The following is a 57,671-nucleotide window of genomic DNA, read 5'->3' on the forward strand; positions in this document are numbered from 1 at the left end:
CTCTTCATCGCTGCCACGGTGTCTTTCACGGCTGCTCCACCCTCCACCGCCTGTTTGGCCGCTTGCGAAGCCATGCCGTCTGTGACCTTGGCGTTGTCGGTGTTTTGGTTGATGCTGGCGCTCATCTGTTCGATGGAAGAACTGGTTTCCTCCACACTCGCTGCTTGTTCACTGGTGGCCTGGCTCATGCTCTGCGCCGTGGTTGAGACTTGTTCGCTGGCCGAAGCAATGCTGCTAGCTGCTGCGTTGACTTCACCGATAACTTGGGAGAGCTTGGCCACCGTGTTGTTAAGGGCTTGCTTAACCTGATCGAAAGCACCTTCGTAGTCGCGGGTCACGACCTGCGTCAGGTCACCATGCTCCAACGCCTGCGCCACCTGGATGGTATCTTTGAACGCGGTGTCAACCGTGTCGGAGAGCTGGTTGAGCAGTTCGGAGAGTTCCTTTGTAAAGCCCGCCTTGCCTTCCAAGAGCATCTTGGTACTGAAGTCTCCCATGTTGGCCGAGGCAACCATGTTCTGAATTTCACCAACAATGCCCTTGAGGTTGCCGCGCAACTGCTCGATGGTGTGATTGATGAACACTTTCTTGCCAGGCAACGTCTCCATGGGAGCATCAAGGTTACCTTCACCAAACGCCTTGACGCAGGCCATGGCCTTTTTCTTCACTTCAATGTGTCCAAATACCATGGTATTGACACCCTTGGCCATCAATGCAAAGTCATTCTTGAACTTGCCCTCGTCGATCTTGACATCAATGTCGCCCTTGTCGTGTTCGGTAGACATATGGTTCATCTCGGCAATCAGTCCCTTAAGATTGCCGCGTATCTGCTCAATGGTGTCGTTGATGAATGCCTTCTTGCCAGGCAGCTTCTCCATCGGTGCATCAAAATTGCCTACACCGAATTCCTGGATGCAAGCCATGGCTTTCTTCTTGACCGCAACGTGGCCGAAGACCATGGTGTTCACGCCTTCGGCCATGACCTTGAAAGAGCCACCAAACTTGGCGCCGTCCATTGCCACATCGATGTCGCCCTTGTCGTGTTCGGCAGACATATGGTTCATCTGTGCGATCAAGCCTTGCAGCGTGTCCGACATGTTCTTCATCGCCGCCATCAAGCTGCCGCGGTCACCGGCCTGGAGTTCGACCTTAGCGCTCAGATCGCCTGCAGCAATCTGGTTGGCAATGGCTGTCACCGCATCCGGCTCACCACCCAACTGGCGCAGTAAGGCTCGTGTGACCGCGAACCCGATGATGCCGACCGCAGCCAACGTGAGGGCAGAAACTAATAGCGCGAGATTGAGCGCATGGGCCTTGGTAGCCGCTGCCTCATCGGAACCCTTCTTTCCCAGATCCACGTTGTATTGGAACTGATCGTCGACGACCGCACCCAACTTATCGGCAACGGGACGACTTTTGTCTATGAGGGCACGAGCCTTTGCCAGGCCGGCCTCTCCTTTGCGGGACTCCACCAGGATAGGTTCAATATGGGACTCGTATTCCGCAAACAAGCTGCTCACCTGGCGCAGCAGCTCCTTGTCCTTATCGTCGCAAATACACGACTCTCCCAAGCAACCATCCTTCTCATACCTCTTGATATCATCGTGAACACCTTCGATATTCTTTTTGAGGCTGGCCTCAAGCTCAACCATCTTCTCATCGTCGGTATTCAGAACATGTCGGGCTACCATCAGGCGGGTGCGCAAAACATTCCGGCGTAAGTCGTCCAAAATGACCAGGCTCGGCACTGTATTGGCGTTGGCGTAATTGGCAGCCTCATACACCTTGTCAACCTGCTGCTGACCTAGACCAGTTAGCACCGCAATGCCAAGCAGCGCAGAGCCGGCCAGCAGAATCATTTTTTTTGCAACGGTAAGTTTCATTTAATTGCCTTTTGAAATTTTTATTCACGCCTAATGCCTGTAGCTCAATAGATATAGGCGGAAGAAGCTATTAATTTGATAGCAATTAGCGATTCAAGGCCAGCACACGTCCCCGCTCTTCTGCTGGTTCCTCACTGCTCACCACCTGGCGCATAAGACCGGGCACGTCCAGAATCAAGGCCACTTCGCCACTACCCAAAATAGTGAAGCCACCGATACCCCGGATCTGTTGCAGCACCTTGCCCAATGGTTTGATGACGGTCTGGTATTCGCCCATGAGCTTGTCCACCACCAGCCCAACTTTGTGGTCTCCGTAGCGCACGATCACGATGCTCTCACGGCGTACAGGCTCGCCCACCACCTCAAAGTGCTCGCGCAGGCGGCAGTAGGGCAGCACTTCACCGCGCAGATTGAGGTAGCGCTTTTCGCCGCTGTCGCGCTCTACGTCACTGAGCTCGATGCATTCGACCACCATGTCTAGCGGAATGACATAAGCAGCATTACCCACCCCCACCAGAAAGCCGTCAATGATGGCCAGGGTGAGTGGTAGGCGGATGCGTACCGTGCTGCCTTGACCTTCGGTGCTGTCCAGCTCTATCGTGCCGCGCAAATCGGTGATATTGCGGCGCACCACGTCCATGCCGACACCGCGTCCGGACAAGTTGCTAACCGTATCGGCGGTGGAGAAACCAGCCTCGAAAATAAGGTTGTGTATTTCTTTATCGCTCAGATTTTGACCTTCGGTGATCAGCTCGTGTTCCAGGGCCTTCTTAAGAATTCGCTCCTTGTTGAGGCCACCGCCATCATCTGCGACTTCGATCACTATGCTGCCTGCATCGTGGTATGCATTGAGTTTGAGCATGCCCTTGGGTGATTTACCGCGCGCCAGGCGGACCTCGGCCGATTCAATACCGTGGTCCATCGAGTTGCGCACCAGATGGGTGAGCGGATCGCCAATGCGCTCGACCACGGTTTTGTCGAGCTCGGTATCGGCTCCACTGATGACCAGTTCAATGTCCTTGCCCAGCTCTTTTCCGACATCACGAACCACGCGCTGAAATCGGCTGAAGGTAGCGCCAATCTGCACCATGCGCAAATTGAGCGCGGAGTCACGCACCTCTTCCACTAACCTGGAAAGAGTGGCGGTAGCTTCCAGCAAGTCAGGAAACCCTGCACGTTGAGCCGCGAGACTGGCACCGGCTCCGGCAATGATGAGTTCACCTACGAGATTGATCAGGGCGTCAAGCTTGTCTGCATCCACCCGGATAAGGTTGGCTTCGGCGACCTTGTTGTTTTTACGCTGTTTTTGTTTTTCCAGCGCGGCGTCTACTACCGGTGGCTGCACCATGTGTTCGCCTATCAGCACTTCGCCAATCGGGCGCTGGGTTTGGCCCGGCATTTGGCCCTGGGCCTTTTGAATGCGTAGTGCGGTATCCAACTCATTCTGCGTCAATGTGCCGCAGCGTACCAACATATCGCCGAGCAGGATGTCTTGCTCCTGTGGCAGCTCAAAGATCAGGTTTGAGTACTCTGTAATCTTGCTGTGTGGTGGAAGGATACGGATGCGGCAATCTTCACGCACAAACTCAAACACGCCTTCGATGGCCGCCTTGTCGACCTGGCTCTTGAAGCCAATCTCGAATCCAAGATAACAGCTTTCAGGGTCCATCTCGACAGCGGGTGGAATCCCACTTGTCAACGTGACGATATGAACAATTTCCCCCAGTGTTCCAAGGTAACGGATGAAGGACAGCGGGTCCATACCGTTCTTCAGCACATCCCGTCCAAAGCGCAGCGACAGGTGCCAATGGTCGGTTTCCACCTCGCCTCCTCCCTGGGCGGTATATGGCGGCACGTATTCAGCAGGCACAGCGGCGGCAGGAGTTACATCCACCGCAAGCTCGTCATCTAAATACGAACCCAGCTGTTCAATCAAGGACAGACCTTGCTCAGCGACTGCCCCAGCAAGCTCGCCGCCCATAGCGATGTTGTCCACCAGTGCACTCATATGGTCGCCACTTTGGAGCAGCAACGCCACCAGTTCCGGGCTTACCAGCAGTTCATTGCTACGCACCCTATCGAGCACGCTCTCGGCCACATGGGTAAAGGCGACGATGCCGTCCAACCCAAACAAACCAGCCGAGCCTTTAATGGTATGTGCTGCACGAAAAATAGCGTTAATGGTGTCGGCATCGTCCGGGGTTTGCTCAATGCACAACAACGCCTCTTCCATATGCTCCAGCAGGTCACGGCATTCGGCGATAAAGGTCTGTAATGCGTCGTCGAAATTCATGTTGTTATTTCTGTGGATAGACCAGAACGTTGTCGCCAAAAAAACCTTCAAGCTCGCAGAGGTCCAATACATCCAGTACCGCCGGGCTATGACTGGTAATACTCAGGGTCTTATTGCGCACCGCCGCTTCGGTCTTGAGCATGAGCAGCAGCTGCAAGCCAGCGGAGTCGATTTCGCTGACGCCAACCAAGTTCATCTCTACGGTCTCGCACTGTGCCAACGAGAGCAGGAGCTTGTCTTTCAACTCCATAGCGTTGTAGATCGTCATCTCACCGACTATGGTGATGCGAGATAGGCCGTCCGCGGCAAGTTCCACGGTCACTTCCATGCAGAGCTCCTCAGGATTGGATGGCTGCATGCCGCTCAGGGCAAGATCAGTTTCGCGACTGCGGCCAGCATTTGCGCGGGCTGAAAGGGTTTGACCACCCATGCCCTTGCTCCTGCAGCCTGGCCTGCCATTTTTTTAGCTTCACCCGCTTCGGTGGTCAACATGATGATGGGTGTAAATTTGTAGGCAGGCAACTTCTTGACTTCGGTGACAAAAGTAATGCCGTCCATATTGGGCATGTTGACGTCACTAATGATGAGGTGGACTTTCTGACCCTTGAGTTTGCCCAAGGCATCACGACCATCACAGCCTTCGATGACATCGTAGCCAGCCCCCTTGAGGGCAATACTGACGACCTGCCGCAAAGAGGCGGAGTCATCCACGATCAAAATGGTCTTGGCCACATCTATCTCCTAGAAAAAAGTAATTTCGGTTGAACTTGCTGGAGCCTGTCCGCTACCGCCACTGTGCGCCGCATACTGCTCCTGCGTGGTGTACGTACTGGCGAGCGCTTCCAGCCAGGCGACGGAATCCACGGGCTGCGGCATGACGCCTACGGCGAGATTTTTTGCGCTCTCGTCCAGCGCGACGCTCAGCTTGTCCTGGTCGTTCCGGACATGGCTGAGCATCTGGCTGACACGGTCCTGGAACTGGAGCGCCACCAGCACTTCGCTGATCTCACCCTGGATGAGTTGACTCTCCTGGCGCAATACCTGGGCAGATTCGTCCAGGTCGGTCGCCGTGCCACGAAACTGCCCCAGCACGCGCTCGATCACCCCTTCCGAATGGGACACCATCTGCGCATCCTGCTCAGCGTATTGGTTGGATATCTTGAGCGTGTTAGCTATCGCCTTATTGACTGTTTCAACGGTGTCAGCGATCCGCTTTCCAGTTTCGCCTGACTGCTGGGACAGCATGCGCACCTCCGTGGCGACCACGGCAAAACCACGCCCCACTGCGCCAGCACGCGCCGCCTCAATGGCGGCATTGATAGCCAATAAATTTGTCTGCTGGGCGATGGCGCCTACGTCTTTCGCCATTTGCTGGAGCGCTTCGGTAAAGCGGGAAAGTCCTTGCACCTCGTGTAGAAGCTCGTCTTTTTCCTTGAGACTGAGGCGAAGTGAGGCGACGATGGAGTTGAGTTCGGTCTGACTGGCGATCAAAAGTGTCACGATGCTTTTGGTTGCACCGTCACCATCCGCGCTGACGTGTGATGCGCATACCGCGGCTTCGAGGCGCTGGGACAGGTTCGCAAAGCGGGTTGCCAAATCATTGATGCCTTGCTCGGTCTGGTCACGCGCCATCTCGATCTGGCTCGACCAGATGGGCAGGACTTCCATGCACAGCTGCTTCAAGCCATCAATAGACTGGGCCCGAATCTTTGTCTGCTGGTACCGATTCACCGCTTTGCTTAGCCGGACCGCCCACCAAGCCGAAACAACCGTGACCACGGCTACGCCAGCCGTCAGAACCAGCGGCGAGATGCCGGCAGGTGCCCAAGGGGCGATTACACCTACAGCACCACACAAAAAACAGGGCAGCATCGCCTTGTAATAACCACGCCCACTTACCTTCATTCGCATGCTCGTCCAGTCCCCATTACCTTACGTGGTCGTTTAGTGGGGCTGTCGGACAACCCCCAAATGCGGAGGATGAACGAACTCAAAAGAATGCGCTATCAGGCACTCTTGATTTGAGTGTAAGGAAATGCTTAGAAAATATCAGGGCATTCCGAATGATGAGCTTGCATCACCCAGAAAACCTTCGAATCAGACCTGCCGGCTCCCCATCAGCAGCGATTAGCAGGATCATCCCGCATGCTGTGGACTTTATGTCCGACACGGAACACGGATCTTCACCACGGTGCCCATGCCGGGTGCGGAGTCAATCGAGAGTTCTCCGCCCAAATGACGTGCCTGCTCGGATAAACCTATCAGGCCGAAGGCTTTTTCAGAGCGCGGTGCACTGGTGTCGAAGCCGCAGCCATTGTCTCGGACTGTCAGGCAACAGAGATCGGAGCTAGCTTGGAACAACATATGGACCCGCGTCGCGACAGCATGCAAAACCACGTTAATAAGGACTGCCTGCGCAGCACGAAACAAGAAGACGGATACCTCTCCGCACAGCTGAATATCCTCCTGCAGATCCAGCTCGAACTGCAGCCCAATGCCCTTGAAATCATCGCTCAGCCAGCGCAGCGCAGGGATCAGCCCCAAATCAAGCACGGTAGGGCGCAGCATTGAAACAATATCCCGAATTCGGGCAATGCTGCTATTCGCGATGCCACGCATCGCGGATAGCAGGCTGACGTCACCACTCATCTCAAACAATGCAAGGTTCATGCGTAGCGCCGAGAGATTCTGGGCCAAATCTTCGTGAATTTGGTGGGCTAGGTCCTGACGTTCTTTTTCATGCTCCGTTTCCTGGTGCGCCGCCAACGCGCGCAGGATATCGTGAGACTTGCGCAAACGCTCCTCGGCTTGCTTAAGAGTGGAAACATTGCGCCCGACCGCTAGTACGCTCATCACCCGGCCAGTGGCGTCGAATTCAGGATTGACACGGATATGAAAACAGACAGGAACGTCCTCTTGACGCCAGTTCAGTTCCAATTCGCCGACTTGTGCGCTGTCAATCACCTGCCGGACCAAATCGCTGTAGGTGCTGGCAATATCCGCTGGAAAGGGGAAGTATTCGGCCATGGTCTTGCCCAGGAGTTCTGCACCGGGCACGCCCGATACACCCGAATAGGATGGATTGCAGTAGATGCGACGACCTTCTACATCGTAACGGACGATGACATCGGGAGAGTTTTCGACCAGGGAGCGAAACTCACTTTCCCGACGGACCAGCTCGGACTCAAGGCGCTTGCGTTCGGTGACATCCCGCCCGATACCCAACACGCCAACGGCCTCACCATTGGATGCGTACAAAGGCACCTTGCGAGTTTCGAGTAGCGCCCGACGACCATCGTCTGCCATGGTGACCCATTCTTCGTTCAGGCAAACACAACCCGCCTCCATTGCCGCCCTATCCTTGCTGCGAAAGAAGTCGGCCAACGTGGGATCAACGAATTCATAATCGGTCTTACCAATAATCTCCGCCTCTGGTGCACCAAAAAAATGCTCGAATGCATGGTTGCACACAAGATACCGTCCGTCCACATCCTTCAGCCAGACAAGATCGGGAATACTCTGAAGCACACCGAGCAAACGGTTGCGGGCTTCCTCAAGAGCACGTTCGGTATTCTTGCGTTCGCTAATATCTCGCGAAAGCAGGATGAAACGAGGGCCATCCGCTTGGGGGTGGGCTTTCCTGGAAATGGACAATTCAAACCAGTGCTCGCCATCAGGAAGTGCCAGGCGCATGACCTGACCATAAGACGTACCGGTCTCATGCGCTTCGCGCAGTGCCGCCATGACGACCGCTGTCGCATCAGGAGCCAGAACTTCGGCGCAAGTGCGCCCAAGCAAAAGTTCTTTGCGCTGCGCCAATAACTCAGGTGTGTGCGCCCATACCTGAAGGTAGGTGCCGTTTATATCCGTTTCAAACAGCAAATCAGGAAGGGCCTGCAAGGTGGCCTTCCAGTCGGCGCTCAGATTACGGATGGTTTGCTCGGCCTTCGCGCGCTCACTCACATCACGCCCAATGGTCAGCACACCGACGACCTGATCATCGTCGTACTCAGCGACCATGCGGACATGGTGAACACGGATTTCACCGTTGGGGTGCGACACTGGAAGCTCCAACTCGGCAGGCTCGCCCGTGGCCATGACGCATTCAAGTAGGCTCCGGTATGCAGCCGCCTCTTCGACGTCACAAACCGTGTTGCCCCGTACCGGTAGGAGGTCCGCGGCAACACCCGATGCCATCGCCGGATTGGCGTACTGCACGCGGAGTTGGTGGTCGTAGCGAACAATATGGTCAGGCAGGTTCTCGGCCAGGGTACGGAATTCCCGCTCGCGGATAGCGAGCACCTGTTCCATGCGCTTGCGCTCGGTAATTTCCAGCGCAATGCCGTGCCAAAGGAGACCGCCGTTGGCTTCGCGCTCGGGGGTACAGCGCGTCTCCAGCCAGCGCTCTGGCCAGCCAGGGCGCCGCACGCGATACTCCACCTGGATCGGCGCCATCGTGTAGGCTGCATCCGCATAGGCGCTCTTGACTCGGTGCAGGTCTTCGAGGCTCGTCATTTTCAGCAGTGATGCTATGTCGTCCCGTACATCTGCGGGCTGCAGTCCATAAAGTTCATTGATGCCAGCGCTGGCGAAGGGCATACTGAAATGGCCTTCGGGCGAGACGCGCAGGGAATAGGCAAAACCGGGCATCTTGAACAAAAACCGGGACATCCGGCGCTCGGCATCGCGCACCGCTGTGATGTCGCGGGCCAGGGTCAGCACGGTTTCCACCTGCCCCTCTGCCCCCCACTCGGGTACCAGAAGCATGTGGTAATCGTGGTGCCGACCGTCTCGGTCGACATAGTCAATGTCGGTATATGCGGACTCGCCGCTGTCGAATACCTGGTGGATCGCTTGCATCAGGTTCCGGCTTTGCTCGGAAACCAGTAGCGCGCCATCAGCGGGTGAACTGCCGATTAACTCTTCGACCGGCCTATCGGTCATTCTGCCGACTACCGGATTCATATACAGGCGACGACAGCCCCGGTCATAACGGCAGATGAAATCAGGCGAGTTTTCCGCCAGGGTACGGAAACTGCGTTCACGCACGGCCAGTGCGTCTTCCAGACTGCGGTGTTCGGTGACATCGCGCATGATCGAAAGCACACCCACCACGGAACCATCGGCGGCAAACTCCGGGCCAAAATGATTCTGAAAGTGTATGAGCCGACCATCCGGTGCCCAGTATTCCACTTCGCCCACAATCGACAAACCGGTAGCGAGAACATGACGGATATCCCGCAGCAACTTCTCATTCTCCAGCACGGTGACAAGTGGCACGTCTTGGGGGGCATGCCCCACCAATTGAGCCGACTTCTTGCAGGTAATGCGCTCTACCGCCGGGCTGGCATAGGTACGGCGGCCATCGCTGTCGTAACGGAAAATGGGATCAGGCAGATTCTCGACCAGCGTGCGAAAGCCCTGTTCGCTACGCCGCAACTCTACTTCCATGCGTTGACGCTCTATAACCCAGTCACTTAAGCGCCAAAGTTCCAGAATCGGCGGCAAAGCCGGCGACTGAATGCCCCCTTCGGTTGACAGCGCATCCAGATAAGCAGTAACGCGCCCCGTATACCGGACGATTGCAACATACAACAGCCACATGCTCAAAACGGGTAGGGCTACAAGCCCGAGCAGCGCGACCATGCCGCCGGTGGAACGAGAAAACAAGAAGACGCATATCACCAGAGCAAGCGCCACTAGCCCGATGCCAAGCGCCAGCATGGAAAAAACGAAAGCCAAACTCCACAGGCGAGAAGAAGGCCGCGTCGTCATGATCAGTTCGTCTTCTTCTTGAAACAAAGATTGGATGGATTGTAAGGATTCCAAACCCAGTTAAAGATCGGAAATCTCGGCGCATGGGTGTCGCGCGCTGGACGATCATATGGCCGCTTGTTGAACAACTTCTAACGAATCCTAAAAAAATTCCGATGCATACCGACCCGCATAGAGCTGAGCGCACATTTTTTAGCATCCGCTTTATGCGCGTTGACCACCTTACAGTCGATTGAGCGCAATTGTGTGATTTTTTACAGCTAAAGCAACGCACCAAAAACAGAGAATATACAACTCGCGCGGCGAGTCCTCTGGGAAGAACTCACCCTGTTATCGCTCCGATATACGGGCCACATTAGGCACTTCAAACAATTCGCCCCCCTCCGCCATGCTGAAGAATGGATAATTTTCATAATGCTGCCCTCCCAACCCCTACAGGAATGTCCAACCCTCTAGGACGAAGCCGCAGGTGCAATGTTTTACTCGTGTTGTGGTTTTCGTTGACTGGGACCTCTAGCCTTTATGTTTCCAGCTCGGTCCTAGCAAACAGTCAGCATGCATACAAGCAATCGCAGGTCAATGTCACTACCGGGCTGACTGATACGAAACAGGCTTACACACGGACCAAACAGGCCGCCTCCATCGCAACCACAAGCGCGTCGGAAATAACCTATCAACGCTCCGTTGAAGCATCCGATGCTGCTGTCGAAGTGGACAAAGAAAAAACGGACACGCGCATGATGGATCCTGCTCAGCGCTACGCAATCGAAAGCAAGCAGCGAGAAGTCGACGACTTGACGCGTCGCAACAAAGAACTAGATGCGGAACTCCGACAGCGTGTGCTCTACTCTCGCCTGCATTGGACAGCCCTTTGTGGCGGCAGCTTCGCACTTCTCGGTACCTTATATTTTTTTCTGCGCATGCGGCGCTCCCATAACATGCTGGAAAAGCTCAACATGCAGGTGCAGCGATCCAAAAACCAATTATTGGCTACGCTTGATGCAATCCCGGACCCGTTGTTCGTGTTGGGACTGGATGGTCGATACTACGATTTTCATTCTCCTCGCACCGATTTGCTGGTAGCACCCGCAGAAATTCTCATTGGCAAAACTGTGCGTGATGTACTTCCACCTGATGCTGCAGATATTTGTATGTCGGCATTGAACGAAGCTTATAAAAACGGGGGATCAACAGGTAAGCAGTTTAAATTATCTCTAACGCATGGCACATGCTGGTTCGAACTCTCCGTGTCTCGCAAACCAACATACTCAGGGCAGGAATCGCGTTTCGTCGTCGTCGCCCGCGATATCACCGAGCGCAAACGAATGGAAAGTCACCTTGAGGAATCGCAACGTTTGTTGCGTCAATTGGCGGCCCGCAACGAATTTGCGAGAGAAGAAGAGCGTAAATTCCTGACGCGCGAAATCCATGACGAAATGGGCCAATATCTTCTGGCATTGCGTATGGGTGTTTCCGTAATAAATCTCCAGTTCGGCGGCGATAACCCCGCGTTACGGGAAAGAACACAACGCTTAATCGCAATGGTGGATTCCACCATCAAAGTAGTTCGCAACGTGGTGACATCGCTACGCCCGGCTGCACTCGATATGGGGATCATATTTGCGCTAGAGTGGCTCGTAGGCGAGTACTCCGAAAAAACGGGACTGCAATGCAATCTGCACATCACCGATACAGAGATCCATCTAGACGATAAGAGCGCCACTGCCCTCTTTCGCATCGTGCAAGAATCTCTCACCAACATCGGAAGACATGCTCAAGCCGACCAAGTAAAGGTGACCTTGAAACGCAATGCAGGCAACTACCTACTTGAGGTGCGGGACAATGGCCAAGGCTTTGATCCGGCCATACGCAAAGAAAAATCATTTGGCCTACTCAGCATCCGGGAGCGAGCACTTATGCTGGGGGGGGACCTTTGCATATCAAGCGCCCCAGGCCACGCCACGGCCATACAAGTGCATTTCCCCATTCCTAAAATAATGTATGAAGCAGCATGAAAATATTGATTGCAGATGATCACACCTTGGTACGCGAAGGCTTGAAACAATTATTTGCGTTGAGCAGAGAGGTGGACGTTGTCGCAGAGGCAGTAGACGGCGGGCAAGTGCTTGACGCGGTGCGTGCGGGGGGACTGGATTTAGTATTGCTTGACATGACAATGCCAGGCATCAATGGTGCCGATTTGATAAGTCGCATTCGCGTGCAAGATGGAGCACCGCCAATCTTGGTACTGAGTATGCACAACGAAGCACAAATTGCCCGCAGAGCCTTAACGGCAGGCGCCTCCGGTTATTTGACCAAGGACAGCCACCCTCATATTTTGCTGGCGGCGATGCGCAAAGTAACCTTAGGCGGACGCTTCATCGATCCAGTGTTGGCAGAAAAAATGGTATTCGAAGGTAGTGGCAACACACAGCGACCTCCACATGAGCTACTTTCCGAACGGGAGTTTCATATTCTCAAACTACTGGCACGCGGCCTCAGTGTGAATGAAGCAGCAGCAGAGTTGGCCATTAGCAACAAAACCGTAAGTACCCATAAGGCGCGTTTAATGCAAAAGATGGGATTTCAAAATAACTCGGAAATAGTTCGTTATGCTGTCGAATTCAATTTGATTGAATAGACAACCATGTTCTGATAAAGAACAAGAGAATCCAGAACAAGCCCACATGCAATTCTTAGGCCCTACGAGGGCCGATTCATTTGTATGAAGATACATGCTGCAAACCTCCGCGACAGCTTACTGCCCCGAATCGGCGCATCAGTTTTCAATTCAGTCGCTTGTTCAGCATTTCCCTAAGAAATATACGTTGACCAATCAGCGCTGCCTGCTGCGCGGCGTTGACTTTGAATACCCAAGTTTCTCCGTAGCTTCATGGGTTTCAAGAAGCATTGCAGACACCTCGGCCATCATCACGCGTAGGCCGTTAACACGTTCACGCATATGCTTGTACACCCGAGCTTCGGTCATGCGCGGTAGTCCACCAACACGCGGATCACCTCTTCGATCTGGCGATCGTGACTTGATAGTGGATTCAAGATTTTCAATTTTCCCATGTTGGCGTTACTGAAACCCCTGCGGTGCTCCGGCCAGTACCAGGATGCAGAGAATGCCCGACGAGCGAAATGGCTTTGTGATGACGCCAGGGGATTTTGTGTCCCTCTGCAACTTTAGCGTTTTCGGACTTTCGTAGTCAGAGAGCGCCACGAAGGCAGTGTCCTCCGCGCTTGCAAACAGAAAACATGAACCCTCCCTGCCATCGCTAACGATGTTCAGCTCATTCCAGCTCGGCCATTTGCGGCGGCGCCCAAGGTCAACACTGGCTACTGCTCAAGACGCGGTGAAACCACCATCCGTGGCCAAGACATGCCCCACCACATACGAAGCCTCATCCGAAGCCAGCCAGACCACAGCCTCGGCGACTTCCTCTGGTTTCCCCATGCGCCGCAGTGGCAGGGAGGCGGCCACGGTCGACATGTCCGCGATACCCGACGCCAGCATCATTTCGGTTACCACACGCCCAGGTGCCACTGCGTTAATGCGGATACCGCGCGGCGCACATTCCATGGCAGCCGAACGCATCAGGGAGATCACGGCGGCCTTGGAGGCGGAATACAACGACAGACCCGGATTAGGATTACGCAGACCACTGACCGAGGCATTGATGACGATGCGGCCAGCACCCTGTGCGGCCATAACCGGAACTTGGTATTTCAAGCACAAGAATACCGAGCGCACATTGGCATTAAAGACACTGTCGTACACACTATTGTTTTGCACCTCAATTGGAGCGCGCCGCTCCTGAAAGCCCGCATTGTTGAACGCCACGTCCAGGCTGCCGAAGCACTCCACAGTTGTTTGGATAAGCCGTGCCACATCTTCCTCCCGCGTGACATCTGTTTGTACAAACAGTGATTGCACGCCTAAAGAACGGCACTCGGCAGCCACCATCCTCCCCTCATGTACACGACGATTAGCGATCACAACCGCCACAGCGCCTTCGTCCGCCATACGGATCGCGGTGGCACGACCAATACCGCTGCCGCCACCCGTGACCAATCCAACGCGTCCCGCCATGCGACCACGCCTCACAGGCAAGCCTTTCTGCTGCTGAAGTTCCTCCATACCAACTCACCCCATTTAGGTCATTGATTTAACTGGTTGCATCGTACAACTAATATCAAGAAAAAGAAAAGAAAATGAAAATTTTCGATTGAGATCCGGTACTTTCTGAATGTGTCTGTGCAGTTTCACGTCAGACAGTGCGCGAACTCGGTTTCATGCAAGCAATACTGGTGAGAACCGATTCCCCACCTTCTGCGGCCCACGCTTCCTGGAAGTCAATGGCTTCCGCTCCGCTGGTCGATGTGTGTATTTGGAGGAATTCAGCATCACGCGAATTCAAGCACGAAGTGCAACGCAAAGAAAGAGGGTTGGGTCAAGAGTGAATAGGATGCACTGTTGTGACCGGCCAGCCCCAAACGTTGCACCATTGCCTATACGCACTTGGCCCAAGAAGAACGATGCCAAATCCACCAGCTCAAACGCCAAGGTATCCCTCTGTGCACATAGCAGCAGAACCGGGGAGGCAGCGCCATTGCAATCGATCACCCGCTGAATGCAAGCGCCTCCTAGCCCTCACCGCCATCAACCGCCTACATGCCACAGGTGGGCGCTATGCACTCAGCACTATGTGCATCGGTGCGGACCAAGGCATTGCACTGACTCTTGAAAGAATCTGCTTGGCCTTCGCATCACTATGGACAACCCATACGGCACAGCGACAAGCCATTTCAAAAACTCCCTCGAGGGGCGAGTACACGCCCAAAAGCCAGTGCGATGGCCGCGATGTTAATAACAAAGAACAGTTATTCTGTGCAATTAAAGTCGTCAGCAGTCTCCTAGTATCCATAAGGATTTGCAGCCTTTCAAATTTGAAATAGAGCACAGAGAAGACGTAGACAATTTTTTCTACAGAGGATCGACCGGGAAATTAACTCAGAAGTCTGAGCCACATGTTGTAGCCGTGTGATGAATCATTCACATGCAGATATATTTTTGGTCGACACGTATAGCGCTATCGGGTTGCTACAGTCTCGGATTCCTGGGGGCGCCAGCCGCCGCCGAGCGCCTTGAAGGCCGCAACCGCCGCGCGTGCGGATTCGGTTTGCGCTTGCGCCCGCATGTCGGAGGCACGCAGCAGGCTCTCGTCGGCTTGCAGGACTTCGACAATGCTGACCACGCCTTTCTGGTACGCCGCAAACGATGCCCCCCGGGCTCGGCTGAACGAGTCCACGCCCCCAGCCAGTATGCCGGCCTGGTCCTCGCGTTTTACCAGGGCTGAAAACGCGTTTTCCACATCTTCCGTCGCATGCAGGATGGCCAGCCGATAGCCAGCCAGCGCCTCGGCCTCCCGGCCTTTGGCCAGATCGATCTGCGCGTTGATGCGGCCGAAGTCGAACAGGCGCCAGCGCAGGCCCAGCACACCGGCGGCCTGGCTTGCGCCGCTGGTGAACAGGTTGCCGCTGGACACCGATGTTGCGCTGCCTATCAGTCCGCTCAACGAGAGCTTGGGGTAATACTCGGCGATGGCCACGCCGATGCGCGCGTTGGACGCAGCGAGGCGGCGTTCGGCCACGATCAGGTCGGGTCGGCGCCGGAGTAGATCGCCCGGCGAGCCGGTGGACGCAATCTGCGGGGCGCTGGGGATAGTGCCTGTATTGGCAAGCGCGGCCCGGTATGTACCGGGCGACTTACCTAACATCACATCCAGCGCGTTCATCGCGGTATCCAACCCCGCTTCAAGCACCGGTATAGATGCCCCTACCTGGGCCAGAGCGCCTTCGACCTGGCGCACTTGAAGCTCGGCGGCCAGCCCCTTGTTGTAGAGCAGTTGGAGGGTGGACAGCAGGTCTTGCTGTGTCTGCACCTGCTTCCGGGCAATCTCGAGGCGGGTTTGCAGTCCGCGGATGCCGATATAGACATCGGCAGTTTGTGCCGCCACCGCCAGGCGTGTTGCCGCCGCGCCGGCTTCCGATGCCTGGTATTCGGCAACGGCCGCCTCCCGTTCGCGGCGCAGGCCACCGAACAGGTCCAGCTCCCATCCGAGGCCCAGGTTGGCCTCATAGGCATTGCCATAACGGTCCAACCCAGGTCTTGTATTCAAGACCTGCCCCAATGGCGTTTCAACCGATTGGTAAGCCCGGGTACCCTGGGCGCTGATGGTGCCGGAAGGCAGCAACGCGGCATTCGCGGCGCCGAGCCCGGCGCGCACTTGGGCGACGCGGGTAGACGCCTGCGCGAGGTCCAGATTCTGCTCCAGTGCCAGCGTGACAAAGCGGGTCAGCTGCGGGTCGCCAAAGCCCTCCCACCACACAATCAGGTCAGCTGTCGTGCTGGCATGCCGTTGCGCGACTGCCGTTTCACCCAGGTAGCGATCTGGCATGGGCGTGTCGGGTCGGGCATAGTCCGGCCCGACGGCGCAACCGGCTGAAAGACTGGCGATGGCCAGCATGAGGAGAGTGCGTTTTAGCATGGGCATCTTCCGCGAAGTGGATGGATTGAATAAATGGATTGTGACTATATTACAATATGGTCACTGGTTGTGCAAGTTTACGACAAGGGTTAAGCTGTTGGATATGAATAAAGCAACTACTCCGGCGAGCACGGGGCGCGGCCCGGTCGATCACGATGTGCGGGACCAGATCGTCACCGCGGCCACCGACCACTTCCGCCTGTATGGCTACGAGAAGACGACAGTCTCCGATCTCGCCAAAGCCATCGGCTTTTCCAAGGCCTACATCTACAAGTTCTTCGAATCCAAGCAAGCCATCGGCGAAGTGATTTGTGCAAATTGCCTGCAGCAGATCGAAGCAGATGTCATGGCGGCGGTGGACGGGGCCGACCGCGCCCCCGAAAAGCTGAGGCGTATGTTCAAAGCCGTGGTCGAGTCCAGCCTTCGCCTGTTCTTTGAAAACCGCAAGCTGCATGACATTGCGGCCTCGGCCGCCAGCGAACACTGGGAGGCGGTACGCGTGTTTGAGGGGCGCATCCAGGCCATCCTGCAAGACATCCTGCGCCAAGGGCGCGAGAGCGAGGAGTTCGAGCGCAAAACGCCGCTGGATGAGACCGCTATGGCCATCCAATTGGTCCTGCGGCCCTACCTGAATCCGGTGTTGCTGCAGCACAGCTTGGATTACGCCGCAGGCGCACCGACCCAACTTTCCAGCTTGGTGCTGCGCAGTCTGTCGCCATAAGAAGACTAAATTGTTTGTGACTATTGACAATATTAGTCACTAGAAACACAATGAAATCCTGTTTAGTTTTTTTACGGGATTTCTATGCGCCGCCGCCTCGCTTTCACTGTTCTTGTCTCCGCGTTGCCGTTTGCATTGATCGCATGCAACGAGAAGACGCCACCTGACCCACGCACCGCAGTCCCGCTGGTGCGCGCTGCTAGCGTGCAAAACGCGGCCTCCGCGTCCCGTGCGTTCACCGGCAGCGTTGCCGCCCGGGTGCAAAGCGATATGGGCTTCCGCGTCGCCGGCAAGGTATTGGAGCGGCTGGTGGATGCCGGACAAACCGTGAAGCGTGGGCAGCCGCTGATGCGCATCGACCCGGTCGATCTGAAGCTGGCAGTCCATGCGCAGCAGGAGGCTGTCGCTGCCGCCCGGGCGCGGGCGCAGCAAACAGCGGAGGACGAGGCCCGCTACCGTGATCTGCGCGGCACCGGTGCCATATCGGCGTCAGCCTACGACCAGGTCAAGGCGGCTGCCGATACCGCCAAAGCCCAGCTGAATGCGGCGGAAGCCCAGGCCGAAGTTGCGCGCAACGCGAGCCGCTACACCGAACTGCTGGCGGATGCCGATGGTGTCGTCATGGAAACGCTGGTCGAACCCGGCCAGGTTGTCAATGCGGGACAAGTGGCGATACGCCTGGCCCATGCCGGACGCCGCGAAGCCGTCGTCCAGCTGCCAGAAACCTTGCGCCCTGCGGTCGGCTCCATCGGCCAGGCCGCGCTTTTTGGCAAAGAAGGTGTGACCGTTCCAAGCAAGCTCCGGCAGTTGTCGGATACAGCAGACCGGCAGACCCGCACCTTCGAAGCCAGGTATGTGCTCGAGGGAGAGCTGTCCAACGCCCCCTTGGGCAGCACGGTCACGATCCAGATTCCAGAGGCACAGGCCGCTGTGCAAGACGGTTTGCGGGTACCAATGGGCGCGCTGTTCGATGCAGGCAATGGGCCCGGGGTTTGGGTCATCAAGGGAGAGCCGGCCAAGGTGTTCTGGCGGCCGGTCAAAATCCAGCGTCTGGATGACGATAGTGCCCGCGTCGTGGGCTCGCTCAAGCAGGGTGACAGCATAGTCGCGCTCGGCACGCATCTGCTGCGCGACGGTGAGCAGGTGCGCGTGGCGGGTCAAGGCACCTCCGTTGCGGGAGCGCGGCCATGAGCGAAGGCCGCTTCAACCTCTCCGCGCTGGCTGTACGCGAGCGTTCCATCACCTTGTTTCTGATCTGCCTGATTTCGCTGGCGGGGCTTTTTTCATTCTTCAAGCTGGGGCGGGCAGAAGATCCGTCTTTCACGATCAAGACGATGACCATCGTCACCGCCTGGCCAGGAGCTTCGGCGCAGGAGATGCAGGACCAAGTCACCGAGAAGCTTGAAAAGCGCATGCAGGAACTGCGCTGGTACGACCGTACCGAAACCTTTACGCGGCCTGGTTTAGCCTTCACTATTCTGAACTTGCAGGACAGCACCCCCCCTGCGGAGGTAGAAAAGGAGTTCTACCAGGCCCGCAAGAAGCTCGGCGACGAGGCAGGCAACCTGCCGTCCGGTGTGATCGGACCCATGGTGAACGACGAATATTCGGACGTCACCTTTGGGCTGTACGCACTCAAGGCCAAGGGCGAGCCGCAACGCTTGTTGGTACGCGATGCAGAGACGCTGCGCCAGCGGCTGCTGCACGTAGCGGGTGTCAAGAAGGTCAACATCATCGGCGAACAGCCTGAGCGCATTTATGTCGAGTTCTCGCATGAACGCCTGGCAACGCTGGGGGTCAGCCCGCAAGATGTGTTCACCGCGCTCAATAGCCAGAATGCCCTGACGCCGGCCGGGTCGGTCGAAACCAAGGGCCCGCAGGTATTCATTCGCCTGGATGGCGCTTTCGATGCACTGCAAAAGATCCGCGATACGCCAGTAGTTGCACAAGGCCGCACGCTGAAGCTGTCGGACGTCGCCACCGTCAAGCGTGGTTACGAAGACCCGGCAACCTTCATGGTGCGCAATGGCGGCGAGCCAGCCTTGCTGTTGGGTGTCGTGATGCGCGACGGCTGGAACGGGCTTGATTTGGGCAAGGCGCTGGACAGCGAGGTAGGCGCCATCAACGCCGAGATGCCACTGGGCATGGGCCTGACCAAAGTGACGGACCAATCCGTCAACATCAAGTCGGCGGTCGATGAATTCATGGTCAAGTTCTTTGCCGCGCTACTGGTGGTCATGGTGGTGTGCTTTGTGAGCATGGGCTGGCGCGTCGGCGTCGTGGTCGCCGCGGCTGTGCCGTTGACGCTGGCGGTGGTATTCATGGTGATGATGGCAACTGGCAAAAACTTTGACCGCATCACCCTGGGTTCGTTGATTCTGGGGCTGGGCCTGCTGGTGGACGACGCCATCATTGCCATCGAAATGATGGTGGTGAAGATGGAAGAGGGTTACAGCCGTGTTGCCGCCTCTGCCTATGCATGGAGCCACACCGCGGCGCCCATGCTCTCGGGCACGCTGGTGACGGCGGTCGGTTTCATGCCCAATGGTTTCGCTCCATCCTCTGCGGGTGAATACACCAGCAATATGTTCTGGATCGTCGGCATTGCCCTGATCGCGTCCTGGGTGGTGGCTGTGGTTTTCACACCCTACCTGGGCGTGAAGATGCTGCCGGACGTCAAAAAGGTCGAAGGTGGACACGAGGCTCTGTACAACACGCCACGTTACAACCGCTTCCGCCGGATACTGGGGCAGGTCATCGCCCGCAAATGGCTGGTCGCTGGTTCGGTTGTGGCTCTGTTTGTCCTGTCCGTGCTGGGTATGGGCGTGGTGAAGAAGCAGTTCTTCCCAATCTCCGACCGGCCAGAAGTGCTGGTCGAAGTACAAATGCCCTATGGCACGGCCATCACGCAAACCAGCGATGCTTCGGCGAAGGTGGAAGCCTGGCTGGCCAAGCAAGAGGAAGCCAAGATCGTCACCTCCTACATCGGCCAGGGCGCGCCGCGATTCTTCTTCTCGATGGGGCCGGAGCTTCCTGACCCCTCGTTTGCCAAGATCGTCATCCGTACGGACAACCAGGGCGAGCGCGACGCACTGAAAACCCGGCTGCGCCAGGCCATTGCCGACGGACTGGCTCCCGAGGCACGGGTTCGCGTTACCCAGCTGGTATTTGGCCCGTATTCGCCATTCCCGGTGGCTTACCGTGTGACGGGTCCAGACCCGGAAAAGCTGCGTGGCATTGCTGCCGAAGTGCAACAAGTCATGGCGGCCAGCCCCATGATGCGCACGGTCAACTCTGACTGGGGCACACGTACACCCACGCTGCACTTCCGCTTGCAGCAAGACCGCCTGCAGGCGATAGGGCTGAGCTCGAGCGCGGTAGCGCAACAGCTGCAATTCTTGTTGACCGGTGTGCCAGTGACTGCGGTGCGCGAGGACATTCGCACCGTGCAGGTGGTGGTCCGTTCGGCTGGCGGTATCCGGCTCGACCCGGCCAAGATCGGCGACTTCACGCTGGCCGGCGCCAATGGACAACGCATTCCGCTGTCACAAGTCGGCAAGGTGGAAGTGCGCATGGAGGAACCTATCGTGCGCCGGCGCGACCGCGTGCCGACAATCACCGTGCGGGGCGACATTGCCGATGGCTTGCAGCCGCCAGACGTGTCGACCGCCATCACCAAGCAGCTCCAGCCCATCGTGGACAAGCTACCAAGTGGCTATCACATAGTGGAGGCTGGCTCCATTGAAGAATCCGCCAAAGCAACCAAAGCCATGTTGCCGCTGTTTCCCCTCATGCTGGCGATCACCTTGCTCATCATCATTTTGCAAGTGCGGTCCATGTCCGCGATGGTGATGGTCTTCTTGACCAGCCCATTGGGCCTGATTGGCGTGGTACCAACGCTGTTGCTGTTCCAGCAACCGTTCGGCATCAATGCGCTGGTGGGGCTGATTGCACTGTCCGGCATCTTGATGCGCAATACGCTCATTCTCATCGGACAAATCCACCACAACGAGCAGGAGGGGCTGGCGCCGTTTCAAGCAGTCGTCGAGGCCACGGTGCAACGCGCCCGGCCCGTCATCTTGACAGCCTTGGCGGCCATCTTCGCTTTCATGCCGCTGACCCACTCGGTGTTCTGGGGCACCCTGGCTTACACGCTGATCGGAGGCACCCTGGCGGGAACCGTCATGACGCTGGTGTTCCTGCCTGCCATGTACTCCATCTGGTTCAAGATCCGGCCGGCCCCATCGCACCAGTGATCTGTGATTTATCTCTATTCACCCCTACCTAAATAGCTAAAAGGAACAGCCATGTCGAACTCTAAAGTTGTCGTTATTACCGGCGTGTCGTCGGGCATTGGACGCGCCACCGCAATCAAGTTTGCCCAGCAGGGTTGCCGAGTATTTGGCACCGTGCGCAACACGGCAAAAGCCCAGGCAATACCTGGCGTTACCCTCATTGAGATGGACATCCGCGACGAAGCATCGATTGAGCGCGGAATCCAGACCATCATTGCCCAAGCCCAGCGCATCGATGTGTTGGTCAATAGCGCGGGTGTGACGCTACTGGGTGCGACGGAAGAAACCTCGATTGCCGAAGCTCAGACGCTGTTCGACACCAACCTTTACGGCCTCTTGCGTACCATCAAGGCCGTGCTGCCGCACATGCGCGAGCAGCGTTCTGGCCGCATTGTCAACGTCAGCTCGGTGTTGGGCTTTCTGCCTGCGCCGTACATGGCACTCTATTCGGCCTCCAAGCATGCCGTTGAAGGGCTGTCCGAGACTCTGGACCACGAGGTTCGCCAATTCGGCATCCGCGTGGCACTGGTCGAGCCCTCATTTACCAAGACCAACCTGGATCTCAACGCGCCCCAGACCGTTTCCAGAATTCCAGACTACAGCAAGGAGCTTGGCATCGTTTCCAAAGCGATCCAGAACAATGTCCAAAAAGCGCCCAGTCCCGATGGAGTCGCCGCCACGATTGTCGATGCCGCTTTGGGAGCATGGAAGATGCGCCGTACACCCAAAGGCGAGGCGTCTCTTCTGGCCAAGCTGCGCCGCTTCATGCCCGCTGGCCCCGTGGAAAAAGGTCTGCGCAAGACATTCGGACTCACCTGAATCGATTCCCCCTCTACCCGTTGCAAGCAATCAAGGGGCTTGACTCTAAGGGGGCATGCGCATCAATTGATCGGTAACCCACCGCCTCGGACAACAAGACCATCATTTTTTGCTTGCCAGCCTGGAACAGGCTTTGCCAAGCTTGCACCCAAACCCGGCTTCGCCATAGCCGGTGTTGTGGGTGGCCCGCATGGCGGCGCTTCTTGCCTCCCTGGATGGCACCGTGCTGTTCGCTGCATTCGGCGCCTTCCGGCCACGCTTTCCGCAAACCATTCATAGGCAGTGCCATCAACCAGGCAACGCGGCAAATAGGCTCCGTCAAGGCCGTGGCCTTTACCGTGCTGCTGTTAAGTGGCGCAAGTTTGCAACGTGTCGACTTCGATGCAGTCTATCTGTGCCATGCGAACTTGACACGGTTAACCGCTGCCTTCTATTTACCCGTTAATACATTGCCCACAGTCACAACGAGAAAGGCGTGACCCCGACTCACATCCAGAAACCACCATTTAAAAAATCTTGAGCATGCTGTCCCGAGGGATTCATGGACATAGATCCAAATCACTTCCTTTAATACACCAGCAGTCCGTCGCAAGACAGCGCATAGTCGAGTATGGTGGAGAGTCAGGCATCGTCCGTAAAACAGGTTCAACATTAGCTCACAACGAATTGCGTTTTGCGGACCATCCCTAGGGGGTATATGCTGCAATGCATTGCTCCCCAACAATAGACCCATGCTTGTTGAGTCTCATATCCACAATGAACACGCAAAGTAGCCGTTGGAGCCTGGGCGCCAAGCTGACTTTGGTGGGCGCGCCGTTCCTGCTGATGGCTCTGCTGTCAACGGCGGCGACGCTGTGGGTGTCGTGGCAGCTGGACGGCGGGGCTGCGGCCGTAAATGAAGCGGGCCGCATGCGCATGCAGGCATATCGCCTGGCCCTGGTGGTAGATAGACGCGAATCGAAAGAACTCGCACAACTGGTTCAAGAATTTGACACCAGCCTGGCGCTATTGCGCACTGGAGCGCCTGAGAGGCCGCTCTTTGTGCCCTGGGACAAGGAGATACTTGCCCATTTTTCCACGATAGAGCTGGATTGGAAGCGCTTTCAAAGCCAATGGCTATCCCAGCCAGCCGCCTCCATGCCAGCCTTGCGTACGGACACGGTCCAATTTACCTCCGATATCGACGTTTTTGTGGCCGGAATTGAAAGGCATTTGACGCGCTGGACGGCCATCTTGCATCTGCTGCAGATTGGAATTTTGGGCCTCGCGGTTGTGGGCTCGGCAGTATTGCTTTTTGTCGGCTATCTGCTGGTACTTGAACCCGTTCATCATCTAAAACAAGCGATACAAAAAATCCAAGCTGGCGATCTCAGCGCACGGGTCGAAGCGGTAACGTCCGACGAGTTTGGCACTTTGGCACAGGGTTTCAACGGTATGGCCGAACACTTGCAATCGATGTACCGGAACCTGGAACGTAAAGTGCAGGAGAAAACCGCTGAATTGGAGGAAAAACGAGAGCGGCTGGAATCTCTGTATGAAGTTACGGCATTGGTGGCGCGGGCAACATCTCTGGACGAGCTGGCACAAGACTTTGCGCAAAGCATCCGGCGCATTGCCCATGCGGACGGCGTGGCGGTACGCTGGTCCGACCAGGAAAACCAGCGCTTTCTGATGTTGGCCGCCAGCGGTTTGCCCGCCTCCATGATGAAGGATGAGCAATGCCTGCAAGCCAGTGATTGCCACTGCGGCACGCCTATCTTCAATGGCAGATTGCGCGTTATACCAATCAATGCCCAGCAACCGGCGGCGCTGAAACATTGCGCTGAGGCAGGATTCAGTACCGTGATTAATGTGCCCATTCGCCTACATGGCCGGTTGATGGGTGAAGTGGATCTGCTGTTCCACGCCGAAGTATCGCCATCTGAAGCCGAGCTGTCTCTACTGGAGGCACTGAACAGCCATTTGGCCAGTGCCATGGAAAATCTACGGCTCAATGCGAGTGGAAAAGAAGCCGCCATTTCAGAAGAACGCCACCTGATTGCACGCGAATTGCACGATTCGATCGCGCAGTCGCTGGCTTTTCTCAAGATCCAGGTGCAGCTCATGCGCGATGCCTTGCAATCGAATAAGGCGGGGGATGTGCAACTGGTGTTGGAAGAAATCGATACCGGCGTACGTGAGTGCTACGGCGATGTGCGCGAGCTGTTGATGCACTTCCGCACCCGGGCCAATGCCGAAGATATCGAACCTGCATTGGCGACCACCTTGCGCAAGTTCGAACACCAGACCGGCCTCAAGACCGAACTGGCGATGGCCGCCGGCCACGGCCTGCCGTTGACGCCCGATGTACAGATACAGGTGTTGCACATCGTGCAGGAAGCACTCTCCAACGTACGCAAACACGCACGCGCTTCCCAAGTGTGGCTGCAGGTGCAGCAACAACCTACCTGGCGATTTGAAGTTCGTGACAACGGTATCGGTTTTGCATCGGATGAACATCCGTTGAAGGAAATGCATGTGGGGATGCGCATCATGGTGGAGCGAGCACAGCGTATGGATGCTGTGCTGGAAACTATTTCAACTCCGCTGCATGGAACCTCTGTGATTCTGACGTTGCCAACGCCCAAGCTACCGGCCCCCACCCACACACCAGCCGCCCCCGGCATAGCGCTGGCTGCGCAAACTATCTCCATCCCATGAGCGATATCTCGGCTTCGCCTATCCGCGTTCTGATCGTGGACGACCATACCTTGTTTCGCCGTGGTCTGGCCGCGCTGTTGTCACGGGATGCCCGTGTGCTGGTGGTCGGCGACGCGGGCGATGCCAGCGAGGCGCAGCGGCGTGCGCAGGATTTGCAGCCTGATGTGATCCTGTTGGACAACCACTTGCCCGGCGTGAGTGGCGTGGACGCGCTGCCCGCCCTGCAGCAGGCCGCACAGCGCGCCCGCATCCTGATGCTGACCGTCAGCGAAGATGCTAACGACCTGGCCCACGCCCTGCGTGGCGGCGCGGCTGGCTATCTGCTGAAAACCACGGAGGGCGATGCGCTGATCAACGGCATTTGCCGGGCCATGCAAGGTGAAAGCGTGATCGCCCCGGAAATGACCAGCAAGCTGGTGGCGGCCTACCGCGGAGTGTCTGCGCCACCCGTGGCGCAAACCTCACTGTTGGACACGCTGTCGCCCCGCGAGCGCGACATTCTGCGCGCCATTGCCCAAGGTGCCAGCAACAAGGAAATAGGCCGCGACCTGGGCATTGCCGAAACCACCGTCAAGATCCATGTGCAGCATGTACTGCGCAAACTGGATGTCAGTACGCGGGTCCATGCCGCCGTCATCGCCACGGAAAAAGGGCTGATTTAACCCCTTCCGCGCAACCCGCGGGTTGATCCAGCGCAAACCAAAATCAATTATCTGGCCGCTTAGTTCTACAGAACTACGCCCACCGCTACCCGCCTAGTTCCTCAGGCGGAGGGGCGCCCATCCTTCAGAGGGATGCCGTTCCCGGACGGCCAAATCTACAGTCAAGTCAAGGTCCAGAAGGAGATTTGACATGACAAAAAAGGGGCAGGCGCTCTCGGTGCTGATGGTCAGCACGCTGGCGTTCACCGTGTGTTTTATGGTGTGGATGATGTTCGGCGTCATCGGCATTCCGATCAAGAAAGCGCTGGGTCTGAATGCCACGCAGTTTGGTCTGCTGATGGCAACGCCGGTGCTGACCGGTTCACTGATTCGCGTGCCCCTGGGCATCTGGACCGACAAATTTGGGGGCCGCAACGTGATGGCCATCCTGATGGCCATCACGGTCCCTGCCATCTACCTGATGTCGTATGCCACCGCGTACTGGCACTTCCTCTGCATCGGCCTGTTCGTGGGCTTGGCGGGGGGCTCGTTTTCAGTCGGTACGCCTTATGTGGCACGCTGGTTCCCCAAGCAGCAGCAGGGCTTTGCCATGGGCGTCTATGGCGCAGGCAATTCCGGCGCGGCGGTCAATAAGTTTGTCGCCCCAGCGCTGGTCGTGGCGTTCGGCTGGTCCATGGTGCCGCAGGTCTATGCCGCCATCATGTTGGGCACGGTACTGCTGTTCTGGCTCCTCAGCTACAGCGATCCTGCGCACCTGGTGTCCAGCAACGTCACATTCAAGGAGCAGCTCAAGGCGCTGAAAGACCCGCGGGTGCTGAAGTACTGCCAGTACTACAGCATTGTGTTTGGTGGCTATGTCGCCTTGTCGCTGTGGATGGTGCAGTACTACGTGGGCGAGTTCGGACTTGAGATCCGCAGCGCCGCTTTGCTGGCCGCCTGCTTCTCCCTGCCCGGCGGCGTGCTGCGCGCCGTGGGCGGCTGGATGTCCGACAAATGGGGGGCGCACAGCGTAACCTGGTGGGTGCTGTGGGTCAGCTGGATCTGCCTGTTTGTGCTGAGCTATCCGCAAACCGATTTCACCATTGCCACCATCGGCGGCCCCAAGACCTTCCATCTGGGCCTGAATGTCTACGCCTTCACCGGGCTGATGTTTGTGCTGGGCATCGCCTTCGCCTTCGGCAAGGCCAGCGTCTTCAAGTACATCAGCGACGACTACACCAGCAACATCGGCGCGATCAGCGGCATCGTCGGGCTGGCCGGCGGCCTGGGCGGCTTTGTGCTGCCGATCCTGTTTGGCGCGCTGATGGACCTGACCGGCATCCGCTCCAGCGCCTTCATGCTGATGTATGGCGTGGTCTGGGTCTCTCTCATCTGGATGTACTGGACCGAAGTGCGTCGCAGCGACGTCATGGGGCCCAAAGCGGCCACTCTCGGCCTGCAGACCTGATTACCGCTTCTCTGAAAGAAAACAATGGACACGAAAATTTCCTCCGCCGCCGACATTGGCGATTGGCGCCCGGAAGACGAGAAATTCTGGGACAGCACGGGCAAGAAGATCGCCTACCGCAACCTATGGATTTCCATCCCCGCCCTGTTGTGCGGCTTTGCTGTGTGGGGCATGTGGGGCATCATCACGGTGCAGATGTTGAACCTGGGCTTTCCCTTCACCCAGGCGCAACTCTTCACATTGACGGCCATTGCCGGCATCTCGGGTGCAACCATGCGCATCCCCGCTTCCTTCTTGATCCGGCTGGCGGGCGGACGCAACACCATCTTCCTGACCACGTCCATGTTGCTGGCCCCAGCCATTGGTACTGGCATTGCGCTGCAGCACCCCGAGTGGCCGTTGTGGGTATTCCAGCTGATGGCCCTGTGGTCGGGCGTTGGCGGTGGCAACTTTGCCTCCAGCATGTCCAACATTTCCACCTTCTTTCCCAAGCGCCTGCAAGGCACGGCACTGGGCCTGAACGCCGGCCTGGGAAACTTCGGCGTGACCACCATGCAAATCGTCATCCCGCTGGTGATGACGGTCAGCCTGTTTGGCAGTTTCGGTGGCGCATCGGTACCCTTGGTCAAGGACAGCGGCTGGATCTTCGGCAAGATCGCCGCGGGCACGCCCACCTGGATCCAGAACGCCGGTTTCGCCTGGGTACTGTCGCTGGTTCCGCTGGGTGCGCTGTGCTGGTGGGGCATGAACAACCTGAAGACGGTGACCCCGGCCTCCGGTGGTCCGCTGGTGGCCTTTGCCAAGATCACCTACCTGTACACGCTGGCCTTTGTGCCGTCGATCTTCATGCTGTACCTGTACCTGCCGGCCCCTACCGGCCTGGGCGTGCTCAATATGTGGGTGGCGATTCCACTGGATATCGTCGCTGCGCTGCTGGTGATGAAGCTGGCCGCCTTCGGCACGATGAAGGAAAACGTCGCCAAGCAGTTTGAAATCTTCCGCAACAAACACACCTGGGCCATGACGGCGCTGTATGTGGTCACCTTCGGCTCCTTCATCGGGTTCTCCATGGCCCTGCCACTGGCCATCACCGTGATTTTTGGCTTTCAGCACATTGCGGACGCGTCCGGCGTGATGACCCATGCGCTGAAGAACCCGAACGCGCCCTCGGCGCTGACCTATGCCTGGATTGGCCCCTTCATTGGTGCAGCTACCCGGCCCGTGGGTGGCTGGATCTCGGACAAGCTCGGCGGCTCCATCGTCACGCAATGGGTCTCGGTGGTGATGGTTGCAGCGTCAGCGGCTGTGGGCTACGTGATGATGTTGGCCTACCAGTCGGCCACGCCCGACCAGTACTTCTTCGCCTTCATGCTGCTGTTCGTGGTGCTGTTTGCCGCCACCGGCGTGGGCAACGGCTCCACGTTCCGTAGCGTGGGCTTCATCTTTGACCGCCAGCAAGCTGGCCCCGTGCTGGGCTGGACCTCGGCTGTGGCGGCCTACGGCGCCTTCATCGCTCCGGTGTTAATAGGACAGCAAATCAAAGCTGGCACGCCGCAGTTTGCCTTCTACGGATTTTCCGTGTTCTACGCACTGTGCCTGTTCGTGAACTGGTGGTTCTACCTGCGCGCAGGCGCGGAAATCAAGAATCCATGACACACCTATTGCTACATATTTAATAGCTTAGTGCGCAGGTGATATCTGCGCTAGAGGCCATTTTTACTCAATAACACAGCAGCTACACCGAGGTATCCCATGAGCCACTTTCTGGACCGACTCAGCTATTTTTCCCAGCCCCGGGAAACGTTCTCGGGCGACCACGGCGTCACCACCGGCGAGGACCGCACCTGGGAAGACGCCTACCGCAACCGCTGGGCCCACGACAAGATCGTACGCTCCACCCACGGCGTCAACTGCACAGGCTCCTGCTCGTGGAAGATCTACGTCAAGGGCGGCATCGTCACCTGGGAAACCCAGCAGACCGACTACCCCCGCACCCGCTGGGACATGCCCAACCACGAGCCGCGCGGCTGCGCACGTGGTGCGAGCTATAGCTGGTACCTGTACAGCGCCAACCGCGTGAAGTACCCCATGGTGCGCGGCCGGCTGCTCAAGAGCTGGCGTGAAGCACGGCTGGGCAACGACCCCGTGGCGGCCTGGGCCTCCATCGTGGAGGACGACGCCAAACGCACCGACTACCAGAAGATCCGCGGCCTGGGCGGCTTTGCCCGCTCCACGTGGGACGAGGTCAACGAAATCATCGCGGCGGCCAACGTCTACACCATCAAGAAACACGGGCCAGACCGCATCATCGGCTTCTCGCCCATCCCAGCCATGAGCATGGTCAGTTATGCCGCCGGCAGCCGGTACTTGAGCCTGATCGGCGGCGTGTGCATGAGTTTTTACGACTGGTACTGCGACCTGCCCCCGAGCAGTCCGCAGGTCTGGGGCGAGCAGACCGACGTGCCTGAATCTGCTGACTGGTTCAACTCCAGCTTCATCATCGCCTGGGGCTCCAACGTGCCGCAAACGCGCACGCCCGACGCGCACTTTTTTACCGAGGTGCGCTACAAGGGCACCAAGACCGTAGCCATCACGCCCGACTATTCCGAAGTAGCCAAACTGGCCGACATCTGGATGAACCCCAAGCAGGGCACCGACGCGGCCGTGGCCATGGCCATGGGCCACGTGATCCTGAAGGAGTTCTACTTCCCCGACAACGAAGAATGCCGGGCCGCCCCAAATTCTTCGAGCCCCCTTGGGGGGCAGCCGTCCGCAGGCGGCGTGGGGGCTCGTACCGAGCGCAGCGCCTACTTTGACGACTATGTCCGCCGCTACACCGACATGCCCATGCTGGTGATGCTCAAGGAACACACGCTCCCGAGCGGCGAAGTCATCACCGTGCCCGACCGCTACGTGCGCGCCTCAGACTTCAACGGCAAGATGGGCCAGGCCAACAACCCCGAGTGGAAGACCGTGGCCTTTGACGTGAGCGGCAAGGTGGTGCTGCCCAATGGTGCCATCGGCTTCCGTTGGGGTGCCGACGGCCGGGCCGATGAAGGGCAGTGGAACCTGCAGAACAAGGAAGCGCGCCATGGCAATGAGGTCAAGCTGAAACTCTCGGTGATGGAAGGTGATGCGCCTAGCACCGAGACAGCCCGCGTCGGCTTCCCCTACTTCGGCGGTATTCAACACGAGAGCTTTCCCAACAACGTAGCCAAGGGCGGTAACGACGGCGCAGCCGGTGAAGTGCTGGTGCGCACCGTGCCGGTGCAGCGCATCTCGCTGGGCAAGGCCGGAGAGGAACGCTCAGCCCTGGTGGCCACGGTGTTCGACTTGCAAGTGGCCAACTACGGCGTGGCCCGCGGCCTGGCCGGCGAGCTGGCCGCTACCAGCTTTGACGACGACACGCCCTACACCCCGGCCTGGCAGGAAAAGATCACCGGCACGCTGCGCGCGCAGCTCATCACTGTGGCCCGGCAGTTTGCCGAGAACGCGCACAAGACCCATGGCAAGTCCATGGTCATCATCGGTGCGGCCATGAACCACTGGTACCACAGCGATATGAACTACCGTGGCGTCATCAACATGCTGATGATGTGCGGCTGCATAGGCCAAAGCGGCGGCGGCTGGGCTCACTACGTGGGCCAGGAAAAGCTGCGCCCGCAGACGGGCTGGACGGCACTGGCCTTTGCACTGGACTGGATACGCCCGCCCCGCCAGATGAATAGCACCAGCTTCTTCTATGCCCATACCGACCAGTGGCGCTACGAGAAGCTGGGTATGGAGGAAGTGCTCTCGCCTTTGGCCGACAAGCAGGCATTCGCCGGCAGCATGATCGACTACAACGTACGCGCCGAGCGTATGGGCTGGCTGCCCAGCGCGCCGCAGTTGCAGACCAACCCGCTGCAGGTGGTGCGCGACGCTGCCGCAGCCGGCGTGGACGCCAAGGACTACGCCGTCAAGGGCCTGAAGGACGGCTCACTCAAGATGAGCTGCACAGACCCCGACCACCCGGACAACTGGCCGCGCAACATGTTCGTGTGGCGCTCCAACATCCTGGGCTCATCGGGCAAGGGGCACGAATACTTCCTCAAGCACCTGCTGGGCACCAGCAACGGCGTGCAGGGCAAAGACCTGGGCAAAGAAGAAGCCAAGCCCACCGAAGTTGTCTGGCACGACAAGGCCCCCGAAGGCAAGCTGGACCTGCTGGTCACGCTGGACTTCCGCATGAGCACCACCTGCCTGTACAGCGACATCGTGCTGCCCACCGCCACCTGGTACGAGAAGAACGACCTCAACACCAGCGACATGCACCCCTTTATCCATCCCCTAAGCACCGCCGTGGACCCGGCCTGGCAGTCGCGCAGCGACTGGGACATCTACAAGGGCTTTGCCAAGAAGTTCAGCGAAGTCTGCGTCGGCCACCTGGGCGTGGAGCGCGAGCTGGTGCTGACGCCGCTGATGCACGACAGCCCTGCCGAACTGGCGCAACCCTTCGGTGTGAGCGACTGGAAACAGGGCGACTGCGAGCTGATCCCCGGCAAAACCGCCCCTAACATGCAGGTGGTCGAGCGCGACTACCCCAACGTCTACAAACGCTTCACGGCTCTCGGTCCACTCATGGGCAAGCTGGGCAATGGCGGCAAGGGCATTGGCTGGAACACACAGACCGAAGTGCGGCAACTGGGTGAGTTGAGCGGCCTGGTCACCGCCGAGGGCGTGACGCGCGGCATGCCGAAGATCGAGACCGACATCGACGCAGCCGAAGTGGTGCTGATGCTGGCGCCTGAAACCAACGGCCACGTGGCCGTCAAGGCCTGGGAAGCATTGGGCAAGCAGACCGGCCTGGACCACACCCACCTGGCCATCCACCGCGAGGACGAGAAGATTCGCTTTCGCGACATCCAGGCACAGCCGCGCAAGATCATCAGTTCGCCAACCTGGAGCGGCATCGAGAGCGAGACCGTCTCCTACAACGCCGGCTACACCAATGTGCACGAGATGATCCCATGGCGCACCCTGACCGGGCGCCAGCAGTTCTACATGGACCACCCATGGATGCAGGCTTTTGGCGAGGGCTTTTGCAGCTACCGCCCGCCGGTGGATTTGAAGACCACCGCCGGCATCCATGGCATCAAGCCCAACGGCAACAAGGAAATCGCACTCAACTTCATCACGCCACACCAAAAGTGGGGCATCCACAGCACCTACACCGACAACCTGCTGATGCTCACACTCAGCCGCGGCGGCCCCTGCGTCTGGATGAGCGAGGACGATGCCAAGTTGGCCGGCATCGTGGACAACGACTGGATCGAGCTGTTCAACATCAACGGCGCCATCGCGGCGCGGGCGGTGGTGAGCCAGCGCGTCAAACCCGGCATGGTGATGATGTACCACGCCCAGGAAAAGATCGTGAATACGCCCGGCTCGGAAATCACCGGTGTGCGCGGCGGCATTCACAACTCGGTGACCCGCATCGTGCTCAAGCCCACCCACATGATCGGCGGCTACGCACAGTTCAGCTACGGTTTCAACTACTACGGAACCATTGGCACCAATCGCGACGAGTTCGTGGTGGTACGCAAGATGGACAAGATTGACTGGTTGGACACACCGGTTGGGCAGGAACAGGTCCGCGCGACGCAGGCCGAGGGAGAGAACGCATGAGCCGTATTCAGGGAGCCGCGCCATGGCACTGAAACACCTGGCCCCCGGTGAACTCGCGCATGCTGGCCCCCTGGGCGAAGCGCTGCCCGACACACACACCTTCACGGTGGTGCGCACCGACAACCTGCAGATCTTCCGCCTGGTGCTGCGCGCCGGCGCGGATCTTGCCGAGCACGCGGTGCCCGGTGCCATGGTCTTCCAGTGCGTGGAAGGCGAGGTCATTTTCCGCGCACCGGGCTGCGAGTTGCGCATGCAGGCCGGAGACCTCACCCACATGGCTGCCGGCGCACCGCACTCCGTCCATGCCGTAACCGACATGTCGGCCCTGGTCACCGTCGTGGGCCACGCGCCGGTCAGTCCGTCCGTCCCCCTCAAGGAGAACAACACATGAAAATCCGCGCACAAATCGGCATGGTCCTGAATCTGGACAAGTGCATCGGCTGCCACACCTGCTCGGTTACCTGCAAGAACGTCTGGACCAGTCGGCCCGGCATGGAATACGCTTGGTTCAACAATGTAGAGACCAAGCCCGGCATCGGTTACCCCAAGGAATGGGAGAACCAGGACAAATGGAACGGCGGCTGGGTGCGCAAGGCCAACGGCAAGATCGAGCCGCGCCAAGGCGGCAAGTGGAAGCTCTTGATGAAGATCTTCGCCAACCCCAACCTGCCGGAGATTGACGACTACTACGAGCCCTTCACCTTCGACTACGGCCACCTACAGTCCGCCCCCGAGATGAAGGCCAGCCCCACGGCGCGCCCGCGCAGCCTGATCACCGGAAAGCAGATGGACAAGATCGTCTGGGGCCCGAATTGGGAAGAAATTCTGGGCGGCGAATTCAAGGGCCGCAGCGCCGACAAGAACTTCGACGACATCCAGAAAGAGATGTACGGCGAGTTCGAGAACACCTTCATGATGTACCTGCCGCGCCTATGCGAGCACTGCCTGAACCCGGCCTGCGTGGCATCGTGCCCCTCGGGCTCGATCTACAAGCGCGAGGAAGACGGCATTGTGCTGATCGACCAGGACAAATGCCGCGGCTGGCGCATGTGTGTCAGCGGCTGCCCGTACAAGAAGATCTATTACAACTGGAAAAGCGGCAAGGCCGAGAAATGCATCTTCTGCTACCCGCGCATCGAAGCCGGCCAGCCCACCGTGTGCAGCGAGACCTGCGTGGGCCGTATCCGCTACCTGGGCGTGCTGCTGTATGACGCCGACCGCATCCAGGAAGCCGCCAGCGTGGAGCATGACCGCGACCTGTACCAGGCGCAGTTGGACATCTTCCTGGACCCGAACGACCCCAAGGTGATCGCCCAGGCACGCGTTGACGGCATCCCCGACAAGTGGATGGAAGCTGCGCGCAACAGCCCGGTCTACAAGATGGCCGTCGAATGGAAGGTGGCCCTGCCGCTGCACCCTGAGTACCGCACTCTCCCCATGGTCTGGTATGTGCCGCCGCTCTCGCCCATCAGTGCAGCAGCCAATGCCGGGCACCTGGGGCAGAACGGGCAGATTCCGGACGTTAACCAGCTGCGCATCCCGGTCAAGTACCTGGCCAACCTGCTGACCGCCGGCGACACCGTGCCAGTGATCCGCTCGCTGGAACGCATGCTGGCCATGCGTGCCTTCCAGCGTGCCAAGCATGTGGACGGCGTGGTCGACGACGCGGTGCTGGAGCAAGTGGGCATCACCCGCGCCATGGTGGAGGAGATGTACCACGTGATGGCGATTGCCAACTACGAGGACCGCTTCGTCATCCCGACCACGCACCGTGAATATGCCGAGAACACCTTCAATGTGCGCGGGGGCTGCGGCTTCTCGTTTGGCAACGGGTGCTCGGAGGGAACCAGCGAAGTCAGCCTCTTTGGCAGCGACAAGAAAAGAACCATCCCTATCAAGGCGGAGATCTGACATGACCACCCACAAGCAAACCGCCAACGATCTGTCCATGACCCTGCGCGTACTCGCGCGCCTGCTGCAGTACCCCGACGCAGGCATCCGCTCCCACCTGCAGGAAATGCGCGCCGCACTGCATAGCGCGCACACCGTTGGCCGCGAACGGCTGGCCGAACTGGACGCACTGATCGACAGCCAGTTGGCCCAAAGCGCCATCGACGCCGAGGCCGACTACGTGCAGTTGTTCGACTGCGGCCGCGCCACCTCGCTGCATTTGTTCGAGCATGTGCATGGCGACTCGCGCGAGCGCGGCCCGGCCATGATCGACCTGGCCAAAACCTACGAGGCCGCCGGCCTGTTCCTAGCCGAGGGCGAACTGCCCGACTACCTGCCGGTGCTGCTGGAATACGCCTCCACCCAGCCGCCAGCGCAAGTCCGCGCGCTGCTATCGGAAGTGGCGCACATCCTTAACGCCATCTTCAACGCGCTGGAAAAGCGCGAAAGCCGGCATGCCAGCGTGCTGGGCGCGCTACTGGAGATAGCGGGTGAGGCAGCCCGCTCCATCACCATCACACCCGACGAGCCGCTGGACGTGGCCTGGGCCGAGCCTGCCGCGTTTGACGGCTGCTCGACACAGGGCCAGGCCAAGCCGGGCGACCCGCAACCGATCCACATCGTCCGCCGGAACAGCCCGGCACAAGGAGCATCGATATGAGCGGCCTCTATGGTTTCCTGTTCCAGGTTTACCCCTATGTCTGCTTCACAGTATTCCTGGTCGGCAGCCTTATCCGCTTTGACCACGGTCAGTACGGCTGGAAGAGCGACTCCTCGCAGATGCTGCGCACCGGCACGCTGCGTTGGGGCAGCAACCTGTTCCATGGCGGTGTACTGTTTTTGTTCTTCGGCCATATGGTGGGCCTATTCACGCCACACGCCGTGTATGGCGTCTTCATGAGCGCCGCCAGCAAGCAGTTGATGGCGGTGGTGGCCGGCGGCATTGCGGGCACACTGTGCTTCATCGGACTCACGCTGCTTTTGTACCGGCGCATCTTTGACCCGCGCATCCGCTACACCAGCCACCCCACCGACATCGCCGTGCTGGTGATCCTGTGGGTGCAACTGACCGTAGGCCTGATCACCCTGCCCTTTTCCCTGCAGCATTCCGACGGCAGTGTGATGCTGATCCTGGCCGACTGGGCCCAACGCATCGTCACTCTGCGACCGGTGGATGCGACGGCCCTGGCCGCACTGCCCTGGCCCTATCTGTTTCACATCGTCTTTGGCATGACCATCTTCCTGCTGTTTCCATTCAGCCGGCTGGTTCACGTGTGGAGCGGCTTTGCCTCGATCTTCTATGTATTGCGGCCCTATCAGGTGTCGCGCGCCAGACGCCTTAACCTGCCGCAAGACCACAACCTGCCGCCCCAACACGACCGGCCCTGAACGCGGCACGCAGCGCAACATACAACACAAGGAATCACCATGGACAACGGATGTGGATCGGGCTCCTGCGGCTGCAAGAGCGGCGGAGCAGCAACAGCTCTCAGTGTGAAGCCCCAAGCCGGCGGCTATGACGCCGCGCTGGTCAACTCGCTGACGGCCCCCCCGCCCGTGCCGCTGGAGCCCCGCACCGGCGGGCCGGGCCCAATAGCCAGCATAGCCAGCGTCAACGGCGTGCCGCTCCACCTGGCGGACGAATACCCCAACGAAGAAAGCCTGCGCCAGATGGCCTGCAGCGAGCTGCTACGCCAGGCCGCGCAATCAGCCGGACTGCTGGCCGCAGACGACCTGCCCCTGACGGGTGGCGTGCAAAGCGAAGCTGCCACAGAAGCGATCGAGGCGCTGCTTGAGCGCGAGCTGAAGGTGCCTGAACCCTCTGACGAGGCCTGCGCCCGTTACTACGCCGCGCATGCGGCCCGCTACCGCACCGACGAGCAAGTCCACGCCCGCCACATCCTATTTGCGGTGACGCCGGGCGTGGACGTGGTGGCGCTGCGCAACCGCGCCGAGGGCGTGATGCTACAAGTCCGCTGCCATGACCGCGATGATGCGAAGGCGGCAGCGGCCTTTGCAGCCGCGGCCTCGCAATGGTCCAACTGCCCCAGCTCCGCCGAAGGCGGCGAGTTGGGCTGGCTGGGCCCGCAGGACTGCGCGCCCGAGTTTGGCCGTGAACTGTTCGGCCTGAATGACATGGGCGTTCTGCCCCGCCTGGTGCACAGCCGCTTCGGCTTTCATGTGGTGGAGGTGCTGGCCCGCAAGAGTGGCACGCCGCGCGCCTTTGAGACCGTGCGCGAAGCCGTGCGCCTGGCGTTGAAGCAGCAGACCTGGGCGACGGCCCTGCACCAGTACCTCACCATCCTGGCCGGGCAAGCGAACCTCGTGGGCGTGGCGCTGGAGGCGAGCGACTCGCCGCTGGTGCAGTGACGCGGCCATAGCCCGGCCCGCCGCCAGCGCCATGCCCGCCAACCTGCAAGCTGATCTGCCAGACGACCTGCTGATGCGCCTGCGGCGCTTTCACGACCATACCTTTCCCGGTACGCAGGCGCAGTTCCAGAGCCTGGTGCGCGACGGCCAGCACCCGACCATTCTGTTCATCGGCTGCTCCGACTCGCGGCTGCTGCCCTACCTGCTGACGGGTGCGGGGCCGGGCGAACTGTTCATCGTGCGCAATGTCGGCGCCTTTGTGCCGCCCTACGACGGCTATGTCGATGACCCCATGAACGGCTCGCGGGACACCGCACGCCGCTGGGTCGGCTACCACGGCACCTCCGCCGCTATAGAGTTTGCGGTACTCAACCTCAAGGTCTCGCGTATCGTGGTCTGCGGCCACAGCCATTGCGGCGCCATCCGCGCGGCCTATGAGGGCGTGCCGGATGAAGCCGTCAACCTCAAGGCCTGGTTGAGCCTGGCCGCCGAGGCCCTGCTGCCGGTACAGCCCGGCCCCGAAGCCCTGCGCCGCACTGAGCAACGCGCCGTGGTGCTGCAACTGGAGCGTCTCATGGACTACCCCATGGTGCGCGAACGGGTCGAGGCGCGGGCCCTGGCGCTGCACGGCTGGCACTACGTCATTGAAGACGGTGAAGTTCACGTATTTGATGTCCAGACCGGCCAGTTCGTCCCGGCATCCACGGCCTCACACAGCGGGGATGGGCCGTACAGAGAGCATTTAACCGAACCGGTTTTCAATGAGATAGACGATGCCGACCGCCCGCACTGATACCACCCGCTGGACCAGTGACCTCCTAGCCCTTATCTGAAAGAGAGCAACCCATGGATATTTCCTTTTTTGACGACTTGCTGCAAGCCGCGCGGGCACAGCCGCTGCCACAACGCCTGCTGCTGGTGTTTGCGAATGCCGACCTGCCTGAAGACAGCACGCCAGCGCAGCGCGAACGCTTCCTGGCGGGCCAGGGCGGCGCGCTGGTGCCAGTGATGTGCGTGGACAAGACACCCGACGAACTGCACAGCTTCGCCGATCTGGTGAAAGAGTCGGTGCAAATGGCGTCGGCGTGGAGCATGGTGTTTGCAAGCAGCCTGTCTGGCACACAGGGGATACCGCCCGGCAGCGCAGTCGCGGAGCAGGCTCTTGAGCGCATGGTGGCGTCCATCAAGGCGGGCCAGCTGGCAGCCATGGTTCCCTTTAACCGCCAAGGCCAGGCGGTGTCCCTGGGCTGCTGACGGCTTCGCCATGGTGGACACCATCCAAATCCGAGAACCCAAGCCGGCCGCCATCGACCCCGGTCTGGCGTTGTGGCGCATGGGTTTTCGGCCGTTCTATTTGCTGGCCAGTGTGTTCGCTGCACTGTCCATCGCCTTGTGGGCCCTGCAATACGCGGGCTGGCTAGGCCGGCCTTATCTGCAGGGTCCTCTGTGGCATGCGCACGAAATGCTGTTCGGCTTCACACTGGCCGTGGTGGTGGGCTTTCTCTTCACCGCCGGGCGCAACTGGTCGAACCATCCCACACCCACGGGTCTGCCGCTGGCGGCACTGGCCGGACTGTGGGTGGCTGCGCGCGTGCTGGTGCTCACCCCGTTCGGCTGGGCGGCGGCCGTTGCCAATACCGCGTTTCCGCTGGCCGCGGCCATTGCGCTGGCGATTCCTTTCCTCGCCGCGCGCAACCGGCGCAATTATTTCTTCATCGGCCTGTTGGTGCTGCTGTCGGCAGCGGCGCTGATGGTGCACATGGTGCTGCTCGGGGTGCTGGCGCTACCGGGCTGGCTGGGTATCCAGATCGGGCTGGATGTGGTGCTGTTCATCATGGCGGTGATGGGCGGGCGCGTCATTCCCATGTTCACCAACAACGGCATTCCGGGGGCCAAGGCGGTGCGCCACCCGGCCGTGGAAAAGCTGGCCCTGGGCTTGGTGTTGCTCATCCTGGTGGCCGACCTGCTGCCCAGGCATGGCGTCGCACTGGCCGGCTTGCTAGGCGCGGCCGCCGCCGCCCATCTGGTGCGCTGGTGGTTGTGGCAGCCATGGACGACCTGGCGCACGCCGCTGGTCTGGGTACTGCATGCGGCCTATCTGTGGATCGTGCTGCACCTGGGCTTGCGTGCCTTGTCCATATTCGGCTGGGTGGCCGCATCGGCCGCCACGCATGCACTGACGGTGGGCGCCATCGGCGGTCTGGTCATCGGCATGGTGACACGCACGGCGCTGGGCCACACCGGTCGGCCGCTGCGCGCGGGCCACATGGAGGTGATCAGCTACGGCTGTGTGCTGGCCGCGGCGCTAGTGCGGGTGTTCGTACCGCTGGCGGTGCCGGCAGCCGCCGTACCCGCCGTGCTGTGTTCCGGCCTGCTCTGGTCGCTGGGTTTTGCCGTGTATGCCGTGGCCTACTGGCCGGTGCTGACCCGGCCCCGCCTGGATGGCCGGCCCGGTTGAAGCGACCATGGACTACCTGACGCTCAAGACCATCCACCAGACCGCCGTGGCCTTGTCGGTTGCGGGCTTTTTCGCCCGCGGCCTGGGCGCGCTGTCCGGCGCTGCCTGGGTGCGCGGCCGGATCGCCCAGAGCCTGCCGCATGCCGTGGATTCGGTTCTACTGCTGTCGGCGCTGAGCCTGGCGTGGACATTGCGGCTCAACCCGTTCCTGACGCCCTGGCTGCTGGCCAAGATCATCGGCTTATTGGTCTACATCGCACTGGGCATGGTGGTCTTGCAGCCCGACCATTCCCGGCCAGTGCGTGCAATGGCCTTTCTGGGCGCGCTGACCAGCGTGGGCTACATCGTGGCAGCAGCCATCAGCAAAAGTCCATGGGGGCTGTTGAGACTTTAATTGCCCAGAACAATCCAGTTATTCCGTGCAACTAAGGTCGTGAACAGGGGCCTAGCATTCATGCGGGTTTGCAGCGTTACGATTTAACAACGGCCATAGTTAAAGTCGTAAACAAAATTTCTCGATCTCGACCACTTTTTCGAGCTGCCATCGAAAACGTGCTGACCGAACTGCTTTACCTGACCCTACGTGACATCAGCCTTAAATTGCAGGTCTGCAATACATTGCTCTATGGTCTTACCAAGCTGGGCCGGCCATCCACAGCCTCTATAACTAGCCTCGTTTTGAGCCGGCCGTTCTTGATTTAGGACTCCAAAACAACAAAGTGGATCGAATACCACACCATTTGCCAATGGAATATTAAGAATCATTTCATGTCAGCTTGCTTGCGGTAAAGTATTTACCCTACTAAACACCTGTTGCAAAGTGCTACAGATGCCAAACACTGGGGCACATCGCTTGCATCCCAGCTCAGCAACTTTCATTCGCCAAGATAGACTCGATGCGCGTCGCAGCTGTTGATGACGATCCTGCCCAACTTGACCTTATCCACGCGGTGGTGGCTGCGATGGGCCACGACTGTCACGTCTTCGCCCAGGGTGAGGACTTTTTGCATGCAGTAGAACGAGAAACCTTTGACCTTCTGATCATCGACTGGGAGTTGCCAGACATCGAAGGCACAGCGATTGTGCGCAAGGTACGTACACATTTAACGTCGGCAATACCGATTTTGATGCTAACCAATCGCAGCGACGAACGCGATATCGTGACCGGACTGCAGTGCGGTGCCGACGACTACATTGTCAAATCCAAGCGCGTGGTGGAACTGCGTGCACGCATTGCTGCCCTGCTGCGCCGTGGCGGCCATATCCGCGCCACCGAAGAACTTAACTTTGACCGTTACCGCTTCCATACGACCCAACGGAGCGTATATCTGGACGGCGTCGCGGTGGTGTTGAAACACAAGGAATTTGACCTAGCGCTAACCATGTTTACCCACCTGGGCCAACTGGTTTCGCGCGGTTACCTGATCGAAGCGCTGTGGGGTAAGGGTGCCGATGTCACTTCCCGGTCACTCGACGTCTACTTTTCCCATGTCCGTAGCAAGCTGGCGCTACGAGCCGAAAACGGCTACCGGCTGACTTCTGTTTACAACCATGGCTACCGGCTGGAAAAAGTCCAGTTAGCCTCACCAGACTATGGACCTACCCCGTTTCAACAATCCGAATGATCGCCCGATTTTTATCCCAGATTCTTTGCCACACACCTTGGATTCTTGCCCCGATTCTTCTGGGTTCCAGCGCTGCCGCTTTTTCGCAAAATATCGACTACACCTTGCAACCGGGTGAAAACCTGTATGTGGTAGCCCAGCGCTATCTCTACAAACCAGAGCAGTGGAAGCTGCTGCAACAATTGAACAAGGTGCACGACCCCTTACATCTACGGCCGGGCACCGTACTGACGATCCCCGTACATCTATTGCGCCCCCAGCCGGCGAATGTACAAGTAGTGCATGTAGTCGGTGACGCCAGCGCTTCGACACCAGGTCAGCCCAAAGACCAAGCGCTGGTCATGGGCCAATATCTGCCACAGGGCAGCCAGTTGACTATCGGTGACAAGGGCTTCGTGACGCTGCGCCTGGCCGATGGTTCGACAATTCGGCTGCCAGCCAATACCCGTATTCAGCTGAATGAAATGCTCTATGCGCCGGCGTCTAAGGACATTCGATCGACGATCCAACTGGACCACGGCCGCGTGGAATCGAAGGTAACACCATTGCCCTCAGCCAACAGCCGATTTGAGATCCGTACACCCCATGCCGTGGGTGGCGTGCGGGGCACCCGCTTCGGCGTGGCCCTGGATGACAAAGGCGCATTTATCAACGATGTGACCGAAGGCGCGGTACTGGTCCGCTCGGCTCAGTCTCCTGCGGTGCAAGCAATGGTGCATGCAGGTGAAGGTACCCGCTTAGGCACGGCAGATACCCAAGTCATCGTGGCGCCGCTGCTGCCCGCACCTGATCTGTCGCAGTTGCCTGCCATCGCGGAAGATATTTCGTTTGTGGAATTCACCCTCCCCGCTCTCGGCGCCGCCTCGGCATACCAAGTACGGATCGCTACCGACACCGCGCTGGACCAGGTCGTTCGATTTGGTCAATTTACCCAGACGGACGTGCGCTTTGAAGGCCTGGACGATGGCACTTACCAATTGGCAGTGCGCCCGGTCGATGGACGAGGTGTCCTTGGCATAGAGGCAAGTCGCTCTATACAGGTCAAGGCGCGCCCCGAGGCACCATTCCTGCGCCAACCGCAGCAGGGTAGCCAGTGGTTTTCGTCCAGCATCGAAATGCTGTGTACCGAAAACACCGGAATCACAGCCTACGATTTGCAAGTGGCACGCGATGCGGCATTCCGCAATCTGGTCGAAGATTTACACGACTTGCCCCAGTGTCGCCAGCTTGTAAGTGATCTCGTCCCCGGCACGTATTTCTGGCGTGTCGCATCGGTAAAAAACACTTCAGACGGCATACGTGATCGCGGGCCGTTCAGCAAACCACTCAGCTTCAGGATAGACGCCCTTCCGCCCACACCGCAAGCACCTAGCGTGGCGGCCGACGGCGCTACAGCATTGTCGATACATTGGGGTACGGCAATGACGGACGGCGTACGCTTTCATATACAGATCGCGCACGACTCCAACTTTGCCAACATACTGGACGACAGCGTGGTGGAAACATCCAATTTCAGCCATCCGCTGCCGCCGGCCGGTGTGTATTACGTCCGGGTGCAGCAACTGGACCGCGAGGGTCATGCCAGTGCATTTACCTCCACCCAGTCCTTCACCGTACCGGCACGCCTGATGACGTCAGGTAGCCAATCGGTGCTCAGCTCCGATGGCAATCCGGTGCGTCCAGGCAGCCATTAATGACCCAGCCACGCAGACAGGCAGCGTCGTATCTTGTTTAAATGGCGGCTCGGCAGGGTACTTTTACGGCAGGATAGCGGCTTGCATCCGCGCCGCTTGAGAAGGCGCCAGCGGGAATGGTTGCTGCTAGCCACCATGCTGCTGGCGGTTGTGGCCATGCTGGGCAGTTACAACGCGCTGGAACGACCGAATCTGGTGATTGCAGATCAGCTCATGCGCCTGGTTGATCGCCCGGTATCGGATGAGATTGTGCTGATTGCCATCGACGACAAAAGCCTGGCCGCCATCGGGCGCTGGCCATGGCGACGCGGCTTCCACGCGGCGCTGCTCGACCAACTCACACCAGCCCGCCCCAAAGCAGTCGGAATGGACTTGATCCTTACGGAGCAGGACCCGGTGTACGCCACCGATGATGCAGTGCTTGCCGACGCAATGCGACGCAACGGCAAAGTCGTTCTGCCGCTAGCACTGCAGGACAACTATGGCGCCGGCAAGTACACACCGCTGCTTCCCGTGCCGGTGCTAGCCGCATCGGCCGCAGCCATAGGACATATTCAGCTACAGCTAGACGCAGATGGCATAGTCCGCACCGCCTATTTACGTGAGGGCGATGGTGCGCACTGGTGGAGCCATCTGAGCGTCGCCACTCTGGAAGCTGGCGGCTTCACTACAGGCAATCGCGATACACCGTCTGTCCAAACGACCAATAGCACGCCACATCCATGGGTGCGCGACCGCTTGATGCAAATTCCGTTCGTTGGAGCGCCAGCGCATTTTCAGCAGGTGTCTTATGTGGATGTGCTGAAGGGCCAGGTTCCGCCGTCCACATTTACCGGTAAGTATGTGCTGGTCGGGGCCACATCGGCAGGCATGGGTGATGCATACGCCACCCCACGCTCCGGTAATGCCGAGCTTACCGCAGGTGTGGAAATTTCGGCGAATGTGATGAATGCGCTGCTAATGCAGCAGCGGGTGCAGCGGGCCACTGGCTGGCGCAACGCGGCGTTCTGCGTGGTACCAGTTGCATTGGGCTTACTGGCTATTCTGTGGCTGTCGCCCACCGCGTCCTTGCTTGCTAGCGCTACCCTCATCCTGTTGACGCTCGGCGCCAGCTGGCTGGCCATGCGCTACGCCGGTATCAGCTATGCGCCTACCGCCGCTCTCATAGGCCTGCTCGCCGCCTATCCCCTATGGATGTGGCGCAGACTAAGTGCAGCCACAGGGTATTTGCTACAAGAGTTTCGACGCATGGAAACGCGCCACGAATTTCCCCCAATGCAGCCCGTCAAGAGCCTGGGCGACCCACTGGAGCGCCATATCCATGCACTGCAGAACGCGTCGGCGCAATTGCGCAATCTGCACCGCTTCGTCAGTGACATCCTCAGCCATTTGCCAGATGCCACCATCATCAGCGACTCGGCTGGCCAAGTGTTGATGGCGAACCAGGCCGCCGGCCAGTATTTCCAGCGCCTGGGCATCCAGCAGGTTGCCAAACAAGCACTTGCGGATCTGCTGCGCGATGTCCATCTACAGGTGCCAGGCATTCCTGCGTTGCAAGACAACTCTCTGGCAAAGACGACGGACATTTGGACAATTGAATCAAAAGATATAGCAGGAAACGCTGTATTGGTGCGCTGCGTACCCTGTTTTGATACTGGTGGCATAGCAACCGGCTGGATCACCAGCCTGGTCGACATCAGCGCGATCCGCGCGGCTGAACAGCAACGTGATGAAGCCTTACGCTTCATCTCGCACGATATGCGCTCCCCCCAATCGTCCATCCTGGCCTTGCTGGAGCTTCAGCGCATGCAGCCCGCTACCGCGATCGGCCCCGACACACTACAACGCATCGAGCGCTATGCCCAGCGTACTTTGCACTTAGCCGAAGAATTCGTGCAGCTGGCCCATGCCAAGTCCAATGCCTATCGGATGCAGACAGTCGATCTATCCGAACTCTTAAACGAAGCAGTCGATGAAGTTTGGCCTCAAGCGCAAGCCCGTGGTATCCGCTTCAAGCTGCATCTCGCAGATCAGCCCGCCTGGTGCGAAGCCGACCGTGGGCTGCTGACCAGAGCCATCGGAAACCTGCTCTCCAACGCGGTGAAGTACGGCCCGGCACATAGCGAGGTTCACTGTAGCGTGCAAGAACTGCCAGGTCGCTGGCAGCTGGCAATTGCAGATGTCGGCCCCGGCCTTTCAACGGCGCAGCAAGAACTGCTGTTTCAGCACTTTGTGCGCCTGCAGCCAGACAGAAAATCGGCCCCCAAGGGCGTTGGCCTGGGCCTGGTATTTGTACGCACTGTAGTGGAGCGGCTTGGCGGCCGCATCCAGCTGAGCAGTGCGCCAGGGCACGGCACCGTGCTGCAGTTCTCACTAGCAAAGAGCACCGAGTAAACCCAGCCTCCTCACCTAGCACACTGCTACTTTTTACGGCTCAGGCCTTCGATGCGGATGTCTACCCGACGATTGCTCAGCAAGCACTCCTTCAGCTCATCCTCGTGCGCAAACCGTTCGGTGCAATCGTCCACCGGCTGGGTATCCCCCTTGAAATCCGTCTGCACCCGCGCTGCCACCACACCGCGCGACAAAAGCAGATCGCGCACCGTCATGACGCGCTTTTGCGATAGCGTCTGGTTGTAGTCATGGTTGCCGGTGGAGTTCAACCGGTCGGCATGGCCCACCAACACCAGGTTTTGTACTTCCAGCGCATCTGTATTCAAACGCGCCAGCAATTGCTCAAGTGATGCCAGGCTGGCGGCACGGATATCGGTACGGCCAAACCGGTCAAACTCGAACACAACCTGGGCCGACAGCCTGACCATTTCGGGTGCGACCACCGGTGCCGGTGGCACAGGAGCCGACACCAACTGCGGCGCAGGCGTGGGGCAGGACGCAGCCAACGCATCGGCATCCGCCAAATCGTCTTCGGCTATCTGCACATAGGGCTTTGCATGCCGCCATTGCTGCTGGTTCAACTCATTGCCGGCATGCACCAACTCCACTTCCGAACAGGCCACCCTTTGCTGCGCACAGGCAAACCCGGCATGCCCGTGCAATGCGCCGGCCCGCTCCCACAGGTCGGGACGGATACGCGCAGCACCGTTGACCAACGGCGTGTCGTTCGAGATCGGGTTCTGCTTGCCTTCCAGCGCAACGATGAGTTTGGCGGATTCGTTCAAGGACTCCTGCACAAACGCACTGCGGTCGTTACGGGTGTATTCGTGGAAGGACACATCCAGCCAGCATTGCGCCTTCGACAAGTAATAGTTGCGCACCGGCACACCCGTTTCGTTGATGGCATGGATGCGTTCCTGCATTTGGGCGTACACCGCATGGTCTGCACGTTGGGCTTCATCGGTGATGCGGTCATTCGCTGGCGTCAAGACGGTTTGCGCATTCGAATCCAACCCGGTCAGGGTGCCAACGCATACCAGCAGAGCGCTCGCCACTGCACGCAGTCTCAGGTGAGAAAAGTAGGAATGGTTCATGGTGTTCATTCGATTGATCATGGAATACCTATCGGTCCAAGGTGGAATTGACGTTGCGATTGCCGCCAGCAAACAGGTCTTCATCGAACTTGAAGCGCAGGCGTATATAAAAGCCGCTGCGGGTGTATTCGTAGCCAACCAGATCGCGGTCCGCAGAAAAACCAGACTTGTTGTAGCCCACGGAAAGCCACAGGTTTTGCTTCAGCAAATAGCCCGCCTCCACACCAAAGGCCCATTGCTTGGCCTGGTTTTGGCCGAACTGCACCGCACTCATCACGCCCAGGTCCCATTTTTCCGTCACGTCATACACAAGGCGACCCGAAAGCAACTGCGCACGGAAAGAGTCCTGCACCCCGTTTTCCAGGTTGTCATGCTGCCACTTTGCAGCAACACGGCCGGTCATCCACCAAGGGCGGCTGGGATGGTAGTCCGCGTGGGCCGACACGATATGGGCCCGGGTCGCCAAAGGGCCAACAGTGGCGTCACTCGCGTCCCGCTCGGTTTTAAGTTCGTACTTCGCCAGTGCATTAACCTTATTTGTATCGGTCTCGCGGTAGGCCACGCCGATCTGCGCCCGGTTTTGCAGCACGCTGCCACGGGCGTCGTAACGGGTCGCAAGCAGGTAGTCACGCGCCAGCAGTGTCCAGTCACGGTCTAGCTTGCGCGCCGCCATACCCTGCCACAACGTCGTATTGAATGCCTCGTTACTGGCCGTGCTTTCAATGTCACCGGAATGGCGATATTCAATGCGGGTAGATCCGCGCCACAAGGGGTTAGCGGTGTAGTCCACCCCCGCAGACACCGCATAAGCATCGGCCGCATCACCGGAGAGCACCTGGATACGCTCGAACGCCGTGCTCAGACGAATGCCTGGCGCAAAGTCCCAGGCATTGCGCACCCCGGAAGCCATTTGCACGTCCTGGCCACTGAGGGCATCGCGCAGTCGGTATTCGCTGAACAGCTGTGTGTCGCGGATGTAGCTGGAGTTCACCCCAAAGACAAAGGCATTTGCCTTGCGCTCCTCGGTAGTAATACTGTCCACGCCAGACAAGCCGGTCTGGTGCTCGTAACGACCGTAGAGCCGGGTACGCTCGGCAATCTGGTAGTCGCCGCCCAAGGCAAAACGCCTGCGCGCGTCGCCGCTCACGTCATGTTCCACCTCCCCGCCCAGCGTGAACTTGTCGCTGGCCCGGTAGCCCAGACCGGCGCGCACGGTTTGGCTGTTCAGCCCGGTCGTCTGGTCGGCCGCCGTGCCGGCCAGCGAGGTGCCCGAACTGATCACCACCAGGCCGCTGACAGGGTCAATGACCTGGTTGCCAAAACCTACGGCACTGCCTCCCGAGCCCGTGGCGATGCTGCTGGTCAGGCCGGCTGTGGAACTGAAAGGCGTCGAATACAAAGCCGTCACACTGCCTGCTGACTGGTGCATAGAACGCAGGCCCACGTCCGCTGTGAACCGTTCGCTGAGCTTGAAAGAGGCCCCGGCCTGGATCGAACTGCTGTCCGACGCGCCCGGGTTAAGGTCCTCGCTGCGCTGTCCCTGCACATAAAGCTTGGTGGTGTCCGTCAGCTTGTAGGCGCCATACACATTGGCCTCACCACGGCCTCCCGTCAACGGTGCGGCCAGGTTGTTGAATGTGGTGTCACTGCGACCGACGAACACCCGTGCCGTCGTGCGCTCCGCTTCATGGGCCATTTCAATCCGCCAGGCATTGCCTGACACATCGCCGGTCCTGCCCGCCATGCCGGGCAGCACGGAAACGTTGGTGGCATTGGTGTTGACCTCGGTGGTGGTCCGCGCAACTTCGGCCACCAGCATCGTATGCTCATCGATACGCCAGCCCAGGTTGGCGCTGCTCATTCCTTGCGAAGCCAGCGGGTTGCTGTCGCGCATGACCGAGCCGCCGATCTCGACCGAATCGGTCAGGCGCATCTGTCCGTCGGCCCCCATCACCCAGAAGGTGTCGCCGCCCTGGTCCACCTCGTAGGTTACGCGCAGAGAAACCGGGTTCAGATTCGCATCCGCCGATGGCAAAAATGTGTTGAGCAGAATCCGTCCGCTGAAGGGCTCAAATGTGTAGTCGGCCAGCCGCGCCAACGCCGTAGTGCTCAGAATACGCGAGGGCTGTTCGCGATCCCGCACCACGATTTCAACCTTCTCGCTGCCTTCGAGCACGGCACTGTTTCGCAGCCCGTAAGGGCCACTGCCCTGGCTGGAAAACTCCTCAACCACCTGCCGCAGAGAGTCGCGGAAGGCAAACACATTGCCGACCAGACCGCCATCCTCGTGGTGGTATCGAACGCCTGTCGCGCTGCGGTTGTAGTTGCCCAGGCTGCGCTGCGCCAGCGTGGCCACGTTTCCGCCACCGCTGCGTTGGCTGAAGCCGTCGCCTGTGGCGAAATTACCCCACAGCAGATAGCTCTTGTCCTTGTCAACCCGCACGTAAAGACGGCTGTCCGACAATGCATCCGTCCCCCGTAGCGAGGAGTCGCCATACACCGGATAGAACTCTTCCGTCTGGATGTCACGCAGCAGCCGCGCCCGCGTGACCTTGTCCGAGTCGTAGGCCGCAGTAAGAAGGTATTTACCCTGGATCGTGCCGCGCAGAAAAAATGCGCTGCGCGCCTCCAGATTCGCTTTGCCGTTATTGAATTCCCGACCCCAGGCGCGAATTTCCCGGTCGAACGCATCCTCATGCTCGGGACGCACCAGCAAACTGTGTTCCTTGCGTCCGAAATTGATGATGCCCTCCAGCAAACCTGCCGCAACCATCTCGCGCATCTCCGGCACGAAACTGACGACGCCAGAAACTTCCTGTGCACCCACGGTGATGCGCAACTGCACGTCCTGGGGCGCCATCGGCGCCAGCAGCGAGAACATAGCCACGCCATCGCTGACCCTGACCTGAACGCCTGGTGTCACCCGGTCGGCATCACGTGCCAGCGGGCCGGCCTCGTCAGTGCGTGCACCTGGCAGCAGAATACGGCCACCGCTGTGCTCGATGGTGGCCCAGACCGGCGTTGCCAGCGGCTTTCCGTCGGCACCCAGCACGCGGATGGTCACCGGTACGGCCGTCTGCCCGTCGGCGGGCACAGCATTGCGTGCCACCTCAACGACCACGCGCTGCGCAGCCTGGTTGACCTTGTAATCCACTTCGCCCACAGTGCCTGGGAAAACCGTCGATGTCTGCCCTGGTACAGGCTGCCCAGGGGTCGATAACGGATACAGCGGTTGAGCCACACCGGTGACCGAACTGCGTTCAACAGCAGTCAAAGGCGCGAAACGTACATCCTCGGACTGTGCCCAGGTAGTTGGTGCCAGAATGGCACCGATCAGCAGCGCCACAGCACTGCGTTGGGGCAGGCGATTAACGTGCATCGCTGGCTCCTTCACGCGGTTGGACGATGGGTTGGTTGGCGCTGTCGGTAGCCTGTTTGGGCATACGGACGGGCTTGCTCTCGAATCGCAATGCGGGTCCTTTCTGTTTTTCGGTTTCCACCGACCGGATTTCTCCCTGGGCTCGTCGGGCCTTGACTTGCTCCAATACTGGGTTGGCGCAACTGCCCTCAATGAAGTCGGCGCGATGCAGCTCTCCGTTCTTCAAGTCGATGAAGAGACTGTTGCCATCACCCAGATTTCGGTTGCTGGAAGTCGTCAGGCGCGAACCGGTGGGCAAGGTGCGTTGATCGACCTTGAGCACATGGCTGTTGGGCGTGATGCCGCATTGGCTGTATTTGCCTTCGCTGTCGCTGACCAGGTACTGCCCCGACTCGAAGTACAGGCGCACACCGGGAATCCCCAGCTCTTCCGGGTCCTGAATATGGTTTCCGTTGCAATCCACGAAAATCTTGCCCAGGACACAGGCTTCGTCGGTGAACACTCCACCGGTCACCTGCACTTGGTGCGATCCCTCGTTCGACTCGATGCTGCCAGTCACCGGCTGCAGGGCCGCCGTCAGGCACCCCGCGGGCGTTGCGCAGCCGTAGGCCCGCGCAAAGTTGATTCCTGTGCCCTGCATGCTGCCCACACCGATGCGCACCCGGTAGGTCAGCGTCGTGCTCTGGTTCAGAGTGAGACCCCCAACGGTGAAGCCAAGGATCGGCCCCAAACCACCGGCAGGATCAGGAGCGGCCAAGCCGTTCACCCGTGCCGTTCCGCGGATGTAGGTGAAACCCGAAGGCAGCCGATCGCGGACCGTGACTTGTGGCAATGACGAACCAGACGTGCGGCGCACGATGATGGTGTAGAGCACCGTATCCCCCACCTCCGCCACACGACGGCTACCGGTCTTGGACAACACGAAGCCGGCCGCATTCATCGGGTCTACCGGGATGTGGTTGTTCACCACATTGGCGGAGCTGCCCGGCGACGCTGGATTCAAGTTGAAGCTGAAGTAATACTGCGTCGTAGCAGAACCCGCCGACAGCCCGCTTGAGCTTGAAGCACACGCACCTGGCGTCGTCAGAGGATTCCCCGCCGCAGTCGTGGGAGGTGCATTGCTGCTCTGTACCACAGCCGGATCGGGTGGCCCGGCCGATACGGCCAGGGTGGCGGTACACGCGGGAATCAATGTGGAGGCTCCCGGTGCATAACCTGCAGGCGCAGTCACGCTCAAGGTGTAGACCCCTGCTGGCGCGGTGGACAACAGCAGGAACTGGTAGGCCCCTTCGGCGCCCGTGGTCTGCGTAAGTGCTCCACCCAGGATCTGGGATGCATCGAAGCCTGCAGGGCCGGACAAGGTCACCACCGCACCCTGCACCGGCAGCCGCGTCACCGCGTCATAAATCACACCTGCAGGGTCGAGGGGTAGGCTTTGCTGCAGGATGTTGTCACCCGGCGAAAGGTTGATGTTCTGCAGCACCCCTTGGGTATTGTCTGCACCGCCAGGATTGCCCGAGCCGACCACGCCTGCCGTATAGGACTGGCCACTCTCGTTGGGTACCGGCTTGCCGTAGAAATTGCCGGTGCCGGGCTCCCGGAAGCGCACTTCATAACCCGCGCCAGGTGCCAGCGAAGTAAAGGTGTAGGTGCCACTGAGGTCGGTCTGCGTGCTAGCAACCAGCACGCCGTTGTTCAGCAACTCCACCGTCCAGCCGGAGACCGTCTTCTCGCTCGCGTCCTTGACACGGTCGTGGTTGGCATCGCGCCACACACTTCCGCTGACGCTAGCTGCGGAGACCAACACCACTGAATCGCTGGCGCTGTTATTGCCATCAAAGCCGGCCGGCTCACCGCCGCCAGATACCAGAGCGGTATTGGTCAGGACCTGGCCGTTCAGGCCGTTGGCCACTGCCACGCGCACGATGATGGGGTTGCCACTGGCGCCCGCTGCAATCGAAGACGTGCTGGTGCAAATGACCACGCTCGCACCAACGCCGCCGCTACAGGTCCAGCCAGAGCCACTGGCCAAAGCGGCCACCGTCATACCTGTGGGCAAGGTGTCCACCACCGTCACCGTTCCACTGGTCGCCACCGTGCCGATATTGCGCGGCGTGAGCGTGAAATAGCCCGAACTCCCGCCGGAGGCGAAGTTCGATGGCGCATGCGTCTTTGCCAGCGCCAGGTCTGGTGCCGCCCCCGGGATTTCCGCAAAATTGTTTTCCGCGGACACCGTGTTCGTGCCAGACAAAACAATGCCGGTGATCCGGCTGCTGCCGGTCGTCGGATTGCTGGCAACCCCGCCGGTGGAGCCCGCCGTCGCGATGCCATTGCTCGTGCCGACGGGCTGTGCCGGTTGTGTCAGCGTGTAGTTGGCTCCTTCCGGCACGGCGGAAAAGCTGTAGCTGCCGTCTGCCGCGGTGGTGGTCGTCAGGTTGACCGCGTTGCCGTTGATGTCGGTCCCCGTCAATGCCACCGTCTGGCCGCCGATGCCATGGTCAGGTGGACTGTTTAACACGCCGTTGTTGTTGTAGTCGAGGAACACGCGGCCCGACACGCTGCGGCCGTTGGGAATTTCCGTAAAGTTGTTGGCGACCGACTGCGTATTCGGTGGCAACACGATGCTGCTGATCACGCTGGGCAGCACCGCTACCGAAGACGGCGTTCCGGCCGTGCCACCGTTAGATACGCTGCCAGCCAAGGTCAAGCCGTTGGAAGTGCCCGCAGGTTGCGCAGGTTCGCGCACGCTGTAGGTACCGGGCAGCAGATTGCCGAAGCTGTAGCCTCCATCTGCCGCAGTCGTGGTCGTGGCCACCACGACATTCGAGCTGTTGAGCAGCTCAATCACCACACCGCTCAACGGTGCATCCGCACCATTGCGGATACCGTTGTTGTTGATATCCAGGAATACCGAACCCGCGATAACGGACGGAACGATCTCGGCAAAATTGTTCTGCGTAGAACCCGTGATTTGACCGCCGGCACCGTCGCCATTGAGCACGATGCCCACGATCTGGCTGGTAGTGGCGCTCGAGTTCGAGGCAGTGCCCGCCGTGCCAGTGCTGCCGCTGGTCGACACCAGTGACCCCGCCGTGGTGATACCGTTGACGGTAGCACTGGGCTGCACCAGTTCACACACCGAATACGTCGCCGCAGGAAGGCCAGAAAACACGTAGTTGCCCAGCGCGTCGGTAGCCACCGGGTTCGTCAATCCGGACTGGGTCACCAATGCGCCTGCGCAGGAGTTTCCGGTACGCAGCTCGACGCTGACTCCAGCGATCGGTGTATCAACCGCAGTTTCGAACGTACCGTTCGGCACCAGGTTGTTGTCCCGAAACACACGGCCCGAGATAAAGCCCTGCGTACTGACAGAAAGAGGTGCGTTCGCCGCCTGCTGGTTGTTGCCCAGGTTGGTCTGCAATGCACCGGCCGCAATACTGTTGACATGCGTGCCCGCCGTGGCTGCGGTGACCTGCACGCTGATGCTGCAACCGCCAGCGGGAATTGAGGCACCGCTGGCGTAGGTAACTGTTGCCGATGCTGCGACGGCGGTCACCGTGCCAGGGCAACTCGTCTGCATGCCGGGTGTCGCGGCAACCAATACCGGCCCTGGCGCGGTAGGCAGGGTATCCACCAGCGCGGCACTCAATGTCACCGCGCCCGGATTGTCGTTGCCCAAGAAGATCGTCAGCGTAGACGTGCCGTTGGGTGGAATGACCGGCGGCGCAAACTGCTTGGACACCACCGGTGGTGTCGAGACCTGCAAACGGGCACTGGTCGGCTCTTCGTTGCTGACGCCTTCAAATGTCGTGATTGCACCCGACGCAATCGTGTTGGTGTAAGTGCCCGCAATATTGCTGAGCACGTCCACCACAACGTTGCAGGACGCATTTGCGGCCAAGGTCGCGCCTGTGAGGCGCACCGAGGTGCCGGATGCACTGGCTTGTACCACGCCGTTGCTGCAGGTAGTTGAGGCGTTCGGTGTAGTCGCCACCACTAGGCCAGACGGCAGGCTGTCGGTGAATGAAGCTGCCGTCAGCGTCGTCGCATTCGGATTGGTAATGCGGATGATCAACGTAGACGAGATGCCAGCCGCGCTGGTGGCACTGCCGGTGGTAAAGCCTGCTGGATTGCCCGCATCCAGGGTCTGGCCGGCAATCGCCTTATGCACGACCAGTGGGGCCTTCGCACGCAACACATCGCTGGCAGGCTGCGAGTTGCTCACCCCCACGCCGCCGGATGATGCGGAGATTGCACCGGCGGGAATGGTGTTGGTGTAGTCGCCCTGGGCTGACACGAGCACATCCACTTCGGCATAACAGCTGCTGGATACCGCGCCATTGGCAGCGCCCAGGTTGCCGCCAGCCACCTGGACCTGCCCCGTGGTAGGGGCGTTCACGGTGGCGCCGGTACATGTCGTGACAGGATTGAAGCCGCTGGGCACGGTGACCCCGGATGGCAGGTTGTCGACCACGGAAAGATTCGATATCGGCTGTGCGGTGGCGTTGAAAAACGTAATGCGCAGGCGCGACCGGCCACCAGGCTGTACCACCTTGGGAGTGAACTGCTTGGTCAGGCCGAGATTGCTTTGCGTCGTCAGGCTGGTGGTGGCCTGGCCGCTGTTGCTCAAGCCCTGGTCGGTTGCAATCGATGCCGCGGGGATGAAGTTCGTCAATCCACCGACAGCCACCGAGGTCACGTTGACCACCACCGTGCAGGCAGTGTTCGCGGCCATTGCCGCACCAGACAGGGAGACGGACTGCGCCCCCGCCACCGCGGTCACTTCACCCGACGGACAAGTGGTGACACTGGCCGGATTGGCCGCGATCACCATGCCGTTGGAAGGCGCAGCGGCCGTGCCATTCGTGGTGAAGTAATCGGTGAAATGCAGGCCGGTAACGTTTTGCGTTCCGTTGTTCACGGTGATCGTCAACTGACTCACCTGCCCCGGAAACGTCAGCGTGCTGGGATTGGTCGCCTTGGCCACTGTGAGGCCGGAAGGCGCATTAAATGCCAGGGTGGCACTCACCGCCGTCTGGTTGAAGACACCGCCCGCGGCGCTGATGTTGCCAACAGGAATGCTGTTAATCCAGTTCGCGCTGCCGGTTGCAACCACGTCGAAGACCAGATCGCAGTTACTGCCACCGGCAATCGATGCCCCGCTCAGGCTGATGCTGGAAGCACCTGGCGTTGCGCTCACAGCGGTGCTGCCTGCGCAAGTGGTGTAGGCATTGGGTGCCGGCGCGAGCAGCATGCCCGCAGGCAGCGGATCGGTAGCGGCCACCTGCGTGAGTGCAACAGCACCGTTGTTGCTCAGCCGCAGAGTAACCCGGGAGCTGCCGCCCGAAGATACCGATGTGGGAGAAAAACTTTTACTCGCCGCCAGTGACGAGGTATAGACCAGCGTCGCCGTGTTCGAGTTCACCGGCGTAAGCGTATGCGTCAGACCATTCCCATATGTTTCCGTGCCTGTCACCGTGGCAGTGTTATTAAAGGTACCTGCCGGCCCGACCACATCAAATTGCACCGCACACGACCCCACTACGCCAATACCGTTGGACGCGCGCGCCGGAACCGTCGCTCCATTTATCGAGAAGGATGTAGCATTCGGCGTAGCTGTCAGCACCGGGTTGCCCAGGCAGGTAGTCGCTGCGTTGGCCGGATTGGCAATGCGCATCTGCCCGCCGCCGCTCACTGCCAAGGGCAGGTTGTCACCCAGGGTCACATTGGTCAGCGAGTTTGCCGACAAGTTGTCCAGACGGATGGTCACCCGTGATACCGCACCTTCCGATAGCGGGCCTGCGGGGCTGAAACTCTTGTTGGCCGACAGCACTGCGCCGGCATTGATGTTGCCCGAGGCACTGGTTGCGTTGCCATAACAGACCTGCGGCGCAGAGCCGTAGCAGACGGAGCCCGCGCTCAAGGTATTGTCAAAATTCGCGTTTGCCGACGCGCTACTTGACGCCATGGCCCAGAAGGTGATGGTGCAGGTACCAGGGCTGCTAACACTGGCGCGCGCCGGAACTGTGATCGTGCCGAAGGTGATCGCGCTGGCGCCCACCGAGGCGCCATTGGTCACGCTGACTCCGCAACCGCTGGGGGTGTAGTCGAAGCCGCCGATGTTGCCCGTCAGAAAGGTCTGGCCCTGCTGCAAAGTATCGGGAAACCCCAAATCAGTAATCGCCGAGGCGGACCAGTTCTGAACCGTGACCTGGTACCGCACCGGATTACCTGGCTCCGGATTGTTCGGCGCAACCGTTTTGTTGACGTTCAGGTTTTGGAAAACTGTCACCGTTGAGGATGCGGGCTGGCTCACAATGGCGGAATTGCCCACGTCCACGGCTCCTGCCGCGAGGGAGTTGGTGTAGGCCCTGGGGGTATTGGCCGTTTGTACAGTTCCGGTGAAGTCCACCGTGATCGCGCAACTGCTCCCAGCGGGAATAGCGCCACCCGTCAAGGAAACGCCGGTACTATTGGTTGTGGCTGCCAACGCACCGCCGCAGGTGGTGGCCTGTCCCGTTACTTTCAAACCATAGGCATTCAGATTTCCTGCCGTGGTGCCGTCAATCGGGTCGTCCACAAAGCTGCTGATGGCTAACGGGCTGCTGCTGCTATTACCCAGGGTGATGGTGAACCGCCCTGTGCCGCCGCTCGCCAAGGAACTGGCGTCGACCGTCTTGCTCACTTGCAAGGGCGATCTGACGGTGATGTTCGCCGCCGCATTTGCCGCCGCCGGTATTCCTAGATCATTCGTGAACTGCGTGCTGCGGTTGATGGTGTTGGTCTGCGTTGTGCTGTAGTTGCCATTGGTCTGCGCAGCCTGCACATTCACAGTGAACGTACAACTGCCGCTGACACCGCCCGAGCTGGCAGGCAAGGTTCCCGATGCGGAGAAATTGTTGTCACCTGCGCTGGCACTTACCACCGGCGCGGCGCCGGCGTTGTTGCAGCTGGCGGTTACACCCGTTGGCGAAGCCACCTGGATCACCGACGATCCGCCAAGCTGGGGGAAAAGGTCAGTCACGTGAAAATTCGTGATGGCTACGGGGTTGGTGTTGGTTAAAGTCACGCTAAGCGACGTGGCCGCGCCACCAAGCACCACCGTGCCCGTACCGAAGGCTTTGGACAGGCCTGGCTGCGCAAGCGCAATCACGTTCACGCTTTGCTGAACCGCACCCACGTTTTGCACCGGCGTGCCATCATCGCCAGTCACCGCGCCATCCGAGATGGAATAGGAATAGGCTGCAGCGTTGCCGGTAGAAGTTCCCGCCGTAACAGGAATCACGATGGCGCAGAAGCCATCCACCGACCCGGATCTTGGCGGGATCACACCGCCGCTCAGGCTGATGCTCTGCCCCGTGGCCGTCAACACGCCGGATCCCGCGGAAGTGCTCGGGCCCGAAGGGTCCGTGCAGGTATAACTTGCAACCCCGGCGACGCTCAGACCATCGGGTAAGGTACCCGGCAGCAGATTACTGAAACCAACATTGCTGATGGAGGCTGAAATATTATTGTTCGACAGCGTGATCTGCAGGCGCGTCGTCTGGCCGGGATAGATCTGTGTCGGATCACCCGCCACCAGGGTCACCGAGGCGCCCAGGGCAGCAAAAGCCGTGTTCACAAAAGCCAAGGACAGCAGGGCCAAACACAGCGCACGCGCTCCGCGCAGCGCAGCAACCAATAACCCTGTGCGATCTCCCGATCGTCGCCCCAGATATGTCGATAAGCGCTCTAGCTGCGCCCATTTTTCCCTGCAAACCGCCTCGGTCCAGGCCCCCCGGTATGTACTCCCCACGGCGCAATCCTTGAATAGTTGGAACTGCCGGGGAGTCTATTTTTTGGAGGGTTACATCTACAACACAATTAACAAAGCATTAATAAATCTTCATAA

General features: G+C 59.4%; 35 protein-coding genes and 1 pseudogene. 24 read left to right on the forward strand and 12 right to left on the reverse strand.

Features of this window, described 5'->3' with window-relative positions:
* From AC07O2_RS22095 to AC07O2_RS22120, 6 genes are all read right to left on the reverse strand, one after another.
* A partial coding sequence (locus tag AC07O2_RS22095; protein ID WP_495234396.1) for an MCP four helix bundle domain-containing protein occupies positions 1–1,883 on the reverse strand: 1,883 nt, incomplete at its 3' end.
* Between the two features lie 85 nt (positions 1,884–1,968).
* Entirely contained in the window at positions 1,969–4,176 is a 2,208-nt protein-coding gene (locus AC07O2_RS22100) for a chemotaxis protein CheA (protein ID WP_495234397.1), read from the reverse strand.
* A 4-nt stretch (positions 4,177–4,180) separates the two neighbouring features.
* A complete protein-coding gene (locus AC07O2_RS22105) occupies positions 4,181–4,504 on the reverse strand; it encodes an STAS domain-containing protein (protein ID WP_495097801.1) in 324 nt (107 codons plus the stop codon).
* Between the two features lie 35 nt (positions 4,505–4,539).
* Positions 4,540–4,908, reverse strand: a complete 369-nt coding sequence (locus AC07O2_RS22110; RefSeq protein WP_495097802.1) for a response regulator — start codon at positions 4,906–4,908, stop codon at positions 4,540–4,542.
* A gap of 9 nt (positions 4,909–4,917) precedes the next feature.
* Complete coding sequence (locus AC07O2_RS22115; RefSeq protein WP_495234398.1) at positions 4,918–6,087, reverse strand: methyl-accepting chemotaxis protein; 1,170 nt, start codon at positions 6,085–6,087, stop codon at positions 4,918–4,920.
* A gap of 246 nt (positions 6,088–6,333) precedes the next feature.
* A complete protein-coding gene (locus AC07O2_RS22120) occupies positions 6,334–10,005 on the reverse strand; it encodes a PAS domain-containing protein (RefSeq protein ID WP_495234399.1) in 3,672 nt (1,223 codons plus the stop codon).
* A gap of 386 nt (positions 10,006–10,391) precedes the next feature.
* On the opposite strand from AC07O2_RS22120, the gene AC07O2_RS22125 reads away from it, so the two are divergent.
* Positions 10,392–11,966 (forward strand): PAS domain-containing sensor histidine kinase, encoded by a 1,575-nt coding sequence (locus tag AC07O2_RS22125; protein ID WP_495234400.1) that lies wholly within the window; start codon positions 10,392–10,394, stop codon positions 11,964–11,966.
* Complete coding sequence (locus AC07O2_RS22130) at positions 11,963–12,592, forward strand: response regulator (RefSeq protein WP_495234401.1); 630 nt, start codon at positions 11,963–11,965, stop codon at positions 12,590–12,592. Before AC07O2_RS22125 ends, AC07O2_RS22130 begins: the two co-directional genes overlap by 4 nt.
* A gap of 441 nt (positions 12,593–13,033) precedes the next feature.
* On the opposite strand, the gene AC07O2_RS22135 is transcribed toward AC07O2_RS22130, so the two are convergent.
* Positions 13,034–13,246: a hypothetical protein gene (locus tag AC07O2_RS22135; RefSeq protein WP_495097898.1), complete on the reverse strand. Its 213-nt coding sequence runs from the start codon at positions 13,244–13,246 to the stop codon at positions 13,034–13,036.
* Positions 13,247–13,300: 54 nt separating this feature from the next.
* Positions 13,301–14,047 (reverse strand): SDR family NAD(P)-dependent oxidoreductase, encoded by a 747-nt coding sequence (locus AC07O2_RS22140; protein ID WP_495097807.1) that lies wholly within the window; start codon positions 14,045–14,047, stop codon positions 13,301–13,303.
* Between the two features lie 501 nt (positions 14,048–14,548).
* On the opposite strand from AC07O2_RS22140, the pseudogene AC07O2_RS22145 reads away from it, so the two are divergent.
* Positions 14,549–14,709 (forward strand): annotated as a pseudogene (locus AC07O2_RS22145) (3-oxoadipyl-CoA thiolase); the annotation flags it as partial.
* Positions 14,710–15,047: 338 nt separating this feature from the next.
* On the opposite strand, the gene AC07O2_RS22150 reads toward AC07O2_RS22145, so the two are convergent.
* Positions 15,048–16,505: an efflux transporter outer membrane subunit gene (locus AC07O2_RS22150; protein WP_495234402.1), complete on the reverse strand. Its 1,458-nt coding sequence runs from the start codon at positions 16,503–16,505 to the stop codon at positions 15,048–15,050.
* Positions 16,506–16,608: 103 nt separating this feature from the next.
* Between AC07O2_RS22150 and AC07O2_RS22155 the strand changes: the two genes are divergently transcribed.
* From AC07O2_RS22155 to AC07O2_RS22255, 21 genes are all read left to right on the forward strand, one after another.
* Positions 16,609–17,226, forward strand: coding sequence for a TetR/AcrR family transcriptional regulator (locus AC07O2_RS22155; protein WP_495234403.1), 618 nt, complete (start codon positions 16,609–16,611; stop codon positions 17,224–17,226).
* 84 nt (positions 17,227–17,310) lie between these two features.
* A complete protein-coding gene (locus AC07O2_RS22160) occupies positions 17,311–18,417 on the forward strand; it encodes an efflux RND transporter periplasmic adaptor subunit (RefSeq protein WP_495234404.1) in 1,107 nt (368 codons plus the stop codon).
* Positions 18,414–21,482 carry an efflux RND transporter permease subunit gene (locus AC07O2_RS22165; RefSeq protein ID WP_495234405.1) on the forward strand — a complete coding sequence of 1,023 codons (3,069 nt, stop codon included), beginning with the start codon at positions 18,414–18,416 and terminating at the stop codon, positions 21,480–21,482. Before AC07O2_RS22160 ends, AC07O2_RS22165 begins: the two co-directional genes overlap by 4 nt.
* A 51-nt stretch (positions 21,483–21,533) precedes the next feature.
* The gene (locus AC07O2_RS22170; protein WP_495234406.1) at positions 21,534–22,340 is read left to right on the forward strand and encodes an oxidoreductase; all 807 of its coding nucleotides are present in this window, start codon (positions 21,534–21,536) and stop codon (positions 22,338–22,340) included.
* A gap of 804 nt (positions 22,341–23,144) precedes the next feature.
* Complete coding sequence (locus AC07O2_RS22175; RefSeq protein ID WP_495234407.1) at positions 23,145–25,040, forward strand: type IV pili methyl-accepting chemotaxis transducer N-terminal domain-containing protein; 1,896 nt, start codon at positions 23,145–23,147, stop codon at positions 25,038–25,040.
* Entirely contained in the window at positions 25,037–25,702 is a 666-nt protein-coding gene (locus AC07O2_RS22180) for a response regulator (protein ID WP_495234408.1), read from the forward strand. The genes AC07O2_RS22175 and AC07O2_RS22180 overlap by 4 nt, the downstream gene beginning before the upstream one ends.
* Positions 25,703–25,892: 190 nt before the next feature.
* Positions 25,893–27,149 carry an MFS transporter gene (locus tag AC07O2_RS22185; protein WP_495234409.1) on the forward strand — a complete coding sequence of 419 codons (1,257 nt, stop codon included), beginning with the start codon at positions 25,893–25,895 and terminating at the stop codon, positions 27,147–27,149.
* Positions 27,150–27,173: 24 nt separating this feature from the next.
* Entirely contained in the window at positions 27,174–28,802 is a 1,629-nt protein-coding gene (locus AC07O2_RS22190) for an MFS transporter (RefSeq protein ID WP_495106286.1), read from the forward strand.
* Between the two features lie 99 nt (positions 28,803–28,901).
* Positions 28,902–32,816 carry a nitrate reductase subunit alpha gene (locus AC07O2_RS22195; protein ID WP_495234410.1) on the forward strand — a complete coding sequence of 1,305 codons (3,915 nt, stop codon included), beginning with the start codon at positions 28,902–28,904 and terminating at the stop codon, positions 32,814–32,816.
* A gap of 22 nt (positions 32,817–32,838) precedes the next feature.
* Positions 32,839–33,207, forward strand: coding sequence for a cupin domain-containing protein (locus AC07O2_RS22200; protein ID WP_495234411.1), 369 nt, complete (start codon positions 32,839–32,841; stop codon positions 33,205–33,207).
* A complete protein-coding gene (narH, locus tag AC07O2_RS22205) occupies positions 33,204–34,727 on the forward strand; it encodes a nitrate reductase subunit beta (protein ID WP_495234412.1) in 1,524 nt (507 codons plus the stop codon). Before AC07O2_RS22200 ends, narH begins: the two co-directional genes overlap by 4 nt.
* A 1-nt stretch (position 34,728) precedes the next feature.
* Complete coding sequence (gene narJ, locus AC07O2_RS22210; protein WP_495106282.1) at positions 34,729–35,427, forward strand: nitrate reductase molybdenum cofactor assembly chaperone; 699 nt, start codon at positions 34,729–34,731, stop codon at positions 35,425–35,427.
* A complete protein-coding gene (narI, locus tag AC07O2_RS22215) occupies positions 35,424–36,155 on the forward strand; it encodes a respiratory nitrate reductase subunit gamma (protein WP_495234413.1) in 732 nt (243 codons plus the stop codon). The genes narJ and narI overlap by 4 nt, the downstream gene beginning before the upstream one ends.
* Positions 36,156–36,194: 39 nt before the next feature.
* Entirely contained in the window at positions 36,195–37,136 is a 942-nt protein-coding gene (locus tag AC07O2_RS22220) for a peptidylprolyl isomerase (RefSeq protein ID WP_495234414.1), read from the forward strand.
* A gap of 55 nt (positions 37,137–37,191) precedes the next feature.
* Positions 37,192–37,929 carry a carbonic anhydrase gene (locus AC07O2_RS22225; RefSeq protein WP_495234469.1) on the forward strand — a complete coding sequence of 246 codons (738 nt, stop codon included), beginning with the start codon at positions 37,192–37,194 and terminating at the stop codon, positions 37,927–37,929.
* A 53-nt stretch (positions 37,930–37,982) separates the two neighbouring features.
* Entirely contained in the window at positions 37,983–38,390 is a 408-nt protein-coding gene (locus AC07O2_RS22230; protein ID WP_495234415.1) for a ribonucleotide reductase subunit alpha, read from the forward strand.
* Between the two features lie 10 nt (positions 38,391–38,400).
* On the forward strand, positions 38,401–39,594 hold the full coding sequence (locus tag AC07O2_RS22235; RefSeq protein ID WP_495234416.1) for an NnrS family protein: 1,194 nt from the start codon (positions 38,401–38,403) through the stop codon (positions 39,592–39,594).
* 7 nt (positions 39,595–39,601) lie between these two features.
* Positions 39,602–39,988, forward strand: coding sequence for a SirB2 family protein (locus AC07O2_RS22240; RefSeq protein WP_495234417.1), 387 nt, complete (start codon positions 39,602–39,604; stop codon positions 39,986–39,988).
* 502 nt (positions 39,989–40,490) lie between these two features.
* Positions 40,491–41,219, forward strand: coding sequence for a response regulator transcription factor (locus tag AC07O2_RS22245; RefSeq protein WP_495234418.1), 729 nt, complete (start codon positions 40,491–40,493; stop codon positions 41,217–41,219).
* Between the two features lie 104 nt (positions 41,220–41,323).
* Positions 41,324–42,913 carry a FecR domain-containing protein gene (locus AC07O2_RS22250; RefSeq protein WP_495234419.1) on the forward strand — a complete coding sequence of 530 codons (1,590 nt, stop codon included), beginning with the start codon at positions 41,324–41,326 and terminating at the stop codon, positions 42,911–42,913.
* A 135-nt stretch (positions 42,914–43,048) separates the two neighbouring features.
* Complete coding sequence (locus AC07O2_RS22255; protein ID WP_495234420.1) at positions 43,049–45,307, forward strand: CHASE2 domain-containing protein; 2,259 nt, start codon at positions 43,049–43,051, stop codon at positions 45,305–45,307.
* 26 nt (positions 45,308–45,333) lie between these two features.
* Here the strand turns inward: AC07O2_RS22255 and AC07O2_RS22260 are convergent, their stop codons facing one another.
* Genes AC07O2_RS22260 through AC07O2_RS22270 form a run of 3 tightly spaced genes read right to left on the reverse strand, consistent with a single transcriptional unit; the run spans position 45,334 to position 57,401 of the window.
* Positions 45,334–46,401 carry an OmpA family protein gene (locus AC07O2_RS22260; RefSeq protein WP_495234421.1) on the reverse strand — a complete coding sequence of 356 codons (1,068 nt, stop codon included), beginning with the start codon at positions 46,399–46,401 and terminating at the stop codon, positions 45,334–45,336.
* A 28-nt stretch (positions 46,402–46,429) separates the two neighbouring features.
* The gene (locus AC07O2_RS22265) at positions 46,430–49,780 is read right to left on the reverse strand and encodes a porin family protein (RefSeq protein ID WP_495234422.1); all 3,351 of its coding nucleotides are present in this window, start codon (positions 49,778–49,780) and stop codon (positions 46,430–46,432) included.
* Positions 49,770–57,401, reverse strand: a complete 7,632-nt coding sequence (locus tag AC07O2_RS22270; RefSeq protein WP_495234470.1) for a DUF7933 domain-containing protein — start codon at positions 57,399–57,401, stop codon at positions 49,770–49,772. Before AC07O2_RS22270 ends, AC07O2_RS22265 begins: the two co-directional genes overlap by 11 nt.
* Positions 57,402–57,671: the final 270 nt, after the last annotated feature.

It is taken from the genome of Rhodoferax sp. GW821-FHT10B06 (genome assembly GCF_059415605.1).

Coding starts and splice junctions, on each gene's coding strand:
- AC07O2_RS22100 (WP_495234397.1), bottom strand. CDS start 4,176: ATGAATTTCGACGACGCATTACAGACCTTTATCGCCGAATGCCGTGAC.
- AC07O2_RS22195 (WP_495234410.1), top strand. CDS start 28,902: ATGAGCCACTTTCTGGACCGACTCAGCTATTTTTCCCAGCCCCGGGAA.
- AC07O2_RS22180 (WP_495234408.1), top strand. CDS start 25,037: ATGAGCGATATCTCGGCTTCGCCTATCCGCGTTCTGATCGTGGACGAC.
- AC07O2_RS22260 (WP_495234421.1), bottom strand. CDS start 46,401: ATGAACCATTCCTACTTTTCTCACCTGAGACTGCGTGCAGTGGCGAGC.
- AC07O2_RS22130 (WP_495234401.1), top strand. CDS start 11,963: ATGAAAATATTGATTGCAGATGATCACACCTTGGTACGCGAAGGCTTG.
- AC07O2_RS22105 (WP_495097801.1), bottom strand. CDS start 4,504: ATGGAAGTGACCGTGGAACTTGCCGCGGACGGCCTATCTCGCATCACC.
- AC07O2_RS22235 (WP_495234416.1), top strand. CDS start 38,401: ATGGTGGACACCATCCAAATCCGAGAACCCAAGCCGGCCGCCATCGAC.
- AC07O2_RS22200 (WP_495234411.1), top strand. CDS start 32,839: ATGGCACTGAAACACCTGGCCCCCGGTGAACTCGCGCATGCTGGCCCC.
- narJ (WP_495106282.1), top strand. CDS start 34,729: ATGACCACCCACAAGCAAACCGCCAACGATCTGTCCATGACCCTGCGC.
- AC07O2_RS22265 (WP_495234422.1), bottom strand. CDS start 49,780: ATGCACGTTAATCGCCTGCCCCAACGCAGTGCTGTGGCGCTGCTGATC.
- AC07O2_RS22230 (WP_495234415.1), top strand. CDS start 37,983: ATGGATATTTCCTTTTTTGACGACTTGCTGCAAGCCGCGCGGGCACAG.
- narH (WP_495234412.1), top strand. CDS start 33,204: ATGAAAATCCGCGCACAAATCGGCATGGTCCTGAATCTGGACAAGTGC.
- AC07O2_RS22150 (WP_495234402.1), bottom strand. CDS start 16,505: ATGCTAAAACGCACTCTCCTCATGCTGGCCATCGCCAGTCTTTCAGCC.
- AC07O2_RS22240 (WP_495234417.1), top strand. CDS start 39,602: ATGGACTACCTGACGCTCAAGACCATCCACCAGACCGCCGTGGCCTTG.
- AC07O2_RS22160 (WP_495234404.1), top strand. CDS start 17,311: ATGCGCCGCCGCCTCGCTTTCACTGTTCTTGTCTCCGCGTTGCCGTTT.
- AC07O2_RS22140 (WP_495097807.1), bottom strand. CDS start 14,047: ATGGCGGGACGCGTTGGATTGGTCACGGGTGGCGGCAGCGGTATTGGT.
- AC07O2_RS22255 (WP_495234420.1), top strand. CDS start 43,049: ATGCTGCTGGCGGTTGTGGCCATGCTGGGCAGTTACAACGCGCTGGAA.
- narI (WP_495234413.1), top strand. CDS start 35,424: ATGAGCGGCCTCTATGGTTTCCTGTTCCAGGTTTACCCCTATGTCTGC.
- AC07O2_RS22155 (WP_495234403.1), top strand. CDS start 16,609: ATGAATAAAGCAACTACTCCGGCGAGCACGGGGCGCGGCCCGGTCGAT.
- AC07O2_RS22220 (WP_495234414.1), top strand. CDS start 36,195: ATGGACAACGGATGTGGATCGGGCTCCTGCGGCTGCAAGAGCGGCGGA.
- AC07O2_RS22190 (WP_495106286.1), top strand. CDS start 27,174: ATGGACACGAAAATTTCCTCCGCCGCCGACATTGGCGATTGGCGCCCG.
- AC07O2_RS22125 (WP_495234400.1), top strand. CDS start 10,392: ATGTCCAACCCTCTAGGACGAAGCCGCAGGTGCAATGTTTTACTCGTG.
- AC07O2_RS22245 (WP_495234418.1), top strand. CDS start 40,491: ATGCGCGTCGCAGCTGTTGATGACGATCCTGCCCAACTTGACCTTATC.
- AC07O2_RS22115 (WP_495234398.1), bottom strand. CDS start 6,087: ATGCGAATGAAGGTAAGTGGGCGTGGTTATTACAAGGCGATGCTGCCC.
- AC07O2_RS22185 (WP_495234409.1), top strand. CDS start 25,893: ATGACAAAAAAGGGGCAGGCGCTCTCGGTGCTGATGGTCAGCACGCTG.
- AC07O2_RS22170 (WP_495234406.1), top strand. CDS start 21,534: ATGTCGAACTCTAAAGTTGTCGTTATTACCGGCGTGTCGTCGGGCATT.
- AC07O2_RS22165 (WP_495234405.1), top strand. CDS start 18,414: ATGAGCGAAGGCCGCTTCAACCTCTCCGCGCTGGCTGTACGCGAGCGT.